The following is a 57,671-nucleotide window of genomic DNA, read 5'->3' on the forward strand; positions in this document are numbered from 1 at the left end:
CGGAACCTGGAAAGGATTTTATGGCGGCAAAAATTACGAATTAATATTTTCTAAAATTACAGATAAACCAGTTCGATATACTAAAGACAGATTACTAATGCGTTACTTAATAAAAGATGTAAATGGCAGAATTTTAGAAGATACGAGAAAGGAACCGAATAATAGTGGATATGTGGTAAAAAGTCTTTATTATGATAAAACATTTTTTGTTTTATTGTATGGAGGACGTCAATTTGATTGCGGACAAGAAGGAAAACTTTATGTTATGCTAACTAAAAATTCGGATTCTATAATGGAACTAGTTTTAATACCAAAAAGAGATATTATGCTTGAAAAGGATTGTCCCAATGGGGCTGCAGCACAATTATTTCCAGAGGTTAAAATGAGATTAACTAGGCAGTAATTTTTTGGATGAATATTATACAAGACTATGAAATATTTTATTTACTTCTTTTTTATTTTAGGTATTGGGATGCTAATTTATGGTTACATTTATCCAAGTGAATATTGTTTAGATATTAATATTCATGATACATATTATGTCTTTACCTATTTGCCTGTGGCAACAATTGTACTGTTATTTTCTTTAATACTTTATATTGTTTTTCTGATCTATAAAAAGATCAAATAATTTTAGTGATTTAACAATTCGCTGCTTGTGTGAGCGTTTTACTCGTAAATGCAATAACTTTAAATAAATAAACCCCGATCTTTTTAAAATCGGGGTTTTCATTTAAATAATATCAGTTAAATTTATTCGGCCTCCAGATAAGGATTTAGAATTTCGGCTAATTCATTGAGCCAATAAAAGTTGGATTCTATTCCGTTTGGTGGGGTTTCCTGTTCCCGCATTACGCCTAAAGCCAGTGTATAATTTACCTGCCTGATTACTTTAGCCATATCTTCCGGGGCTATCGCGTGATTAAAAAAATCAATTAGCCTTTTTTCGGCTTCTTTTGAAAAAGTGTTTGTACTCATAAACTACATTTTTAGTGAATATTAAACCCGCGAGAATAATGCATTCCTATTGTTTCCAATAACGCAACCTTATCTCAAGAGCAAATTATATTTAATTCTAATGTCGTAGTTTAGAATTACAAAACTAAGAAAAAACTTTCAATTTTAAAAGATATTATTTTTATTTTTTTAGGTGATGTTGCAAAAACGGCTTTGCTAAAAATGATTTACAAAATAACTTTCCATAAAAGTTTGTAATAAATAAATGATTTCCCCTCTTCAAAATGATTCAAAACGGAAAATTTTAGAAGTGATACGCGCCAAATATCATGACTCTTTTTTTTGATTCTCGTTGTGTATAAAAGTTGTGACATTTTTTTTAAAATTATTTTTTGTCACAAAATCCGTGACAAATTTTTTTGTTTGTTTGTTTTTGTCACAAAAAAAACGTGACAAAATTTTTATTCATTTTTATTTTGTCACAACTTATAGTGTAATGCCTGAGGCAAGTTCTATCATTTGAAATTTGCTGATATTTAATTGGGAATTTTTTATAATCAATCCTCCTTTAAGTTTAGTAATTAAATGCTATCCTAAAGATTATTATTCTTTGCGTTTGGTTAACAGGAAAGAAGAAAATTCTTATTGTTTAAAATAAAAGACATTACACAAATTATTTACGGCAAAATTCTCTTACTAAGCTTGTGTTAAAGAAATTTAATGATATTTTTGGTAAGAATAATTTTCAAAAAAAAGAACAAATTAACAAACCTAAAAACTAATTTCTCTATGAGTTAACTCTACTTTAATGTAAAAATAATTTTTACGAAAATTTAAAAAATCAGAGATAGCTGAACCAAAACAGCTATCATTTCCAAAATTTTATCCTAATCAAAAAATGTCAAAAAAAACAAAATCTACAATTATACCCTTTTTTAAATATGCAACGATTCTTGCTTTATTTATTGTAGTGGGGTATTCCTGCTCAAGTGATGAACCTGGTAAAACAGAAGAACCAACGATACCAGCAAGCACTACAAAGGCGATTACGTCTTTCTCTTTTTCAAATACGGCTATAAAAGCTACTATTGACGAAACAGCACACACTATAGCCATTACGTATCCTTCGGGAGTAAACGTAACTAATTTAGTGGCTATTTTTGCTACTACAGGCGCGAAAGTTACAATTGGGACTGTTGCTCAGGTAAGTGGTACAACGCCAAATGATTTTAGCAAAACTTTAGTCTATACCGTTACGGCACAAGACGGAAGCAAGCAGGATTATACAATCACTCCTCCTAACTCGGCAGCTGTACTGGGTTTTACTTTCGAAGGTTCAAATTCTGAAATCTATTGGGAACTTCCTGCGCTTAAAGAGGGTGTTAATACCTTTTACAATGCTCCGGCTAATCTTGACTTTATTACAGGAATTCCAATTTTGCCTCCGGGAGCAGAACTTACAGCAGCAGGAGATAATGAAGCCAGTAACTACAATTCGACAGGATTTACATTTACGATAACGGCTGCTGATGGAAAGACTAAAAAGACCTATACGATAAAAATACCGGTTTACAACAAGACTACAAATCCTTATGGTATCTATACCCCGGCACAACTTTGGACACCAAATTTATATCTTAATGACAACTTTAAGCTGATTAATGATATCACGATGCCTGCTGTAGATGGTACTGAATATCCGATTGGTGAAGGTTATGCAACAATGGGTTTTAGCCCTATTGGAGATTTTGAAACTTTTAACGGAACGATAGACGGAGATAATCACGTAGTAAAAAATCTAACCATCAAGCGAGGTAGTACCGATGATGTTGCATTTGTTTCTACTTTAGGATCTAAAGGTGTGGTGAAAAATCTGGGACTTGTCTCCGTAAAAATTGAGGGAGGCGGTACCGTAGGTGCTCTGGTTGCTAATAATGTGGGCGGTACGATATCCCGTTGTTATGCCAGCGGAACGGTTAGTTCTACAGGAATCCAGGCGAACACGCAAGTAGGAGGTCTGGTTGGAATTAATAATGATGCTAACGGTATAGGCGGTAAACTTTTAAATAGTTACAGTACGGTAAACGTTTCTGCAGCAGGGCCAAGTGCTTCTGTAGTTGGCGGATTAATAGGGTACAACTACCTTTGCGATGTACAAAACTGCTATGCTACAGGTTCAGTATCCGGTACTTATAAATACGGAGGAGCTCTTATCGGGAAGAATGCCTGCGAGATTATGAATTGTTATGCTACAGGAAATATAAAAATTGGCGGTGGATTGGTTGGTTTCAATTTTAACTGGAGTTCGGCTCCAAATTGTTTCTGGGATACCCAATCTACAGGACAAACCGCTTCAGATGATGGAGGTGAGGCAGTTGGAAAAAAGACAGTTGATATGAAAACAGGAACTCCTTACACGAGTACCTGGACGTCTGCCAACTGGAAATTTACAGCTGGACAATATCCTACTTTAGTGGGACTTGGTGGTCAATAAACTGCCATTTCTTTTAGATTATAAATTAAAAACCCCGAAATTCATTTGAATTTCGGGGTTTTTGCTTTTTTTGGGTATAATTTCTTTTCGGTTTTATAATTAATTCAAAATCAACTTTATGTATGCATATCCAATTAAAGCAGCTGAAAAAATAATATCGATATTCCGAATTATTTTTGATTTTGATGAATATAATAAGATTAAGCTAATAAAGGGCCTGATAAAAAGTTGTGACAAAAAAGTCATACATAATAAAAAAGGACCAAAATTTAAGTGGGTTAAGTCGTTGTTTATTATTTTTCTAAAAGAAGTTGTAAGACCACAAGTCTTGCATTTAATTCCCAGTTCGGCGTAAGGACATTTAATAATTGTAAAGCCTGTTTTTAAATAGAGGACTAAAATTAGTATTGCAACAAATATCAAAAAATTAAATAAATGATATTCTTTATTGACTAATGGAATCACTCTTGATTTTTTCAATTGAATCATTCTCTATTTCTTTTTCAATTTTTTCCTTAACATGTTTCAAAGCCTTTTTTTCTATCGTATCTAAAACTTGACCTTCTATATTGTTAAGCGAGTTTTCAATTTCTGCTTTTGCATCAAACACTGTTTTATACTTATAATATTGGAATATCCCTATTGATATTGCTATCATGCCAACAATTAAACCTGCGGTTGAAACTCCGGTATTTTGATTTTTTTGCTTTAACCCTAAAAAGGAGACTCCGCAAAAAACAATAGACATAATACTTGGCCCGATTGCATAAAATCCGATACACGGAACAATGGAAAAAAGAAAAGAAAAAATAGCAAAAATAAGACCGATTACAGCAAATATTTTTGGATTTCCTGATGAAAATTGTGAATTCATTTATTTATGGTTTTGGCGATTATTAATTAAATATAAGAGGAGTTTTAATACCTCATTTTTAAATACTACAATGATTAAAATTATAAGCAGCAGGCCAACAAAACCATTAATTATATTATTTTGAAGTACCTTTTGAAAAGGCTTCTTTCCAAAGAACAGAAGCCAGTGAACCATGGCACCTAAATAACCTAATGCCTCAATAATTGCACCTGCAATGGTATCACCAGTTTGGTTATTCATAATTTTCGGTTATTTTGTTTATATGATCAAATATATTTAATTTTATCTTTGTCAGAGTTCAAAATTTTGGCATAGATCTTCACGTAAGCTTTGCGTCCTCCCGCGTTTTTCAGCCCAATCAAAAGCAAAAAAAATTAGCGAACTTTGCGGTTAAGAAAAACTATAAAACACGATAAATCGGATACTGCAAATGCGCCTTTTCATAATAAGCAGAATGTTTGTAAATCCATTCTAATTGGGCTTCAGGATTTTTGGCAAACGTGGCGTCAGATTCTTTTTTAGCTTCGAGTTCAGCTTTCAAAGTTGGATTCTCTTTTAAAAGTTTTGCAGCGGTATCTTCAAAAACATACTCCGAATAATGTTCTTTTTGCTGTAAAATAGGATCGAAGAAATTCCAGTTAAAGAAAGAATCAACCCCTTCCGGCTCGAAAGCTTCCAGTAGATATTTTACCCCTTTTTGATTTGTCGGAACGAAGTAATCGCCTTTCACAAAAGCAACTTTTACAACCTTAGAAGTAACGGTTGTATTTCGGTGCAAATAATGCCCTTCATAAGCTGACGGAACTGTTTTGAAATCTGCAATTTTATAGCTTTCAACTTCTATTATCGTATCCTTTTTTAAGGTAGAATACGTTATGGCATTGTTTTTCAAAAGGTCAATAATATTCCAATATCCACGCGGAATAATATAAGCAGTCGGAATCACAACTTCCTTAACCGATTTGAATTCTTTGATGTAGGGAACGTCTTTTTTATAAGGCTTGCTGCGGTCATAGAACAAACGATTTCCGGTTGTCGCTTCACTTTTTTTGTAACCCGCTTCATACCCCAGAAATGAAAAAGTAGTTGTTTTGGTACTGTCCATTTCCCACTTTAAAGTATAGGTTTTTTTAGGTTTGTATTGCTCTTCGTTTTTTAATCGAAGTTCTTTGATTTTTAGATAATTGCCATCCATAAAATCAATTGTCGATTTCATGTATTCGTACGTTACTTTGACACGGTCGGCATATTTTTTAAGCATGTGCGTTTCAACGACAAATCCAATGGTATGATATAGCGAAGTATAACCGGTAGTATATCTCGGACTATCTGTAAACTGACCAAAACCTTTATCGGGCGTATCTTTAAACGAATCTACATAAGGTGTCGTTTCTATTTTTTTATTTTGCAGGTCTTTTACCAAAGCAGGCATCATTTCGGTATTCATAAAATCACCCAAAACAGTTCCCAATTGGTTGTGTTGTGTCATGATATACGTTAATTTGTACTGATAATCAGATCCGTTACTCACATGATTGTCTATAAAAACATCTGCATTTGTTTTCTGGAAAATCTCTACAAAACTCTTGGTGTTACGGGTATCCGATTTCATAAAATCACGATTCAGGTCATAGTTTCTGGCGTTACCGCGAAAGCCATAAATTTCGGGACCATCCTGATTGGCTCTTGTAGTAGAATTTCTGTTTAAAGCACCTCCAATATTATAAACCGGAATGGTTACGATAACCGTATTTTTTGGAGCCTTGATTTTTCCTAAAGCCAAATCCCGGAACAATTGCATGGTAGCGTCAATCCCGTCCGGTTCGCCCGCATGTATTCCGTTATTAATTAATAAAACGGCTTTATTTTTCTGAATTTTATTAAAATCAAATTCTTTCTCCGGATTAAAGATAATCATATGTAAAGGATATCCGGAATCGGTCAGACCCATTTCCTGCATCTGAATTGTCGGGAAATCATGAGATAAAAGGCTGTAATAGTTGATGGTTTCGGGGTAGTCTGCCGCCTGATTTCCATTTCCTTTTTCGAAAAAGGTATCGTATTTTTTGGTATTCTGTGCGAAAAGAGTAAGTGTAAAAAGTGAAATGACAATGGTAAAAAGTCTCATGATTTGGGTTTTAATAGAAAAGTCAAATATAAAGTTTTATTTGTTTCAGGTTTCAAGTTTTAAGTTGAAATGAGGGTAGAGCAATTTTGGTATTTTATCATAAAGAATAGTAATTTATTTCACGCCAAGTCACCATGTCGCCAGGAAAATAAACTTTGTGGCTTTGCGACTTGGCGTGATTAAATAAAAAAAGCTTTGCGAACTTTGTATATAGATAGCCAATCCAAATAAAATTCTTAGCGTTCTTAGCGGTTAAAATTTTATTCCTATTTCAACCTGAAACCTGAAACCACTTTTTTTGATTACTTTTGCAAAATGAATAAAAAACACCATTCCAACAATATACTTTCGAATTTAGGTATTGAGAGCCTGAACGAAATGCAGGAAGTTGCACAGGATGCAATTCTTAACGACAATAATGTTTTATTACTTTCTCCGACAGGATCAGGGAAAACCCTGGCTTTTTTATTGCCGGTTCTGGAATTATTGCAGCCTGAAATTCTGTCCGTTCAATGTTTAATTTTAGTTCCTTCGCGTGAATTGGGATTACAAATCGAACAGGTTTGGAAAAAAATGGGAACAGATTATAAAGTAAATATTTGTTACGGTGGACACTCAATAGAAACGGAAATTAAAAATTTAAGCAATCCACCGGCAGTTTTAATTGGAACGCCGGGAAGAATTGCAGATCATATTGACAGAGGAACTTTTCGCCTGGATAAAATTCAGACTTTAATTCTGGATGAATTTGACAAATCCCTGCAGTTGGGTTTTCATGAACAAATGTCTTTTATCATTGGTAAATTAACGAAACTAAACAAACGAGTTCTGGTTTCGGCTACTTCAGATGTTGAGATTCCGAGATATACCAGAGTTGTAAATCCTACTATTTTAGATTTTATTCCTGAGGAAGAAGAAAAGACCAATCTTTCGATGAAAATGGTGGTTTCTCCTTCAAAAGATAAACTGGAAAGTTTATTCAATTTAATCTGTTCGTTTAAATCACAATCGGCTATTATTTTCTGTAACCATCGTGATGCCGCTGAGCGTATTAGTGATACCCTGAACGAAAAGGGAATTTACTCGGTTTATTATCACGGCGGAATGGATCAGGACGAGCGTGAACGCGCTTTGATTCAGTTCAGAAACGGAAGTGTGAGTTACTTAATCACAACAGATCTGGCTGCCCGTGGTCTGGATATCCCGGAAATGAAGCATGTAATTCATTATCATTTACCTTTAAAAGAAGACGAATTTACACACCGTAACGGTCGTACGGCACGTATGCTGGCCTCCGGAACGGCTTATATACTGATTCACGAAAGTGAAAAAAAACTGGATTATATTGACTACGGAATGGAGGTTCTGAATGTAGAAAGTACAACGACATTACCAAAACCACCCGAATTTCAAACGATCTACATTAGTGGCGGAAAGAAAACAAAATTGAATAAAATTGATATTGTAGGTTTCTTTTCCCAAAAAGGAAAACTGGAAAAAGGAGATTTAGGTTTGATTGAAGTAAAAGATTTTATTTCGTTTGCAGCAGTGAAATATAATAAAGTAACAGATTTGCTTAAAAATATCAGGGATGAGAAAATGAAAGGCAAAAAATTTAAAATTGAAGTGGCCAGAAAAGTCGTTAAAAAGGAAGAGGAGAGGTAAATGCAATGAATTTTGACAAGTTTTTACGAAAATTCGCAAAGTTCTGAGTCGTTTTTTTTTGATTTATTTTACTGATTATTAAAAGGTTACGTTTGTTTTGTTTTACTGTTGTGTAATTTTAACTAATATTCACAATTTAATGTTAATAAAATAGCAGTTTTAGAGGTAATTTTTCATAATTTCGGCGTTTATAATATTAGTAAAAATTAACCCCAAATTCGTTATGAAAAAAATTATTACCCTTGCCATTTTGCTCTTTAGTTTTGTTTCGTTTGCACAAATTAAAGTTCTTGAAACTGTACCAGTTGAAAAATTGGGAAAAGTAAATAACAATTATATTCAAAAAATTGGAGATGAATATACTGTTTATTATACTAGTATCCAGAACGATGATGAATCTTCAAGTTTAAGAAAGTTTTCGTTTAAAAACGTAAATAATGATTACACAAGTCTTTACAATATCATTATGGGAGGTTTTACTGCAAACCCTTTGTATGATATTAAATTAGAATTGCCTAATAACTACATCTGGTTGCACTACACAGGAAGCGTTATTCCTGAGAAAGCTACAGTTCAGTTCATGGTTTCTTCAAAAGAAGCTTCTTCTGCAACAAGCAGTGTTTCTGAGCCATTCGTAAAAGATCAGATCAGTAAATTATTCCAGAAATAATTTTAGTTCAAGTATAAAACTAAAAAAAGGCTATTCATATTTTGAATAGCCTTTTTTAGTTTCAGGTTTAAAGTTTTTTTAGTTTCAGGTTATAAAAATAAAATCTTTGCAACTTTGTTCCTTTGAGCCTTTATACCTTTAAAAATTATATCTTCTTCACGTATTGCGTTATAATTACAATTTGTTGTCCGTCTACTTTTCCTTCTATGTATTCGGCATTTTCATGGTCTAAACGAATGTTGCGAACGGCAGTTCCCTGTTTGGCCACCATGCTTGATCCTTTTACTTTCAGGTCTTTGATTAAAACAACAGAATCTCCGTGTTCCAAAATTACGCCATTGCTATCGCGGTGTGTAATTTTGTTTTCATCTTCTTCACCTTCACCTGTTGCTTGTGCCCATGCCAGCGTATCTTCGTCTAAGTACAGCATATCCAGTAATTCCTGTGGCCATCCGGCAGCACGCATTCGGCTTAACATTCTCCAGGCTACGACTTGTACAGCTGCGTTTTCATTCCACATGCTGTCATTAAGACATCTCCAGTGATTTAAATCAACATTATCCGGGTTTTCAATTTGGTCAATACAGGTAGTACACGCTAAAATACTTTCGTCAAGACCTCCTTTTTGGGTAGGTAATACCTGATATGCTTTTAGGTTTTCTTCAGCTCCACAAAGTTCGCATTTAGATCCGCTGCGTTTGTTTAATTCTCTTTCGATACTCATTATTTGGTTTTTATTTTAAAATGCGAAATTATTTATAATTTACCTTGCTGACAAATTTTTTAAAAGCAGTTGCTTTCATAATCTTTAATGAACTCTACAAGTATTTTTTCATCCTTAATTTTGATTTCATCATTATTAATCTTTTCATAGGAAACTTTACAATCTTCAATCGCTGGTAACATAGCATTTTTGGTAATTAGTCTGCTTAGCCCCATTGCTTGCATGTTAAAATAATGTGTATCGTTAGGCTTTTTTATGACATATACTCTAATAATGTTATTGTAAGATATTTTATTTAATACCTTATAAAGTTTTATTTTGTTTGAATACAGAATTTGTGCAAAAGATAATTCATCAACACTTTCAAAAGAGGCTACTTCTTTTTCTAATCTAATCTTAAAACTTTTCAAATCTTTTGGTAAATAAGTTGAAGTAACTCCGTTTTGTATAACTGAAATTTTATCCTGGAGATACATTAGTTTGTTAACGTTAAAAGAAGACGCATCAAGTTTTATTTCAACACTTAGGGTATCGTTTTTTATTGTTACTATTTGCCCAAAATATTTTTGTGCGAAAGAAATATTACAAAAGACTAATAAAAGAAAGCTTAGAATTATTTTAGTTATTCTCATTACTTATAAATTTAAATTGTATAATTACTTCTTCACCCTGACAGCATCAGGAACCAGCATTTCATATTCACCGCCATTTCGAAGGACGTCACGGACAATACTTGAACTGATATAAGAAGTTTTTGCAGCAGTTAACAAGAATACCGTTTCTATTTTAGAAAGGCGTCTGTTGGTGTGTGCAATGGCTTTTTCGAATTCGAAATCGGCAGGGTTACGTAAACCTCTTAAGATGAAATGGGCTTTTAATTTATGGCACAAATCGATAGTAAGGCCTTCGTACGTGATCACGGTTACTTTGGGTTCATCTTTGAAAGTTTCTTCGATAAATCGTTTTCTTTCTTCCAGTGAAAACATGTATTTTTTTTCGGCATTGACACCAATAGCAATCACAATTTCGTCGAATAGGGAAATTCCTCTTTTGATAATATCTTCGTGGCCCAGTGTAATCGGATCAAACGATCCCGGGAATATGGCTTTTCTCATTTTTTTTAAGGTTCAGAGGTTCAAAGTTACAAAGGTTCAGAGTATTTTAATTAAAGGTGCTGAAGCTTTGTTGATTTTTATTTTAAGGTACAGAGAATCAAAGTTACAAAGGTTCAAAGTTTTTTAAGTAACCATGCTAGCGCTTTATTTTTTTTATTGGAATTTGGAATTTGGAATTTGAAATTTGGAATTTTTTCCAGATAGCTTCGGGATTGGAATTTGATATTACGTTATTCTAAGTGTTTTGATGGCCGGTACCCATTCGTCATTTTTGCAAACTTCACATTTTGCGGTGCCTGGTTTTTGTTGTTCGGTATGGCCGCAAAAAGTACAGGCCTGAATACCTTCATTTTCAATGATTTTACTTTTTTTATTGAATTGGGCCGGTAAAATGGGAAGACCGTATTTCACTTCTTTATCGTCATAAAAAAATACGCTTACCTCACCGCTGGTTTCTATAAAGGCATGTTTTACCTGTCCGAGGTGTTCAATGGATCTGATTCGAAGTTCCGAGAAAAATTCATCCTGTGCTAGGCTTTCTTTTTTGAAAGTAGCGACAGAAAACTTGCCGTCATTGATTAAACATTCGGTTTTGCCTTCAATGAATTCTTCGAATTTCTTGCTTTTTCCGGTAAGCCAGGTTACAGAACGATATAAAATGATAATCACAGTAAAAACTATGGCAGCGGGAACAATTCCAACATCTTCATAAAACATGGGATCTCCGGCTGCGGAACCTAATGCTATAATGATTACGGTTTCGAAAATAGATAGTTGTTTTACGCCCCGTTTTCCGGCCAGTTTTAGAGTCAAAAGTAAAATGACAAACATCACTGTAGAACGAAATATAACTTCTAAAATGAAATTGGCTGGCAAGTCGTTGAATAATAATCTATTCCATTCGAATATTTCTTTCATTTTTTTTTCTTTGAGGTTCTAAGGTTTTTCTTTGAGGTTCTAAGGTTCTGAGTTGCTAAGGTACTAAGACTTTTTTTTAAGTTCCGAGTTTCTGAGTGTTTGAACTGGAAAGTTTTTAAGTTTTTGTGTCATTTCGACGAAGGAGAAATCGCATTCAGAGAGCAACGCATTATAAATTGTTACGGGACTTCGACTTCACTCAGTCTGATAATATTTTGTATGATAAAAAATAAGGTTCTAAAAACTTAGTGTCTCAGAACCTTAGTATCTTAGCAACTTTTTAAGAAAGAGCCAACTCAATTGCATTCGTAAACAAATCTTCCAGGGATATTCCGGCAGCTTTGGCTTGTTGCGGAATCAGACTTTCTGTTGTTAATCCCGGAATGGTGTTCATTTCAAGCATGTACGGTTCGTTGTCTACGATAATGAATTCGCTTCTGGAGAAACCTTTCATTTTCAACACTTCGTAGGCGCGTTTTGCAGTTTCTCCCACTTTTTGAGTTAATTCGTCTGAGATTCTGGCAGGTGTTATTTCCTGTGATTTTCCTTCGTATTTGGCTTCGTAATCAAAGAAATCATTGTCTGAAACTATTTCGGTAATGGGCAGCACTTTGATTTCTCCCTTATAATTGATTACACCAACCGAAACTTCTGTTCCGTCAAGGAAGCTTTCGATGATGATTTCGTTGTCTTCTTTGTAAGCTACTTCAATGGCAATTGGCAATTCTGCTTCTGTTTTTACTTTTGAAATTCCGAAGCTTGAACCTGCTTTGTTTGGTTTTACGAAACAAGGCAAACCTACTTTTTTTACAATTTCGGCTGTATTGATCACGTCACCTTTGTTCAGGTAATAAGAGATGGCCGTTTTGATTCCGTATGGTTTTAAAACCGAAAGCAAATCGCGTTTGTTGAACGTAAGTGCTGACTGGTAGTAATCACAGGAAGATTGCGGGATATTTAGTAATTCGAAATAAGCCTGCATTAATCCGTCTTCGCCCGGAGTTCCGTGAATGGCGTTGAAAACACAGTCGAAAGTGATTTTTTGTCCGTTTACGTTTACCGAGAAATCATTTTTATCAATTGGAAATTCAGCATCGTTTTCGTCTACATAAACCCATTTTTCCTTGAAAATATGAATACGGAAACCGGCGTATTTTGTTTTGTCAAGGTATTGGTGTACGACGTTTCCGCTGATAAGAGAAATTTTATATTCGCTTGAATATCCGCCCATGATGATGGCTATGTTTTTCATTGATTTGAGGTTTATTTGTTTAATCGTTTATTTGTTTAGTCGAAATGTTCTCCTGAAAACTGATGGCCTAGCCCTGATAGAGCCGGTATCCTTTTTCTTGCTTCTTTAGCAGGAAAAAGATTTAGGCGAAAGCAGGAAACAGCTCCTGATTCTAATTCTGAAACCAGTTGTCGGACTTTACAAAGTAAGACAATTTGAGACTTTCTTGTTTTAAACAAAATTATCATTTTTTTTGAAACGAAATAGGTTTATCTTTGCCACAACTAAAAATAAATTTATGAGTTTACGTAAGTATTTAACAAGCCGTGTGTTTTTTCTTCAAGTATTGGGTGCAGCTGCTATTATTGCAGTTTTGGGGTATTTGTTTATGCATTGGCTGACTTTTACAACGGATCACGGGAACGAAATAACGGTTCCGAATTTATCTAAACTGACAGAAGAACAAGTCGAAAGTAAACTGGACGAATTAGACCTGGATTATGTGCTTTTGGATAGTGTTGATTACCGAAGTGAATTTCCTAAATACAGTGTGGTAGAGCAGGATCCATTGCCCGGAACAAAGGTTAAAGTAGGAAGAAAAATATATATTAAAATTAATGCATCGGGTTTTTCGTCTGTTAAAATTCCGGATTTAATTGAGAAAACCTACCGTGAAGCAGTTCCGACCCTAAAAGCTCTGGGACTTCAGGAGGGAACCATTACTTATATTCCGAACCTTGGAAAAGATATGGTTTTGGAGATGCGTTATAAAGGAAGAAACTTAAAAGTAGGAGACCGCGTGCTTAAAGCTTCTAAAATTGATTTGGTTTTAGGAGACGGAAAAGCATCGTATGTAGACGACAGTCAGGCGACAGATAGTTTAGTTGCGCCGACAACTGAAACCCCAAAAGATGAACAATAATAATGAAAATTTAGATCTGGAAGACGAATTATTCGAACATTTCAGATTTGAAGTCCCTAAAGGTCAGGCGCTGTTGCGTATTGACAAATATTTAATGAATTTGATTCAGAATGCGACCCGAAATAAAATTCAGACCGCAGCCACTGAAGGAAACATTTTTGTAAATGATATTCCGGTAAAGTCAAATTATAAAGTAAAACCACTGGATGTGGTGACCGTGATGCTGACCCATCCTCCGTTTGAAAACCATATTCTTCCGGAAGATCTTCCATTGAATATTGTTTATGAAGATGATGCTTTATTACTGATTAACAAGGAGCCCGGAATGGTTGTACACCCTGGTCACGGAAATTATACCGGAACTTTGGTGAATGCCCTGGCGCATCATTTTGATAATCTGCCTATGAACAGCAGCGAACGCCCAGGTCTGGTTCACCGAATTGATAAGGATACGTCCGGACTTTTGGTGGTAGCCAAAACGGAGGCGGCCATGACGCATTTAGCCAAACAGTTTGAAGCTAAAACTTCGGAACGCGAGTATATTGCCCTTGTCTGGGGAAATGTGGCTGAAGAGGAAGGAACTATTAAGGGAAACCTTGCCAGACACTTAAAAGACCGCATGCAAATGGCTGTTTTTGCTGATCCTGAAATTGGGAAACCTGCCATTACGCATTATAAAGTGCTGGAACGTTTTGGTTATGTGACTTTGATTTCCTGTAGATTGGAAACAGGAAGAACGCACCAGATTCGTGCGCATTTGAAACATATCGGGCATCCATTATTTAATGATGAACGTTACGGTGGTCATTTGATTCTGAAAGGAACTACGTTTACGAAATACAAACAGTTTATAGAAAATTGCTTTAAAGCTTTGCCACGTCAGGCGCTGCATGCTAAAACACTTGGTTTTGTACATCCGACTACCGGTGAAATGATGCGTTTTGATACTGAATTGCCACAAGACTTTCAGAATTGTATCGAGAAATGGCGCAATTATGGGAAGACGCATACTATGGAAGAAGAGGAAAATTAATTAGATAATTTTTTAATTAGAAAATTAGATAATTCCTGATATTAAAAAAAGCTCCTGTTTGGAGCTTTTTTTTTGCTATTGTTTACAGAATACTTCTAATTGTTAAGTCGGTGATTTTTGCTTCTCCGTTGGTTAGAAAACCTAATTTGCCTTGTTGGCTTAAATTACTTTTTTCAAGAGAGCATTCTAATGTAGTTTCGTTATTGACTGAAAAGAACAATTGATTATGCAGTACTTTTATTTTTACGGAATACCATTTGTTGTTTTCTAATTTCATTATTTTTTTAAACAAGGTCGGGCCTCCGCGTTTTTCGTATTCATCACTCTTTTTGTGATAAACGCCTTTTCCAATCACGATATTCTGGTCGATTTGATAGAGATAGGTTCTGATATATTGCTTTTTATCGATGTTCAGCATAATCTCAAATAAAGATTCTTTCGTCATATTTAACTTAAAATCGATTTCATAATTTTCAGGTAGGTTCTTTTTAGATTCTATGACGCCCCAATGCATTGGGCCTCCGGTTCCTTTTAATGTATCTTTTTCAAGAGACCATTCTTTCGGATTTAAGTTCCAGTCTGACTGCAGAGCAGAAGCAGGAGCTATTTTGTATTCTTTTTTTGTTGTTGCAATGGTGCTACAACAGGAAGTGATTATTAGGGAGAGTACTAATAATAGGGGATATTTAATTTTCATTTTTGTTTTTAGTTTAGCTCTGAGTGGTATTTTATTTTGCCGATTGATCCTGTGGGAGTCGGAAGCAATTCAAATACCGAAGTAGGAGCGAGGCCGGATTCGATGCGATGTGAAACGTATAAAATACTGACGTTTGTTTCCTGTTTGATGGTATTGATCAGCTGAATGACCAAATCAACATTTTCGTCATCTAAACCTTCCACCGGTTCGTCCAGAATTAACAAAGGCGGATGTTTTAAAACGGCGCGAACAATTAAGGCGACTCTTTGCTGACCTATAGAAAGATCGATAAAACGTTTTTTGCGTAAACTACTCATTTCAATTACTTCAAGCCATTGCGTTACAATTTGTTTTTGCAACGTTGTGGGTTCGGTGTATAAGCCGATGGAATCAAAAAATCCGGACAGAATCATTTCTTCCAAAGTATGTCCTTTTTGAAATAAATCGGTCATGGAAGTCGTGAAGATTCCGATTTGCTTTTTGATGTCCCAGACGCTTTCTCCGGTTCCTTTTTTTCTTCCGAATAAGTATAAATCCTGACCAAAGCCTTTTGGATTATCACCTGTAATTAAAGATAAGATTGTGCTTTTTCCGGAACCGTTTGGGCCGATTAACTGCCAGAATTCACCTTCTTTTATCGTCCATGAAATTTGGTCTACAATTTTCCGATCGTCATAGCTTACGGAAACATTTTCCATTTTGACTAAAACACTTTCGTGGAAAGAATGCGATTCCAAAGCCTTTGGAATTGCGGATGTATTTAAGGTTTTATAAAGTTTTTCAATTTTTGAAAGAGGATGTAATTCAAATGTATTGTCTTTGATTTGTGCTTTATTGGGAACAAAATGAAGTACATCGGTAACGCGGTTTACGATCTGAATAATGGCGATCTGCTCTGTTAAATCTTTTAAAGATTCGGCTAAAATGACACGCGAGGCCTGATCTAAATGATCAAACGGATTATCGAAAATGATAAAGTCAGGTTTTTGACTGATGCAGTATTTTAAAAACTCTTTTTTGCGTTCACCGGAAGAAAAGGTTCGTAATTGCCTGTGGGAATCAGGAGAAGCCTCAACAATGTCGTATTGATATTCTTTTTCGATGAATTTTTCAATGGCAATATCTGAAAACAGTATTCCTTTTTGATTGTTAAAAACGGCTAATTCTCCTTTGGCTTCGGCAGAAAGTAAAGTATCAATAAAGGCTTTTTTGTTTACCTGATTCGATAAAAGTATATCCCAATGCTGCATTTCTGTTTTTTAAATTTTTAATTATTTTTTATGGTTGCCATCGGACGATCATTGCGCGACCATTCACTCCAGGAGCCAATGTACAGTTTCGGAATCGGAATTCCGGCGTAATCCATTGCTAACAGAGTATGACAGGCCGTAACGCCTGAGCCACAATGCACAATGGTGTTTTCAGGTTTTACATCGCCTAAAATCCGGCTGTATTTTTGGTGTAACGTTTCAGCGGAATGATAAAAACCATTTTCGTCTAAGTTTTCACTAAAGGGAACATTGACAGCGCCCGGAATATGTCCTGCGATTAAATCCAGGGGTTCTGTGAGGCCGTCAAAACGGTTTTTATCTCTTACGTCGATTACTATGTTTTCGTTGTTATTTCGGGCTTTTTCGACTGCTTCGATATCGGCTAAAGCCAATTTCCATTCTGAAACCGGATATTTTTCAGCGGGTTCAAAAGTTTCAATTTCTGAACTTACCGTAAAACCGGCTTTTATGGCGGCTTGCAGACCTCCGTTTACAACCTGCACTTTTTCATGGCCAATGGAACGCAGCATCCACCAGAATCTGGCTCCGGCATTCGATCCGTTTTTATCATCATAAATAATCACATGGGCTGATGGCTGAATGCCAAGTTTTGAAAGTACTTCCGAAAACTTCTCAAAAGAAGGTAAAGGATGTCTTCCTCCGTTTGCAGGATTGGTTTCGACGGTTGCTAAGTCTTTATTTAAATCAACATATCTCGCGCCTTTTAAGTGTTCCTTTTGATAATTTTCTTCCGCATTGATTCCTGCTCGTGCATCAATTAAAATAATTTCTGATGATTCCTGTAGTTTTACTAATTCTTCAGGATTTATAATTGCTGAAAATGTATTTGACATTTAAATGAAAATTAAATTCTTTTTAAAAATACTAACCCGGGATTTTTTCAATTAATATTTCGTTTCCTGCCAGATCAAAATAAGTACAGGTCATTTCGATGATATCCACACGCCATTTGGCAATACCACATTGCGCGGAATGATTACAAAACGTAAGATAATCCGTTTCACCATTTTGATGTTTGACCAGAAATTCGATAAAAAGCTCTTTGTTTACAGAGGCTGAGATTTTAATTTCGTTGTATTTTTCATCGGCGGTAACGTTATAATTGTTTACGCCATAGTATTCAACATGGCCATCGTGTACAAAAGTATCGTAGCCTTTTACGCCTAAAATAATTAAATCCTGTATATAATTTGGAAAATCTGCACCGCTTTTTACTTTGGCATGTGCTTCTTTTATTTGGTCTATAGTAAACATAATAGTTCGTTTTTAGTTAAAGTTTTATTGTTTCAAAAATACGATTAATGGTTTTATAAAGAAATCAAAAGATTCAATATGTGGCAAATGTCCGGTGTTTGGAATTTCGACTAATTTTGCGTTCGGAATTGCTTTTTGTGTTTTTTTACCCAGTTCCAAATAATTCCCCATTGTTTTTCTGACTTCTTCCGATACAAGCGGTTTTCCTAAAGCGGTTTTATCTCTCGTTCCGATAATTAAAAGTGTGGGGCTTTTGAGGTTTTTAAATTCGTATAAAACAGGTTGTGTAAAAATCATATCGTACAGCAAAGCAGAGTTCCAGGCTACTTTTGAATAATCCGCAGCGGTAGTCCAACCGGCGCCAAGTTCGGCCCATTTTTGAAAATCGGCATTCCATTTTCCGTCGTAATAATTCTCCATCTGGTATTTTTTGATGGCTTCGTAATTTTGTTTCAATTCCGATTCGTACCACCATTCGACAGGTTTATACGGAACAACCAATTTCCAGTCTTCTAAGCCAATTGGATTTTCAAGTACCAGTTTTTCGGAAGTTTCCGGGTACATCAGCGCAAATCTTGTGGCTAACATTCCGCCCATGGAATGTCCCAAAATGGTTGTTTTTTGAATTCCCAAATGATCCAGTAATTTTTTGGTATTTTCTGCCAGTTGCTGAAAAGTATATTGAAAATTATCCGGTTTTGAAGATTTTCCAAAACCAATCTGATCAGGAACAATTACCCTGAAACCTTCTTTTGTCAAAGCTTTGATTGTGGTTTCCCAATACGCACCGTTGAAGTTTTTGCCGTGAAGCAAAATGATATTTTTGTTGTTGTAATTATCGGGTCTGATATCCATGTAAGCCATTTTTAAAGGCTGGCGCTGATTGTTCAATTCTAAAAAATGAACGGGAAAAGGATATTCATAATTCGTTAGATTGATATCGAGAGCTTTTATATTTTCCTGTTGCGCCAGGCAGAGGAACGGTAGGAGCAGCAATATGATTTGTATTTTTTTCATTTTCGAAGGATATTAATTTGCAATTATAATAAAAGTAAGGCTTACCGCTTTAAATGCAAAAAATATACTCTTAAAATTATCAGAAAAAACCGAAAGTTTATTACAGGATTATTTTTTCAGCGTAACAACGCGCTGCGGGTACGGAATATCAATATCAGCTTCGTCAAAACGCTTTTTGATGCTTTGCAATAAATCACAATACATTACAAAACCATCAGTAGAATTTTTTGCCCATGCCCATGCTTTCAGCGTTACGCTTGAATCTGCGAGTGCTACAACACGCGCCACGACCAAAGGAGTTTTTAGTTTTTTATTTTCTGCTGTTCGGGTATCAATAAAAAGAGGGTGTTTGGCGACTTCGTCTTTCATGATTTCTAATGCTTTTTCGACATCTGATTCATAACCAATACCAATTTCTATTATTTTACAGCATTTGGTGTCGTGCATATTGGTATTTACAATAATCTGATTGCTGATAACTGAATTCGCAATAATGATTCTGTTGTTTTCTGCATCTTTGAGTACTACCTGTCTCAGATTTATATCTTCGACTGTACCAACAAAGCCATTGATGGTAATTTTATCATTGATTCGGAAAGGCTTAAAAATTACCAGAAAAATTCCGCTGACAATATTACTCAAAGCCTGCTGTGAAGCCAGACCCGCTACCAGCGAAATTACTCCGGCCCCGGCTAAAAAGGAATGCCCGATGATTTTGAATTCCGGAATCTGGATTAGGGCAAAAGCAAAACCTAAAATATAAATTACGGTTATGATTAAATGTTTTAAAAAACGAAAACCAGTTGCATCATATTCTTTATTGCTTAGTTTGCGATACAGGAAATAACGTAATACTTTGTCGGTAATGGCACCCAGTATTACTGTAATAATTAATATAATGGCAATAAAAACACCTATTCTAAAGTCTTTTAAATAATCAATCATAGGTTGCAAGTTTGAAAAAAATCCAAAAAACGACTATTTTTTAAAAGGTGCTTTTTGGATTTTTGTAATTTATAACAAATCGTATTTTCTTTTAAAGCCCGACAAAGTCATCGCTTTTAGGAAAGATACTCAAAGCTTCAATGGCAATTTCAGGAGTCGGAGAAGCTAGTTTGCGAAGTTTGGTATCCATCCAGGCACCATCAACTGTAATAACAGCACAAAGGGTGTCGTCTTCTTTTCTGAATTCGTGAACGATGGACCAACGCGAAGCATCGGCTTTCATTTTTGAAGTTTTGGTATGCAGGAATATCTTATCTGAAAGTTTTAATTCTTTTCTAAAGATGCATTCTTCCCTAAACAAAACCGGGCCAAAACTCTGTGTTTGCATGACACGAAGGGTTAAACCTAATTGTTCTAATATTTCGATACGATGTTGTGCTCCAAAATCATAATAGGCGCTATGACGGACGTGAAAATTGGGATCTAAATCTGACCAGCGAAAAGATAATTCTTTAATAAATGAAACCATTTTTGTTTTATTTTAATGTTATTCAGGCTGTTTTTATCGGGTTGGAAAAACAGTCATTTTCAGGAAATCGAAATTACAAATAAAAACGAACAGTTTATTAGAAAATAGAATTATTGATATTGAAATTGTCTTTTAATTTTTAAAATAAAGTTAAATATTTTATTCCAGTTTAGATTCTTGTATGTTTGATATTATAATAATTTAGAATTGATATATTCTTATTTGCGGTCAATTGTATATTAGAGAAATAACTTCGAAATAAAAAAAAACAGTTGCAAGAAAGTACTTGTAACTGTTTGATTATTTAATAAATTTATTTTATTTTTTTAGGACGGAACACATGTAATAGCTTTCTTTAAAAGAAAGGTTAAATTTATTTGAATAATGATACCAAAATTTAATTGATCAAGATTTTATTACTTTCTTCTTTACCATTATTATTTATTTTTAAAATGTATATCCCTTTTTCCAATCCTTGAACATTTATCGAAGAACCTTCATCCTTAATTTTAATTTCTCTTTTTTGAGTTCCATTTAGATCATATAATCGAGCATGGATTTCTGAGTTTATTCTAGCCTTTGAATTCGTGTTTTTTAATTTTATGTTCACAATATTATTTGAAGGATTTGGATATATTTCAAAGTTTGAACTATTTATTGTATTTTCATTGGTAATTTTTATATCGGGACCAGCGACTCTGTTTATTTCTTCGTCTTCACTGTTTATCGCTTGAGAAGTATAAATCACATCACTTCCGCAAGCATTTGTAGCTGTTAATTTCATTGTTACTGAAAAGGGAGGGTAAGCTGTAAAAATAGCAAGGCCGCCTACACTAAAAAAATCTACATAACCTGTACTTGAGACATATTCCCAAGTATAGGTAGAAAAGTCATTATAAAGATCTTGACCACGATAATTATAAACATATCGTTCTACTTTTTCTCCGGTAAAATTTGCTACAGGAGAGCCAACAATACTTATGTTTTTTGTTATTGCAAATGATTGTCCACAAGAATTCGATACTAATCCTGTTAATGTAAAAGCACCTTTTGAAACTGGAACTACTATTGCCTGATTGCCTGAATTTGTAACAGTTGCAACTGAGTTATTAGATGAACTCCAGTTTACAGTAAGGCCATTGTACAGGTTTGGAATATCATAGACTTCTGATGCTGACTGATAACAAATTGCAGGACTGCCAGCGATTGTTAATAAAGTTGGACTAAAACCACTTCTGGCTGTTGAACACGTTTTATGAGGCTGACTTACCCCATTTAATATTGGAACTACTTGAACAGGTGAAGGTACTGTTGTATAATCGGTAGGTTTTAAGTCTATATAATTTTCAGTTGTTGTAAAACCAGTTCCGCCGGGAACCGGGATACCATTTCTACTCCAACCATAACCAACATACCAAGTGTAGGACAAAGTACCCGGAGAATTATAAACATTATTAACAGTAAATATATAGTGTGAGTTTGAATCACAATAAATGAATTGTGAAGTTGGACTAATTTCAAATGTAGGAGACGGATTTTTGGTTATTTTGTAGATACAAGTTTTTGCAGGAGAATTGCCTGAAGAATGACTGTATTCGCCATAAAAATTACTTCCCGTAACTTCAATACTAGAAGCTGATATTGTTTGGCTAAATGTCCCTTCCCATGTTGTTCCACCTGAAAAAGCAGAGTTGTTAACTAATATTCCATTAAGTTCAACAGGGGTAGCGGAACTGTTTTTTTTCAAAAAGATTTTAAATTGGGCCGTAGATCCAACATCTGTTGATGAAGATGGTTTTGTAACTCTCAATGTAAAAGATACTGTTACAGTCGGATTATTACCTAATGCGATAGTAGCACAATTTTCTATAGGGGAGTTATTTACACTCACATTATACATTCCCGATATTATTTGGGAATTAACTAAGTTTATAAAAGTAAAAAATACAAAAAGAAATTGAAGGGTAGTTTTTTTCATAATAACTTATTTAGTATTAAAATTTTAATAAAAATAAGATTTTTTTTATGAAAAACAAATATTTTATTGAAGATCAATAGCTTATTCTTTTTTTTTAGATTTTCTAGCGAAACCGAAACCGGAGGATTTGTTCATTATTTTTATTCCTTTTTGTATTCAATCTTTTTACAATCCACAGCAATGTAAGTCCTTATCTGATAAGTTTAAAAGTACCATGACCTACCGGATAAATGAAACCATTTTTGTTTTATTTTAATGTTATTCAGGCTGTTTTTATCGGGTTGGAAAAACAGTCATTTTCAGGAAATCGAAATTACAAATAAAAACCCAGACCATTTAGTGCAAAAGAGAAGTATTGCTTCTGGTTTTTAAAAATATTCCGTTTTGAAAGGAGCAAAATCCTGTAGTTTTGGAAGCGGCCTCATGCTGATTTTCTTTTGAGTCTTCGTTACCGGAAAATTATCTTCGCCATAAGGTTCTGTTTTTTTAATACGAATTCCGGTAGATAAATTAAAATCGATTTGACCCATCGTTCCTTGTCCGTCCGAATAGACTTCAGAGAAACCGATGAGTTCGAAATTATTATTCTGATACCTGAATTTATGCTCAAAATGACCGCGCAAAAGTTCATTTTCAATACTAAGAATACCTTTTTTTATGGTAATTTCTGAAAAAGCATTTCCGCTGTAGTAGCCCTTTTTGCCTTCAGGGAAAGCAGGATCTATCGCTTTTACTGATGAAAGAATACGTTTAAAACTACCATTGGCTTCAGCAAAATAAATTTCGAGTTTATACGGAGCGTTATCGCTTAAAGTATCTTGCAAAACTAAAACATAGTCCGCCAGACCATCTTTGTTCAGATCGCCATTTACTTTAGTTATTTTTTTAGTGAAATTATCTTTTTGAGCTATTAAAGCTATGGGAAACAATAAGAAGAATATGATTTTTGGCATTGTTTAATGGTGCAATAGGTTTTTAATTTAAGGTAGATTCTTCTATGGCTGTTATTTTAATATCATCATCATTTAAGGATTTTAAAAAATCAGAAGCATCAAATACTTCTCCCATTGTCGTTACACCGTTTTTCTTTGTGCTGCCCGATAAAATTCTCTTTATGCTTTCTGTGATCAAAGGCGCTGTAACGGCATAAATATCCTGACCCTGAGCCGAAATGGTTCTCCTGATGTTACTTTTTACAGCAATAACTTCTACACAAAATTGCTGAGATGATCTGTTTTTACTGTCAACCGGTTTTGGTTCCGGAGTATCATTATTTCTAAGATCATCTAAAGAGTTCTGACTAAGAAAGGTATTAATCGTATTTACATTTAAATGGCGTGAAATCGTAATGATTTCAGAGAGTGGTAAAGCTACAACTTCCTTAATTCCGATTGGATTTTTGAAATCCCATTCTTTTGAAATCCCGGCTTCAAGTTCTTGTAAACGATTGTCTTTGAATGTTAATCTTTTGTAATGATTTCGATCTCCGGTTAATCTTGTTCCTTTTGTGGGATGCCAGGAATCCAGGCCTATGTAAACATTAATTTCATCAATTTCGTTCCAATCCTGCGTTAATGCGGTACTTATCAGATCGGCTAAGCCACCGTAAAAGGCAGCAGCAGGGATTATTAGAATTTTATTGTTTTTTGCTGGTTCAGCAAATTGTTCAAATACATCTAATACGGCTTTTTGTTCAGCACTTAAATCAATATAATGACTGCCTGATCGTAAAGCAGCTTCTATAATAGGTTTTGCAGTATCTAAATAAGGTCCGGCACAGTTTATAATAATTTTGGCTCCGGAAAAAGCATCGTCCAGTGTTTTTGGATCATGAAGGTCTGCTGCTTTTATTTCTAAATCAGGATATTCCTGATGGAGAAGGGTTAATTTTTCATGATCTCTTCCGGAAAGAATCAGATTCTTATAACCTTGTCTGAAAAGTTCCGCTAGAATAAATTTTCCGGTGTGACCATAAGCGCCATAAATTGCAATGCGATTTTCCATATTAGAAAATATTAAATTGGTTTTATAGTATCTGATAAGTTACGCCAAATCTAAAAATTTTAGAATGTACACTATTTGTGCCTCCGGTATATCCTTCTTTATAATTCGATAAACCGAAGGAATATCCCAGATAAACGCCAAATTTTTTATAATCTGTAGATACCTGAATTCTTGGACGAAGATCAGTATTTATTGTTTTTCTGTCTCTGGAGGTCGTATATTTATTTCCGTTTGTGTCAGTTGCATCTCCTTTTTCTTTCGCATTTAAGATACTTGCAAAATCAAACCCGGCGACCAGGTCAATTGGAAGCTGGCCGGTATTAAAACGATATCCGGCAAATGGATTGATATTGACTGAGCTGACATCCATAGTGGTTTCACCGGAAACAGGCTCCGCGATCCCTTCTTCAAATTTAAACACAAAAGCCAATGCCGTTTTGCTTCTCAGATTTTCGTAACCGGCTCCTATGCCATAAATGAAATTAACTTTGGTTATTCTTTTTAAGTTAAGTGAAACTCCATAAGCAAATGCATTTTTTGATCCATAAGGATTATTGGTATATCCATATCCTACAGTTTCGGAAAGCAGTATAAATGATGACGATTCCGCGCTTTCTCCGCTAAAAGAAGAAAGTCCCGAATCTAAAGACAGTCTCAATTCTGTTTTTTGACTGTATGAATTGGAGTAAATAAAAAAAGAAAGAATAAAAAGTAATAATTGCTTCATTATGAATTTTAGTTAAGGTTTGTGGACGCTAATGTAACTAAAATAGTATTGTATTTTTGCTGTTAATATTCATTTTTAAATTTCATAATGAAACCGAAATATGACGATTAGATTACTGCTTTTATTTTTCTTCTTTGGCACTCAATTTTTTCACAATCCACGGCAACGTGAGACCTTGACCGATAAGAGTCAGTAATACAACAGCGACAGAAATAAAAATAATTGCATTTCTTTCAGGAAATGGTGTTCCGTCTTCCAGAAATTTTGGTAATCCGATGGCGATGGCGAGCGAAACAATTCCGCGCATTCCGGACCAGCTTAAAATAATACTGTTGTTGAAGTCTAAAAGTGCGTGTTCGCTTACTTTTCTTTTCCTTTTTGTATTTTGAAATGCTTTTTGGAGATTGATTTTCTGCAAAAATATTCGGATCATCCTAATCACTAAAGCGACAATAGTAATGATTGCTGCGTAACCAATGTAAGGCAGGATCATACTGTTGTCTATGTCTTTCAGAATATAACGAAAATTAAGTCCTATTAAGATAAAGATCAATCCGTTGAGTAGAAAAATGATAATTTCCCAAAGGCTTCTGGATTGATTTTTTAAGCTTTCGGGAAATATTTTTTTACTGAAACGGGCAATTGCCAGTCCTAAAATAACGACTGCAATTACTCCTGAAACATGCAGATGTTCTGCAATAAGATAGGTGACAAAAGGCATTAACAGCAGGAAGCTAATCGTTACATTTACGTTTTTATGCACACGCGTTAGGATGTAACTTAGAATTTTAGCTATTACAAAGCCTACTAAAAATCCTCCTCCTAGTAATAATAGAAATTCCAGCGTGGCTTTCCAGATGACAAATGCGGATCCCATTACGGCAGCGACCGCAAAACGATAAGCCACCAATGCCGAGGCATCATTAATCAGGCTTTCACCTTCAAGAATAGTTATCGTTTTATGGGATATTTTCAGTCCTTTTGTAATGCTTATTGCGGCTACGGCATCTGTAGTAGAGAGAATTGCTCCAAGTACAAACGCCAGCGGCCAGGTCATTCCGGGAATTATAAAATGGGCTAAAACTGCGATTCCTAAGGCAGTAAGGAAAACTAATGAAATAGCGAGTGTACCAATTGTATTCAGATTGGTCTTGAAATCCTTAGGCGAAATATTAAAAGAGGCATCGTACAATAAAGGTGGCAGAAATAGCAGAAATATAATTTCCGGATTAATTTCGATTTCGTTCATTGTTGGAATAAATCCAATTGCGATTCCTACTATGACCAGTAAAATAGGTTGCGGCAATTTTATGGTGTCGGCAAAAGCGGATAGTCCGATGACGATGGCCAGAATAAATATGATGATACTGTAGTTTTCCATTTAGACTGCTGTTGAATTGAAGAAAGTTGCTAATGTAAGTATTTCGGGATTAATTAAAAATATAGAAAGACATATCCTGTTAGATTCCAATAAACTTCTTTTGAAAACGAGTGCCCTAGCCCAGATACAAGCGGTATCCTTTTTTGTTTTTTCTTTAAAAATAAAAAGATACAAGCGGATAGCTGGAAATAGCTCCCGATAATGACACCTAAAGTACTGATATGCCACAGTTGTCAGGTTTTGAAAATGTCATGTTGTCAGCTGATTTTTACTATGACAACATTAAAACTGACAATTTACTTTGGTTTTTTATATTGGCACAAAGATTGACTTATGCCACCTGAGTTAAAAATGTATATCAAAAATTAAATATATAAAAAATGGGTAAAATAATCGGAATTGACTTAGGTACGACGAACTCTTGTGTTTCTGTAATGGAAGGTAACGAAGCAGTTGTTATTCCTAACGCAGAAGGAAAAAGAACAACTCCATCTATCATCGCTTTTGTTGAAGGTGGCGAAATTAAAGTAGGTGATCCTGCAAAAAGACAAGCAGTAACGAATCCTACAAAAACGATTGCTTCTATTAAACGTTTTATGGGACACACTTTTGCTGAGACTACAAACGAAGCAAAAAGAGTTTCTTATTCAGTTGTAAAAGGTGACAACAATACACCACGTGTGGATATTGACGGTCGTTTATATACTGCACAGGAATTGTCAGCAATGACTCTTCAAAAAATGAAAAAAACTGCTGAAGACTATTTAGGTCAAACTGTAACTGAAGCGGTTATTACTGTTCCTGCTTACTTTAACGATGCACAACGTCAGGCTACAAAAGAAGCTGGTGAAATTGCTGGTCTTAAAGTGATGCGTATCATCAACGAGCCAACTGCTGCGGCACTTGCTTACGGATTAGATAAAAAAGGAACTGATCAAAAAATTGCTGTTTACGATTTAGGTGGAGGTACTTTTGATATCTCTGTTCTTGAATTAGGAGATGGTGTATTTGAAGTATTGTCTACAAACGGTGATACTCACTTAGGTGGAGATGATTTTGACCACGAAATTATTGACTGGTTAGCAAATGAATTCTTAGCAGAGGAAGGTATTGACTTACGTTTGGATCCAATGTCATTGCAACGTTTGAAAGAAGCTGCAGAGAAAGCAAAAATTGAATTGTCTTCTTCTTCAGAAACTGAAATCAACTTGCCATACGTTACAGCTACTGCTTCAGGACCAAAACACTTAGTTAAAAAATTATCAAGAGCTAAATTTGAGCAATTGACTGATTCTTTAGTTAAACGTTCTATGGAGCCAGTTGCTAAAGCATTAAAAGATGCAGGTTTATCTACATCTGATATTGACGAAGTTATTCTTGTTGGAGGTTCTACACGTATGCCAAGAATCGCTGACGAAGTAGAAAAATTCTTTGGTAAAAAAGCGTCTAAAGGAGTTAATCCTGATGAAGTTGTTGCTATTGGAGCTGCTATTCAAGGTGGAGTTTTATCCGGAGATGTAAAAGATGTATTGTTACTTGACGTTACACCTTTATCTTTAGGTATCGAAACTATGGGTGGTGTATTGACTAAATTAATTGAGTCTAACACAACTATTCCAACTAAAAAATCACAAGTTTTCTCTACTGCTGCTGATTCTCAGCCATCTGTTGAAATTCACGTATTGCAAGGTGAAAGAGCTATGGCGGTTGATAACAAAACTATCGGTCGTTTCCACTTAGACGGTATTCCACCAGCACCAAGAGGAGTTCCTCAAATCGAGGTTACTTTTGATATTGATGCAAATGGTATCATCAAAGTTTCTGCAACTGATAAAGGAACTGGAAAATCTCACGATATCCGTATCGAAGCTTCTTCTGGTTTAACAGCTGAAGAAATCGAAAAAATGAAAAAAGATGCTGAAGCTAATGCTGATGCTGACAAAATAGCTAAAGAAAGAGCTGAGAAATTAAACGAAGCTGATAGTACTATTTTCCAAACTGAAAGTCAATTGAAAGAATTGGGAAGTAAATTAACAGACGATCAAAAAACAGCTATCGAATTTGCTTTGACTGAATTAAGATTTGCTCACCAATCTCAAGATCTTGAAGCAATCCAAAAAGGATTAGACAATGTAAATGCAGCCTGGAAAGTAGCTACAGAAGCAATGTACGCTCAAGGTGGTGAACAAGGTCAACAAGCGGCTCCTCAACAAGAGCAGTCTCAAGGTGACAATGTTGAAGACGTTGAATTCGAAGAAGTCAAATAATTACTGATTAACATCAGTTAAGAATAAGTGCTAAAGCGCTGTAAACTTTATGTTTACAGCGCTTTTTCTTTTTTGTTCTTTTTTTATTCTGCTATTTTTTAATCGTTTTTTATCATATATTTGTACCACATTTGTACCGGCACTTAAAAGGCGATAAAGTGGCACTTATTTATGCTTATGGTGTATTAATCAGTAGATTGAGCTATGAAACGATTAAATAAACAATGTCTTGTCTGCGGCGGGGAATTTCTGCCCAAAAACGTAGCTTCCGTCTACTGCTCTCCTAAATGCAGCAAAAAAGCATACAAACAGAAGATGCTGCGGCTAAAAAAGGAAGAGGAGATCAAAGTGCTGGCAGGTAAAATACCCGAGAACAAGGCTTTTCTTTCTGTTCCGGAAGCTGGCATTCTTTTTGGTGTTGCCAAAAGAACACTTTACCGGCTTGTCAGCCAGGGGGAAATTCCGTCAGTTAATCTGGGAATCCGCCTTGTAAGGATAGACCGAAGCGTTATGGCTGAGATGTTCGGCCCTGCCCGCAGCCTGCCGCAGCCTGAAAGCGCACCGAAGAAAAAATTATACAGCCTTGAAAAAGAAGACTGCTATTCTATCGGCGAAATAGCTGAAAGATTTCAAATTTCTGAAGGTTCTGTCTACAATCATATCAGGAAATATTCAATCCCTACCAGACAGATCGGAAAGTACGTATATGCCCCCAAAATGGAAATTGACAACTTGTATAACGGAAATGATTTTATATGAAGCAATTAGCAAAAACCAAGGTGACTGTGCGTCTTCGAAAAGCAGAAGACCGAAAAGAATGGTATGTTTACATAGAAAGCTATCCTGTAGAGATTTCCGAAAAGAAAGCTCCCCAGAGAATCCGTGAATATATAAACCGATCCGTAACAACAGTGGAGTGGGACAAAAAAAGAACTGCCCGGACAGATGCAGCTGGATCAAAGTCGTACAAACCCAGACGCAGCGATAACGGAATTATAATCTGCAGAAGCGAAAACGACCGTGAAATTATGCTGTATGCTGACGGAGTGCGTAAAATTCGGCAGAAAGAATACGATAACACAGATTTGTACAGTGATGCTGAGAACCTATTGGCTGAACAAAAAGAAAAAGGAAAAGAGGATTTTATTAGATATATTTCTGCCACTGCAGCTAAAAGACATGCCCGAAGTTCGAAATCTATTCAGATCAATTGGGAGCGGTCCAAAGAATTTTTAAAAAGCTATTCGAAAGGCAGCCTTATGTTTTCTCAGATTGACAGCAGAATGGCGGAAGATTTTAAACTATTTCTGCTAGGTGCTCCACTCGGAGGAGGCAAAAAAGGAACCATTTCCCGCAACACTGCGGGTACCTATTTTTCCATATTTAAAGCGGCTTTAAAACAGGCCTTTATCGAGGGATATCTAACAGTTGATTTATCTTCAAAAATAAAAGGCATCCCGGAGCAGGAGTCAAGACGTGAATATCTGACCATTGAAGAATTGAATACACTGGTATCAACACCATGTGAAAAAGACGTCCTTAAAAGAGCCGCACTTTTCTCAGCGCTTACAGGACTGAGGCATTCCGACATTCAGAAGCTCCGCTGGAAAGAGATTAGTCTGGAAGATGGTATGGCTAAACTGCATTTTACGCAGAAAAAGACAAAGGGCGTTGAATATATGCCTATTTCTCAGCAGGCTTTGCAGCTCTGCGGAGAACCGAGGCTTCCCGCGCAGCTTGTTTTTGAGGATCTGCCGGACCCATCGTGGATTTCGCGCCCTCTGAAAAAATGGGTTGAATCTGCTGGCATTAAAAAAAATATTACCTTCCACTGCTTCCGCCATACATTTGCAACACTGCAGTTATCGAGCGGGACAGACATTTATACGGTCAGTAAAATGCTGGGACATACCAACGTAAAAACTACTGAAATCTATGCAAAAGTAGTGGACGAGAAGAAAAATAAAGCTTCGCAGGCAATACAATTGGAATCTTTAAAGAACAAGCCGCAATGAAAACAAAATACTTTGAATATATTGTTATTTACCTGTCTGTTTTTTTAGTATGTGTTTTTGTCGGCATAATAGGAAGACTGGTGCTGCTGGAAAAAGGTGCGGATGAGTATACAGCCGGCGCTTTTTTTTGGATCAGCACTGGATTTGGAATTTTAATGTTTGCAATTCTAAGTTTATTTCTAAACGAATTGGCCGCTCGCGTACTGAATCGTTTTTTGAAGGTTAAAAAAAATGAATCGCCTGAAAACCATATTCCAAGTGAAGACCTTGAAAAGATCGAAGAGGAGCGTCAGGATACTTTAATTAAACCCGAATTGTCTGAAAATAAAAATTCAGCCAGATATATTGAACAGATAAGAGAGCAGCAGCAAAATGTAATCAAAAATCAAAAACAAGCCAGAATTGATATTGTAATTCGTTATACGCAGGAAAAATTTGCCATATATGCTGCAGATGATGATTTGAAACAATTGTGCAGGAATATAATAATATATGCTGAAGAGATAAATTTTGAAAATATTAAACAGGTAAAAGTAAAAGATTTGTCAAATCTCGATTTGTATCATTTTGGCTGGAATATCTGGAATTGTTTTAAAGTAGGAAAACAGGACAGTATCGCACAATTTTTAAAATTAACTTTTGCGGAATCCTTAAAGGATGTTGAAGAGAACAGCATTAAAACGCATCTGAAAGATGATGATCAAAAAGGCATTATAAAAATTATGGAAGACTTTACTTATTTCTAATTATCAGTAATTAGAAATGCACTGTGTTTTTTAAGTGTTTTTGTTGTGGCTTAGGACACAGTGAAAACACTTTTTTCATTTGCTCTATAACAATTAAAAACGATAGTTATGGACATAAATGAAATCTCATTTGAGAACCTGCCCAAAGCAGTAGCACAATTAGCGATTGAAATTGCCGAGATTAAACTTATGATTCAGAATGTACAAGTATATGAATCTAAAGAAAAAAGTGTTCCTATTGGTATTGAAGAAGTAAGCCGGTTAATAGGAAAAGCAAAGCCTACAATTTACGCTCTTGTAAGGCAAAGAAAAATCCCGTGTTATAAGTATGGTAAAAAGCTGTATTTTTTTGAAGAAGAGCTTTTAGAATGGATTTCTAAAGGGAAAAAGAAAACAATACAGGAAATCGAATCAGAAGTATTGAAATATAATCATAATCGAAATAAATAGATGGATTATAGCCAGGAAGAATACTTATTGTCATTCTATTAGATCATAGTGAAAAATTCATATTGTGGTTTCATGAATAATTAGGTCAGTAATACACAAATTTTGTTGATTATTAGATAGGAAATTTTCAACGGATAATTAGGGATTCGAATTCTTCTTTAGACCCAGTTAATATAGGTAATGCAATGCTGATTATTTCAGGGATACTTCTGAAATTTTAATAGAATAAATATACATTTTTTTATTATTTAATAGGTATTTTTGGATCAACTTGATGTGTAAAAGCTGGATAGAGTAGAGCAGGATTCGAACTTAATCGTTCAAACCCGTTTCTATGTTACGTTTTTATAATGTCTTAAACCTAAGTGCACCGATTCTGCACCTGAATTACAATTGTTGCTTTTTTACTGTTTATTTATTTCAAAAACAGCTTTGTTTTTATGTTTAACAGACTCTTATTCAGTGATATTATTCTGAATAATTTGTTTGTAAATATATCATTATTTTTCGATTATTAATAATTTAATTTTTGATGATTCTTTGTAGCGGGAAGCATTCAAATATTGATGATTATGCTAGTATTATTGAATGCGCATCTTAAATTTGATTTTGAAAAATTAGGATAACTTTTTTGAATAATAAAAATAAGCCTCACTATTTTGAAATATAAACTATTGAAAGATTAAAAAATTATTATTAAAAAATGAACCTTAATTTTTTCGATACAGAAAGTAATATTCCTTTATTTATAAGGTTTTTCCAACCATGAAATACAAATGAGGTACAAGTTTTTAGCTAATAAAACAAAGTAACAACAAATAAAAAATTATAGATATAAGGATCGTTTTTGTTTGACCTTTTTTACTTATCTCAAAGAATACATTAACCCAACGGTTAGCACGAATATATTTAAAATATTCTATTTCAATAGATTTTAATTGATCGCTTGTAGTCTATTGTATTAGATCTGATTCTTTTATTCAAATGACTTGTTTTTATTCTTTATACTATGATAGACATCATGTCTATGGCAAACCATTGAAAGTATGTAGCTCTTTTATCGAACTTATTTTGATGATATTTTGCTCAGAATTTTTCATATTTTAAAATTCGCAGACAGTTTTCAAATACTGTCTGCATTTAAAAATCTATAAATTTAAGCATTTAAAAAATTACTCCCAGATGCACTTCGGTCTTGTGTCATTACTTCTAAAACACCGCCCGGATATTCGCCTGGTAATTTGCTTACTTCATCCAGTTGTGCTAATTCTTCTTCTGTAAAAACCACATCAATTGCTTTTAAATTATCCTCTAACTGATGCTGTTTTGTTGCTCCAATGATCACACTTGTTACTACAGGTTGGTTTAAAGTCCAAGCCAATGCCAATTGTGCAATAGTTGTATTTTTTTCTTCTGCCATTGGCGTTAAAACGTCTAAAACATCATAAGCTCTTTCTTCGTGAAAAGATGGAAAAGGAAAATTATTTAAACGCCCTTCTTCTTTTTGTCCATCTCTTTTGTATTTTCCAGTAAGCAAACCACCACTTAAAGGACTCCAGATCATCATTCCAACTTTTTGGTCTAATAATAATGGAACTAATTCTCTTTCTGCATCCCTCACATCTAATGAATAATTTGCCTGTAACGAAGAAAAACTGTCTAAATGATTGTATTTAGAATAAGACAACGCTTTCATTAGTTGCCAAGCTGCAATGTTACTTGCACCAAAGTATCTAATCTTACCACTTCGCACCAAATCATCTAAAGTTCGAATAGTTTCCTCTATTGGAGTTAATGGGTCTGCTGTATGAATTTGATATAAATCAATATAATCTGTACCTAATCTTTTTAGACTGGCATCCACTTGTTGAATGACATGCTTTTTTGAAAGCCCGAGGTCGTTCTGGCTTTTACCCATTGTTCCTCTAACTTTTGTTGCCAAAACCAAATCGTCTCTGTTGATACCAAGGTTTTTTATAGCTTGACCAATCATTACTTCCTAAAGTCCTTCGGAATAAATGTTTGCAGTGTCAATATAATTAACACCTGCCTCTGTTACCGTTTTGATTTGTTCGTCCACTTCTTTTTGGTCAAGATTGCCCATATAACCAAAAAATCCTTTTCCGCCATAATTCATTGTACCTAAACAAATGGTTGAAACTTTTAACCCTGTATTCCCTAAAGTTTTGTACTTCATTTTTTCTATTTATTTAATTGTGAAGTACAAAGGTCAGCAGTTTAATAAATTTGGCTGTGTCCAAATAAAAGATATTTGTGTTCAAAATGAATTACATACAAGCTAATTAAAAGAATTTCTAAACTCTAATGGTGTAAAATTTGTTTTAGTCTTCTATACTTGTTAATTTCAAGCTTGTTTCAGTTTCCTACTCTTGTATGAATTCCAGATTTGGGAAATAGTTTGGCACCAATATTAAATGATATGGCAAATTGGGGCAAAGAAAATGTATTGAAAACAGAATGATAAATAACAAATTTAATAAGACTGTTGTTCGATTGATTTTGTTATTGCAGACTTAACTTCTCCCGTATGTTTTGTTGTTTTGGTTTCTATCAACATAATTGAGCATTCTTCAATAGATGAAACTCTATGATTAATACCTTTTGGGACTACAAACATATCTCCAGATTTCATAGTTAGATTAGCTTTATTTTCAATTTCCATTAAAAGTTCACCTTCTATAATGTAAAATAGTTCATCTTCGTTTTCGTGATTATGCCAAGGAACTTCTTGACCTTTAATTTTGGCAACTTTTACATATTGGTCATTAACTTCAGCAATGATTTTTGGAGAGAAGTAGTCTTTAACGTCTTCTAGTTGATCTTTTAAATTCATAATATAATATTTTAATAGTTTACCGTATATGTTGCTAAGTACACAATGCCGACAATCAATCCTGTTGCAATGGCAGACTGGTAAGCAAAATGGATATAATTTTCAATAACTATGGATTAAGCAGCTTCAGGTACTCTGAAATTGTTTCGTTGTTCGCTTTGGCTCTTGTTTCGCTGCTGCCAAAGGTCAGTTCGGTTTTGCCTTCTTTCAATTGCTCAAATATTGATGCCACAAAATCGCTCACTTCAGGTAAGCCTTTGTGAACTACTTGTCCGCCCAATGCTGTGTTTATTGCAGGCGGTATCAATTCTATTACTTCTATATTTTTGTCTTTTAGCTGATGGCGTAAAGAAATTGTGAAAGACCTTGTAAAAGCCTTCGTACCGCAATATACCGGCACTTTGGAAAATGGTGTAAACGCAAGTCCTGATGATACATTGATTATTGTATTTAATGAAGGAATACTTAAAAAGAGTTTTGTAAGATGGATAGGTGCCAAAATGTTTATGTCCACTTCCGTTTTAGCCCTTTCATAAAAGTCATCGTCAGACACATTCATCCAGTTTTGAACGCCCGCATTGTTTACAAGCACATTTAAGTCGGAATGATTTGCTGCAACCCATTCATATAATTCATTGCGGCCTTCTTCACCTTCCAGATCACATACTTTTGTGATAACGGAAGGAAATTTTTCTGCCACTTCTTTTAGTGCAGTTTCCCTGCGTCCACAAATAATAACTGTATTGTTTTCGCTGATAAATCTTTCCGTCAATCCTAAACCGATACCGGTAGCACCACCAGTAATTAAAATTTTGTTGTTTGCTAATTTCATTTTTTTTTATTGATATTGTTAAATTGGAAAATAATGTAAACCGTGCTTTAGAGCTTATATTTTTTTTTGTGTGTAAATAAGGTTATTTTATTTTAAATCACTCTTTTATATTTGTTAATTTTAAACTTGTTTCCCAAAGATTTTTTTGAAACTCCAAATTATTAAGAATCAACAGAAGATTTCACTACTTTGCCATCTGAAAAATAAATTCCTTTCAAATTGCTAAATTCTTTAGAAAACGCAAGGTTGGCTAATCGAGTTCCTGATTTTGACGGTGTGTTGGTATTTCGCTTAAAAAGCGTCATTGAGGGCATGATGTTTTTCCATACAAATCTCAAAATCGCAGGATAATTTTTTGCAAGTCCTGTTCCTGGAGTAAGTCCGGGATCAAAAGCATTAACCCTAATTTTTGTATTAGCTAATTTTTGTTGTAAGCTGTAAACCGTGAGTACATTTGATAATTTTGATGTTGAATACCTTCTTTGTCCTGTTGTCGTTTTCTTTTCATTGGTTTCCTTTGGATAAGCCAGCTCATTGGCACTTTTATAAACAGGTGGTTCTATTCCTGTTTTTTGTAATGGGTCGTGAGTATCACTTGCAGTAAAGGTTATACTTGCATTATTATCCATAAATGGTAAAAGTAATTGTGTCAACGCGAATGGACCTAGATGATTTGTTCCAAAAGTGATTTCAAATCCGTCAGCCGTATATTCTGTTTCACCAATATTTTGTATGCCTGCATTGTTTACTAAAGCTGAAATTACAGGTTCTTTTTCTTTACTAAAAGTACTAGCAAATTGACGGATAGATTTTAGTGAAGCCAAATCTAATTGTAAACATTTCAAATTTTGATGTCCTGTTTTATTCTTGATTATTTGAATTGCTTCGTTTCCTGCTTGTACATTTCTGCAAGCTAAAATTATTTGCTCGTTTGTTGCGATTTTTGCCATTTGTAAGGCGCACTTAAAACCAATTCCGCTATTGGCTCCTGTAATAATAATTGATTTCATTTTTTATATTTTTAGTTTATGATGCAAAATTGCCTCAATTAAAAATGAAATTATTTGCCATTTGGCAAAAAAAAACGATTTAGCGAATGTTTTTTCTAATTCTACTTAATGAAGATTGGGTAATTCCCAAATAAGAAGCCAAATAAGATAGTGGTATTCTATTAGCAAGGGTTGGGAATTTATCTAAAAATTCCTGATAGCGTGTAGTCGCATCTTCGGATAGCATCGGACTTAATTTATTTACTTTCTCTATTAGTGCTTTAGAGGTAATTTGACTAATTATATTGTCCCAACCGATAATCGTTAAAGACAATTCCGTTAATGCATCCGTTGAAAGGATTAAAAGTGAACAATCTGTGATGGCTTGTACATATTCTGATGATGGTATTTTTTGGTTAAAACTGTTTATGTCAACTGCAAAATTATGTTTGTCAATAAAGTATTTTGTTATTTCTTCGCCTTTGCTGTTGTAATAGCAAACCCGTAAAATTCCTGTGTCAATAAAAGCAACCCTTTTGGGTATTTTCCCAGCTTCAGAAAAATACTCGTCTTTTTTTAGTTCCAAAACTTTCGCTTTACTTTTAATTAAATCGATTTGTTGTTGATTTAGTTGACCAAATTGCAGTAAGTAGTTTATTAAATTATCCATAGCGATAAAGGTCATTAATTTAAATTTGTTTTAATTTGTCAAATGGCAAAAAAGATTATTGCAATACAATTTCTTGTTTTTTTAGACAAGGTTTGGCATAGTTTGAAGGTTTGCTCACAGCATTACGCATAAAGTTTCGACAACCTTTTTTATAGGCAGAATTTTTGTTTGCCTATATTTTTACAGAGGGCAACTTGCTGGTTCAGGAAAATATTCTTCACTGATAAATTTTCCGGTTGGACCATTTTCATCAATAGTAGCATATTTAACAATACGTTTCCCTGCTTCTTCTGGTGTACTTGTGCCTTGATGTCCTGTAAAGTCAGTTTGGGGATAACCCGGTCAAACCATATTGACTTTAAATGGATTATTCTGTAATTCCTGTGCCTTTTGGATGTCAATAAGTATTAACGCAGGTCTATCTAATTTTGTCATAATTATTTATTTTATTTACCGTCATATGATTTTTATATATGAAAATTTTTTATCAAAATGACGGCTTTGAATTTTAAAATCTATGACATATTTTATTTTCCGTAAATAGTTTTTAGAAATTCTTTTAGAGAAATTGGCTTTCTGCCTAACAACATTTCTACCTCACTTCGATTTGTATCAAATTCTCCATTTTTAATAGCTTCTGCAAAAGTGGCAAAAAAAGCAGCATTACCTTCTGGAACTCCTGCATTCACCAATTGTTCTATATATGTTTTACTGTCTGGTTTGTGATAATTAACCTCTTTACCAGTAATTTCCGAAAGAATTTCAGCTATATCCGAAAAAGAGTATGCAGTTTCATTAGCTATGGCATATTCCTTATTATGCCAGGGAACTTCTAGCCCTTTAATTTTGGCAACTTTTACGTACTGGTCATTAACTTCAGCAATGATTTTTGAACAGAAATAGTGTTTAATGTCCCTTAGTTGATCTTTTAAATTCAGTGAAATTATTTAGAGTTTGCTTCTCTTGTATCAAAAACAGTACACAAAAAACGCTGAGACGACAAGGCAATTTTACTGCCCTCAGTTATCATCCTTTTTCCACCTTCGCTATTAATCACTCCTTGAAAAGCTTCCATATTTTCGTATTGAGCATAAAGTGCTACATTGTTTCCGTCTAAACTTTTATGATAAGTTGCGGAAATAAACCCTGGGCAACTCGCAATAAACTCGTCGGTGCAAGAAACAAGTAAATTGATTAATTCATCTTGTTTTTCTGGTGCTACTGTAAAAAGACTAACTAAAGTTAATGCATTTTGTTCTTTTGAAATTGTGATCATTTTTTATTTTTTAAATTTATGATTTGGTTTTAAAATTAAATTATTGAGTGAATATGTGTATATTTTTTTAAATAACTTTTATTCTAACGTTTTTTTATTTAATCAATTTCTTTTCGCTATTATACCTAATGAAAACGCTGCAGCAGATGCACAAAATACGGAATAATCAAGTGGTGCTTTTATATTAGTTGAAAATGCCATTGACAATCCAAATAATAAAAGTAAAAAGCCTGTTGCCTTGGCAAAAAATGTGGTTTTAAAAGTAGAAAGTAGCCCTATTGCAAATGCTATTTCTAAAATAGTAGCTAATCCTCCTAAAAATGGAATTAATGATGGAGGAAACATTGGATTTATTTTTTGTGTGTAAGCCAAAAAACTTTCCCAGTTTCCCCAAGCCGAAAGTTCTTTACTCCAAAATCCAAATCTATCGGCAACAGCTGATAAAAGACCAACACTAAGAGCGATACGTATAAACCATTCAACAATTTTTGTTCCTGATATTTTCATATTGTTTTAAATTTAACTATAATTTTTTATTGAAATTATTTTCCAAGACCAATTTGATCCATATAGGTTTTATTGTCCCAATACAAAAATTCTTCAATCATTACACCATTTTTCCATATTCCGATGGTAGCCATTGGCAGTTTAAAACTTTTTCCTGTGGGTTGAATGAATTTTCCCTCTCCAATAGGCATTGGTTTTGTAAAAGTTCCTTCCATTATTCCTGCTACTGCGGTATATTGTCCAGAACCAAAACGGATAGGATGTTGTTTAATTCTCGTATCTGGCGCATATACAAACATTGCTTTCAAATCTTCAATATGTTTTTCGATACCAGTTGTGAAATGACCATCGGGCCAATTTACTTTAATGTTTTTGGCGTGACTTTCGTGTAATCTTGTCCATTCTTGATTTGAAAAAACGGTATAATCAAGCGTGTCAAATTTTATTAAATTTTCATTTACCAAAGTACTATTAGCAGTTAGTTCTGTAATTTGTTTTTGTAGAGATGTAATTGTTGCTTGACTTTCAGAATCAGTATTAGCTTCTTTTTTACAACTTATAAAAGTTGTTAGTGCGAAGGCAAGTATGATTGCGTAAATTGCTTTTTTTGTTTTCATATTTTTTTTAATTGGTTACCAGTAAATTAACAATGCAAAGATAGAGACGAGGCCCACTTTATTTAATACAATATTCGGTAATTGAATTGTAGATTTAGGAAATAAGTCTGTTTTTCATTTCTTCTCTAAACTCGGTTGGTGATTGCCCAGACTTCTTTTTGAATACATTGGAGAAGTATGAATTTTCATTATATCCTAATTCATAAGCTATTTCAGAAATTGTTTTTTCAGTTGAAATCAATAAATTTTTAGCTTCAATAAGCTTACGTGTTTCTATGATTTCAAAAACACTTTGTTCTAAAATAGTATGGCAAATTAGATTTAGGTTTCGGGAAGACATAAACAACTTTTCGGCATAAAATTCAACCCCAACGGGGCTTTTATAATTTTCTTCAAGAATTTTAAGAAAGTTTCCAAATGAAATGTGTTGAGTTTTTTGTTGAGATTCATTTGACCATTCAATTTTTCTTCTTTCGGCTTCTATCATCGTTAATAAAACACTTAGAAGCTGCTTTATGATTGCATAATTTGGATTTTCTTGAGTTGTTTCATCCAACATCATTTTACAGAGTTCAACAAACCTTTGAAAACGTTTGTCATTTTGTAATTTTAGGTTGGCTTGTTTGTGATAAAGAGAATACAGCTGAAACGTGGTTTCTGGAATAAATTCGCTTTTGAAACGAATCACCCAAATATCGCATTCACCATTATAAATGCTAGGAATAATACGGTGCATTTTTCCTTTGGTAATAAAACTAACAAAAGGGGCTAGGGTTTTGGTAGAATTAAAATCTATAAAATGTTCTAGTCCTCCATTTAATCCTATCAATAATTCTTCGAAATCGTGATTATGTGGCGCATCAGGTTGGTCAGAAATCTTTTTGGCTTCCAATTCGTCAACTTTGAATATGTGGAATATCTTATTCATCAATATTAGTTTATGGAAATGTTTAGTTTCCTTTTGAAATTGTGATCATTTATTTATAATTAGATCAATATATGAATTAAAGATATTTATTTTACTTCAAATTACTTTAGCCTCACTATTACCAAATTGTTGTTGCTTGTAACTTTTTTAACTTAATTGAAATTCAATCGCTGCTTTTGAATGTAATAATGCCGTGTCAAATACCGGCACCTTAACGTCATTTTGATGAATAACTAATGGGATTTCGGTACAACCCAGAATAATCCCTTCAGCTCCGTTTTCTACAAGCTCCTCAATTATTTTTAAATACCTTTTTTTTGTTTCGGCAGTTACAAGACCTTTTCCTAATTCTTCAAAAATTGTATTATGTACAAATTCCCTATCCGCATCATTTGGAATAATTGTTGCAATTCCTTTGTCTGCCAATTTAGATTTAAAAAAATCAAGTTCCATTGTGAATTTTGTCCCAAGTAAGCCTACTTTCTTTAATCTTTTTTTCTCAATTTCTGTCGCAGTGGCCGTAGCAATATGAATAATTGGCAAACCAATTTCATTTTCAAGTCTGTCTGCTAAAAAGTGCATTGTATTGGCACAGAGTACAATCGCTTTTGCTCCACAAAATTTTAAATCATTACAGGCCTTTAAAACCATTTTAAAAGTTGTTTCCCAATCGTTTATGTCATTGTTTTTTTTAATATCCGCATAATTGAACGAATATATGAGACATTGAGAGTAGTTGAGCCCGCCCAATTTTTCATTAATCCCCTGATTAATTAATTTGTAGTAATCAACTGTTGAAACCCAGCTAATTCCGCCGATAAGACCAATTGTTTGCATATTTTTGTTTTAGTGTTTAATAAAGTTAAACCGGAAATTCAACGTTTAATAGTAGCTGTAACATTCTGGATGAATTCTATCGACTAAGATATAATTTATTAATAAAATTAAATTTTATTTTACCTGCACTTTATTTTTAAAATGTATATGCTTGCTATTCGGTTCTGTCTTATTTAAAGCTTAATTTTATCTTCGCCATATAAATTCTTAAAACCGATTAATACTAAAAGGTAATTGATAATCGAAATCTATTATACAACATCAGTATATTTTAAATTTAGGTTTATATTAACCTATTGGGATGTCAATACTGGGAGTAAAAGTTCTCCTGCCCTGCATATTATCAGCAGAAAGTATTTTCTATACGAGTTACTTCCTTGTTCGTAGTAATTCTATCAATTGATTGTCCATGTACATAAAATAGAGACTTAGAAAAAACATGCTTCCAATATTTTTTTTAATATTAAATCAGGCAATACAGTAGATTTTCTTTTGACCAGAAAAAGGCAGAGAATGAACATGCAGTCATTTCCAATTAAAGCACTTGGTAATAACTACAGGCCAAGAGTGATTAATATTGATAAAAGTGGCTCTAATATTGCCGCTATCAGAGTCTATAACAAGTATTCTTTCTCAAAGATTAAAACCCGACAGTGTAAATATCTCAACAATATTATAGAACAAGATCATCGTTTTATCAAGTGGCTCATACAAAATGTTTTAATTTATATTATTCTACTACGCAACTTTTTAATTAATTTTTTATAGCCGAACCATTCAATTTTTTTCTGTGGCTGATCCATTTATAAAAAGATTAAAAGTCACGCAGTAGAATGACCATTTGTTTATTCCACAACTATTTTTTGAATTCTCGCTTTGGTAGAATTTGTAGTTCTTAAAAAGTAAATTCCTTTATTTAAATTTGGCAGCTGAATCTTTACAGCGTTTTCCGTATTCATAAATTGTGAATACACGATACTACCATTTATATCCGAAAGAACAACATCAAAAGGCAGTGCGTCAGTTGACGTAATATTTAACTGCGAATCTGACCTTACCGGATTTGGGTAAGCCATAAAATTTTGAGCTCCTAATATACTTTGATCTTCATTTACAGCCGATGATACTTTTTTTGAACTAAGTGTGGCATTCGAAGAAACAGCAGAAGTAAGGTAAAATTCAATATCATCGTAATCTAGCCATTTATTAGCTGCCCCGGAATATTGATAAAAACCCAGTTCACAGCTGTTATTGGTTACTAATATATTATTTATTTGTACTTCTGTCCAAGTGGCGATACTTGTATTTAGAGGATATTCTATCGGACCAGCCCCATAATTTTTGGCATACATAACGGCGGTGCTTTGTCCGCCTGAACTGCGAACCCATGCTTTCATGGTATAATTTCCGTTTACGATTCCCGAAAGAGATTGAAAAACGGACACCTCAAATTCAGTATTTCCCCATTGAATTCCTTTGTAATTTGGAGAATGCGGAGCATCTGCAGAAGTTTGGGCATTTGCAATGCCCGGTCCGTATTCTGTCCAGCCTGTTGGTGTCTGGGTCGCTGTTGTATTAGCATCAAAGTTTCCGTTTACCAGTTTATTTACATTTACCAAATTTTGTACAGAGACTGTACATGTTGCAGTTTTACCGTCTGATGCTGTTCCGGTAATTATTGTAGAACCTGCACTTACTGCATTTACGATTCCTAAATTGCTTACTGTCGCCACAGCAGTATTGCTTGAAGTCCAGGTTACGCCTTGGTTACTTGCGTTGTTTGGGGAAAAAACGGTATTTATTACCCTACTGCTTCCAATAGGCATTGTCATACTGCCCTGTGAAAATGTAAATCCTGTTATTGCAATAGGCGAAAGATAAAATTCGACATCATCGTAATCTATAAAATTATTAGCCAGTCCTGATTGATAGAAACCAACTTCGCAGGTATTATTGGTAACTTTAATATTGTTGATCTGCACTTGTGTCCAATTTGGTATACTCGAAGCTATAGAATAGCTTAGGTCACTTCCGCCATATCCTTTGGCATACATGGTTGCCCAAGTTTGTCCGCCGGAGCTTCTAACCCAGGCTTTCATCGTGTAATTTCCATTGGCTAGTGCGGTTAAGGTTTGTGATACAGCAACCTCAAAAGGAGCCGCTCCTGACTGTGTTCCTTTATAATTTGAAGAATGTGGCGATAGATTAGAAGTTTGTGCAGTTGTGACACTTCCCCATTCGTTCCAGCCTGTGGGTGTTTGGGTCGGTGTTGTATTGGCGTCAAAATTTCCATTGACTAATTTATTGACATTGGCAAAAATTTGAACAGATACAGAGCATGTTGAGGTTCTTCCGTCGGAAGATGTTCCAGTTATTGCTGCAGTTCCCGCGCTAACTCCCGTAACCATTCCCCAATTATTTACAATAGCTACAGAAGTATTGCTCGATGTCCAGTTTACAATTTGGTTTGTTGCATCAGAAGGTGTAAATGTTGTATTGATAACTTGTCTGCTGCCTATGTTTAATGTTAGGTTAGCTGGGGAAGTTGAAAAACCTGTAATTGCTTTTTGAGTAGTGTCTATATTTTTGTAAACCCTAACATAGTCGCAATACATAGTAGCCGGCAAAACTGTTGTTGCGTCAGGATCGCCCGGCCAGCTTCCACCAATAGGCAGGTTTATTAAAATATATTGAGGCAGATGGTACTCTGCAGTATAATTATATCCATCTGTAATTCTAAATTGTTTGTAAAGCACATCATCGACATACCATTTGATATAGTTAGCATCCCAGGTTATCGAATAAACATGCCATTGCGTAACATCAACAGTGTAAGAAGTTCCATCCTGCACATGCAGTTCATTGGCACCTGCCCAATGTGCCGTACCGTGCGCTACAGTTTCGCTGTTAACATGTTCGAAAATGTCGATTTCACCACACCTTGGCCAGCCAATTTGAGGAAAGTTTGATCCTAATGTCCAGAAACACGACCATAATCCTTTACCTTTTGGCATTTTAAAACGTCCTTCGATTTTTCCGTAAGTCCAGGCAGCTTTATTCAAAGTAATTACACTTGCCGAAGTATAATTTTTTCCGCCTACATTTTCTTTAACAACCGTAATTTCCAAATTTCCATTGTTTTGTTTTATGTTATTAGAATTTGTTGTGTAATACTGTAACTCGTTGTTTCTGATATTTCCTCCTAATTCATAACCCCATTTTTTGGGATCTGGAGCACCAGTGCCGTTAAACTCGTCAGACCATACCAATTGGTAGTTTTGGGCTTTTGCGCTAAAATTAAAAAGCAGCATACATGATAAAGTGCAAAAGAAAACTTTTACACTAATAAAGGTTAGTGTTTTTTTCATAAAAATGATTTGGTTTATAGTTAGTAATGTATAAAATTAACAATGAGTCTTTAGAATTCGGATTTGTAATTTGAAAGTCGAATTCTTTTAAATTAAAATTTAAGTACTTAGTTTAGAGACTTGTATTGTTGGATATTTGGCGAAAATTAAATAAAAAAATTATACATGCAATAAAAAATCTCGGAAAAAATGCTATTTATTTGCGCAAACGTAAATTAAATTTGCGCAAATTATTGTATTTGTATTTATTGAAGAAAAAAACGATTACTATTAAAGGTATGCCTTGAAAAAAATAATATTATATTTCGACAGTTTCCAAGTCAATATAAGATCCTTCGGATATCATGGGGAAGACAAAACAGATTGTAAGAGAAGATTTTAAAATATTCAATTAAGCCAATAAGCGCTCTTCGGTAATGGTTAGAGATTTTGGTACCAGGATCATTCCGAATCTTTTGTATCCCTGTTGTAAAAGATGTTCGGTGACTTTTTCAGCACCTTCTATATTTTTGCCAAAACTTTTGATGTTTTAGCCGAAGGGCTTATTCTGTAGACATTGATAATTGCAATTCCTTTTTGCTGTAGTTATCGATATAATCAAAATGCAGTGGTACTTGCGGAATGACAAACCAAAAGTCCGTCAACAGGGCTGTCCATTAATGCCTATACATTTTCCAATTCAGTTTGGTAATCTTCATTCGAAAGGCAGATAGTTACTTTAAACCCATTTTTAGAAGCAACCTTTTGAATTCCGCCAAGCATTGAAGAAAAAAAAGTAGACTGAAGATGCGGAATAATCACCCCAATGGTTTGAGTTTGTTTGTTGGCGAAATTTCTTGACATTAGATTTGGGCGGTATTCCATTTCCAATGCTACTTGTTTTAAGGCCTGAATAGTCGCCGGACTTATATTCGGATGATTTCTTAAAGCGCAGCTTACCGTTGTTGCCGAAATTCCCATTGCCTGACCAATATCTATAATAGTGGTTTGGTAATTTTTCTTTGTTTTATTTTTTGCTTTTCGGCTTTCATGATTTAAGTGAAATTACAATAATAACGCTGCTTTTGTCTGATAAATCCTGACTTTAAAACAGCCTCTACTTTACTGCATTTCGGGCTTTTAACTCCCGGCATGACATTTTAGATTGATTTTGTTTTTCGAAGACAGAAATTTTCTATCTATCGAAAACGATCGTGTAAACGTTTGAGATAGGAAAAACATTTGAAACGCTGTAGTGCACATTGTCAGCATATGCTTTAAATTCTACATTTGGAATAAGACTTTCAACGTGCTGAAAGTTTCTAATGACGTAGGGGGCTAGTTTAATGAAGTTTACCGCCATGGTTAATTTTAGTCATGAACTCTTTGATGCGCTTAGAAAATACGCCATCAAAGAGTTACCGAAATGATTATGGGATTAGGGTCAGTTATAGATGTATCTTCGGCCTCATTGTATATCAAACTGGGAGCCAACTTTATCGTAACCCCTGTTTTAAGAGAAGATATCACAATAGTCTGTAACCATAGAAAGTATTATAGTCATTGTAGTGGCAACTTAACGGAGATTACAAAAAGCAGAATAATTAGGATGCGAAATTGTAAAGCTTTTTTCAGGTTATCTATATGGACCTGAGTTTATCAAAGGAGTAAAAAGACCACAACCATGGACTTTAATTATGCCTACAGGAGCAGTAAATCCAAGTGAAGAAAATCTTACGGGCTGGTTCAATGCGGTGTGACTTGTGTGGGTATCGGCTCTCAATGAATAACTTAAGAAATCATTGCAGACAAAGATTATTCGGGGTTACCCAAAAAGTTAAAGAAGTTTTTGAAAATATAGCAAAATTGAGGTAAATGCAATTTGTTTTTAAGAAAATAACGCTGAAGAATTTTTTGGACAGAGTGTCGATTAAAATAATAATATAGTCATTTCAGATGAATGATCCGGATTGGCTGAATATGAAGTAATCAAAGTCTTTTGCGGGTTTTGGCTACTGTTAAAAAGGAAGTTTTTATTTGTTTATTTTGTTTTTAAACGGTGGATCTGAGTTTTTGTCCACCGTTTTTTTAGTTTCCTTGTTTAGGATTAAAAAATAACTGTGTTCTTTTCAAATTATAACTTTTCAAATGAAAAAAAAATCTGTTTCCATCAATACAATTGCCAAGGATTTAAATATTTCTATAACGACTGTTTCTTTTATTCTTAACGGAAAAGCAAAAGAGAAGCATATTTCAAAAAAACTCACTCAGTGTGTATTAGATTATGCCCAAAAGTTAAATTACAAGCCAAACCAAATCGCACAAAGCCTAAGAACCGGAAAAACCAAAACCTTGGTTTTTATGGTAGAAGATATTTCTAATTATTTCTTCTCTAAATTGGCCAGAATTATCGAAGAAATTGCGTATTCTAACGGCTACAGAGTTGTATTTTGCAGTAATGAAAATCAAGATGCCAGATCAATTGAACTTATCAATTTGCATAAAAGCAAACAGGTTGATGGTTTTATAATTGTCCCGTCCCCGGGAATAAAAAAAAATATAGCAGAATTAATTGAGGACAATTTACCCGTTATACTTTTTGATCGTTGTTTTGCTGATTTGGATTGTAATAGTGTTATGCTCAATAACCTTGATGCAGCTTTTAATGCAACGAATCATCTGATTTCAAATAATTATAAAAACATCGTTTTTATAACCACAGATTCGAATCAAATGCAGATACAGGATCGTTTAACAGGCTATAAAAAAGCGATTAAGGCTCATAATTTAAAATCCTGTTTTCTTAAAATTCCATACCAGGAAATCACTAATGAAAAATCAAAAGATCTCATCAGAAGATTTATTGAAACCAACAACGAGTTGGATGCTGTGTTTTTTGCAGCGAATCATCTCACGAAGACTGGATTGGAAGTTTTCAAAGAAAGCAATCCGGATTTAATCCAAAGTTTAGGCGTTATTACTTTTGATGATAATGAACTTTTCAAAATTTACAGTCTTGCAATTATAGCCGTTCCCCAGCCTCTGGAAGCTATGGGGGATAAATTAATGGAGGTAATGATGCGATTGTTGAATCAAAAGGAAGTGGGTGAAGCATTTGAAAAAATTGAATTTAATGCTGAATTAAAAATTTGACCATTTTTATTCTTTTCAGTTTTTCTTTCCGCTAAAACAGGGTTGAAGTAACGATGCAAAAAACAAAAAATCAACCGTTAATCCTGAGTTTTTTTGATCAGTTCTTCCTTGAAAATCCTTCCCAATGGTAGTATCTTTCCATCTATGGTGACCCTGTTGCCTTCTATAGTTTCAATTTTTTTCACGGCAGCAATAAAAGATTTATGAATACGTAAAAATTTAGATTCCGGAAGTTTTTCTAAAATTTTATTTAATGAAGAATATGTAACTAATTCCCTGTTTTTAGTTTTTACTCTTACATAATCTTTTAGGCTTTCGATATACAAAATATCATTTATAGCAATGCGGATTAATTTTTTATCCACTTTTACCCATAAATCTTCATCTTCACCGGTAAAATTTGATAAATCGGTTTTTTCTGTCGCCGGCGGTATTTCAGATATGATTTTTATTACTTTAGAAGTGGCGCTTATAAAACGCTGAAAACCAATTGGTTTTAGTAAATAATCTACAACATTCAATTCGAAACTTTCTACAGCATAATCCCGGTAAGCAGTTGTCATAATAATAGCAGGATTGTAATTTAAAGTTTTTGCAAATTCTAAACCATTAAACAAGGGCATTTCTATATCAAGGAAAAGAAGATCGATTTTGTTTTTTTGTACATAAGTTAAAGCATCCACAGCACTTGTGAAACAGGCTGAGAGTTCAAAATCTGATAATCTTTCAAGATAAGTTTGTATTATTTCAATGGCGAGTGGTTCGTCATCAATGATTACACATTTGATCATGATAATTGAATATGGAGTTTAGTTATGAATTGATTGTTTTTTCGTTCCTGAAAAAGTGTGTACGATTGCCCGTAAGTTAAGTCAAGTCTTCTCTTTACATTTCGAAGTCCGATACCACCTTTTTTTGTTTGATTGAATACCTCTGAAGAGGGATTGATAACTGTTAAATCAAGTACATTTTTACAAATCTGAAGCTGAATCGTTATCTCTATATTTGCTGTAGCACTTTTAGGGCTATGTTTAAAACTATTTTCAATAAAAGGCAATAGCAATAAAGGTGGTAAATAGATATCTTCTGATTGAGCATTAATTTCAAAAATGACCTTAGGACTTACTCCGAATCTTAAACTTTCCAAATCAATAAAATTTTGGATATAGCTGATTTCTTTTTTTAAAGAAGTCTTTTCCTGATCTGTTTCATATAAAACGTAACTCATAAAATCTGATAATTTTAAAACTACTTCTGGGGCAAGGTCAGATTTCTTTAAGGTCAATGCATACAGATTGTTTAATGTGTTGAAAAAAAAGTGAGGCTGCAATTGTGATTTTAAGAAAGAAAGTTCTGTGGTCAACTGTTCTCTTTCCATCTCTTCTGCTTTTTGTCGTTGCAGGAAATAATCTTTAGATAATTTAATTCCGGTTGTTAATACCATTACAGTAATCATAAAAATCTCCTTACCGATAAAACTGAAGGCTGTAAATTGGGAATCGGCTTTTAAAGCAGTTGGGAGTATGCCCGACTTCATCAGTATCCCGAAAATAAACAGATTAAAAGCATTTGTAAACAAAGCGCTTAAAATAAATAATGTTACATAAAAAATGAGTTTTCCCTTGTAATAAAACAAAGGCAAGAGGAGATAGAGATTAAAATAAACTACTGCTGCAATAAAGGGCAGTCTTATACCAAAACAGATTATATTATATTTCAATGCACCTGTCAGATACCCCTGGGAGACAGCGGTCAGTAAAAACAGCATGATCCAGAAAGCGATGTGATAATAAATACGAACTGTAAAGGCACTCGTAAAGTAGTTAGTGCGATTGGTATTCAGTTGATATAAAAATCTGTCTTTTGAAAAAATCCCGGAATCAGAAATATCCATATTATTTTTTGCATTTGTTAGTGTCAGCATATAAAATTACATCATTTCAACTGAAAAAAAATCATATTTTCTACAAACGGCAATTTGGCCCGGACTAAAGGCTTATAATACTTATAAACGGTATAGTGCTCAAAAACTTCATTGAAAGGGAAAAAAAAGACGTTCAGCTAATAAATTTTCAAGACGGATTAAGGCGCAATATTTTTGGCAAAAATTAAATATGAGAAACTTTAAAACAAATCCGAAAATATGGTTGTTCTGCTCCACTATTACTAATTCAAAATACGTATTGGAGCTGGTTGTTTTTTTTATACTTATATCAGTAAGTAGTGTAAAAGCGCAAGATCTTTCGGTTAGTGGTGCTGTATTGACAAAAGAAGGAAAACCTCTTAATTACGCAACGGTTTCATTAATAAATGCCAAAGACTCGGCTTTGATGGAAACAGCGTTTAGTGATGCTAACGGCATTTATAAATTTATGCCCCTTAAAGCCGGAGAATATATTGTTAGTGTTGAAGCTATCGGTTTTAATACAAAAACCAGTCTTCCTTTTCTTTACGCACTAACACAAGTTGTCGTGGATACGATCACTATTGAAGAGTCATCCGAAAATTTAAAAGAGGTTGTAGTTACGACAAGTAAGCCAACTATTGAAAGAAAAGACAACCGAATGGTCATAAACGTTGCCGGCAGTGTTTTGGCTGCGGGTAATAATGCAATTGATATTTTGGAAAGAGCACCGGGTGTTTCGGTTGACAGAGATGGTAATATCAGTTTAAATGGTAAGGCGGGAGTTACTGTGATGATAAACGATAAACTGAGTTATCTTTCGAACAGCCAATTGGCGGGTATGTTGCGCTCCACAAACGGTAATACAATTCAGGCAATAGAAATCATGACTAATCCGTCATCGAAATACGATGCAAGCGGAAATTCGGGTATTATCAATATCAGACTTAAAAAAAATAAAGAAAACGGATTTAATGGCAGTCTGATTTTAGGAGTTGGACATGGACATTATGTATCAGACAATGCGAGTCTTTCCTTAAATGCAAAAACAGGTAATTTAAACAGTTTTGCTAACATAAGCAGAATCAATGACAAGAAATTCATAAACCTGTCATCCGACAGAATAATAGACAGTTCAGGGTTTAAAACTATTTATTCACAGAAAAGTAGCATAAAGGATGTAGCAATTAATAATTCTTACAGGATAGGAGCGGACTACGAAACAGGGAAAAATAATACATTAGGCATTGTCATCAATGGATATTTTAATGATAAAAACATTGCAAATAAAGGGATCGCCACCATAATTGATCCACTGAATAAAAATTTGACTAAACAGATTTCAGTATCTGACGATAACCGAACGTTGAATAATGTTGGAATTAATCTGAATGACCGATTTCGTCTGGACACAATCGGACAAGCGTTGAGTATTGACCTGGATTATATAAAATACAAAAATAATGGTGATGCTCTTTTAAGTACTTTATATGATAATTCCGAAGGCAATAGGCAACAGCAATCGCCCTATTATTTACGGCAGAATACATCGGCTGCAATAGTGGTACATGCAGGAAAAGCAGATTATATTTCCCCGGATTTTAAAACTGTCAAAATAGAGACAGGGATAAAAATTAGTGAAGTAAAAACAGACAACACCCTTGAGGTGCTAACAAGTTCTGATGATGTAGATTATGTTTTCAATCCGCAATTAAGTAATCAATTTATTTACAAGGAAAGAATACAGGCGAGCTATATTAACCTGACAAAAAAAAGGAAACAAACAACTATTCAGCTTGGACTCCGTTCTGAACATACCACTTCTAAGGGAACTTTACTCAATAGCAATGAGCCATCGATTACACAGAAATATTTAGACTTCTTCCCTAATCTGTTTGTCTTACAATCGTTAAATGCAAAAAATAAAATCAGTCTTAATTTAAGCCGTAGGATTGAGAGACCGAATTATCAAAGCCTGAATCCATTTGCATACTATATAGATCCATATACCCGTCAGCTTGGAAATCCATTTCTGAAGCCTCAATACACTAATAATATAGAACTGAATTACAGCTACAGTCGATTTGATGTTGGCTTGAGTTATGCTCATACAACGAATGTGAGTACAGAAACTGTAGTTACAGATACAATTTCTAAGATTTCTTCTGTAACGTTTATTAACTTAAATTCTCTTGAGCGTTATACAATTAGTACAAACTATTCCTATAGTTTAGCCAATTGGTGGAGCGGTAATATTAATGGCTATTTAACGTATAATAATTACAATTTAAATGGTTCAAGTGGTGTAAATCAGGAAAATAAAAATCTGTCTTACAATATTAAATCGACACAGAATTTTCGTATCAGTAACAATTATAAATTAGAAATTAACGCAAGGTATCAGTCTCAGTTCGTCTATGGTCTTTATCATTTGCGTCCTTTCTCGAGTATTGATGCCGGAGTCAGTCATTCCTTTTGGTCTGACAGAGCCAATTTAAAGATTTCTGTGAATGACATTTTCAATGAAAGAAAAACAGATTTAACACTCGAAACAAAGGGAAGTCATATTCATGGTTACCAAAAGAATGATACCCGCCTAATAAGATTTGTATTCACCTACAATTTCGGAAGCAAAAGTCTCAAATCCACCAGTCATCTAAGCTCAGCTACTGATGAAAAATCAAGGGCAGGAAATTAACCTGAGATTACAAACGAGCGTCACAGTACATTAAATTTAACATATATAAAAAATCATGATTATTCTATAAAAAAATCCTAAATAAAAAAACCTAATATTGAAAGCTATGCTGAGATAAAATTTCCTACGAAAGATAAACATGAATTTACCACATATTTCGCAATTTCGGTACAAAAGAAAGATTGTAATTATTACAGATTAGTTTTTGATTTTGAGTATTTTTCGGTAACATTGCCTGTAACTTAAAAATATGACAGACTTTCAACAATTTTGCAACCAATTTTCTGAACTTAATGAACTTGCTTCATTAGAATTAGTTCAAACTTTGAAAACCAAAACATTTCAAAAAGGTGATTTTATCCTTAAAAGTGGCATGGTTTGTAAACACTTCTATTTTGTAAATAGCGGTCTAGTAAAAATGTTTTCTACTAAAGATGATAAAGAATTTATAGTTCGTTTTTTTTCTGAAAATCTTATGTTCACCGCTTTTGAAAGTTACTTAACACAAACAGCTTCAAATTTTGCTATAATTGCATTAGAAACAACCACCGTAACATTAGTGTCTCAAAAAAAATTAGAAGAACTTTGTAAAAAGCATCACAGTATAGAAACGTTTTTTAGGAAATTAGTTTCTGTTGCAACTTTAAAAATGACAAAAAGAATTCGAGAAATGCTTGAAGAAAATGCCACTAACAGATACAATCAATTTATGATTGATAATGATTTAATTGTCCAAAGAATAAGCCTTGGAGAAATTGCAAAATATGTTGGCATCACACAGCAATCTTTGAGTAGAATTAGAAATCAAAAGTAATTATTTACCATTTGATAAATAATAGTCTATTTTGAATTTATACTTTTGCTTATAACAAAATAAATATTAAAGCGATGACAGCAATTAGAAATTCAAAATGGGCGGTTGATCAGGGACATTCCGAAATCCAATTCAAGGTAAAACATTTAGCAATATCCAATGTTTCTGGCATTTTCAAAACATTTAATGGAACATTCCAAACAGAAAATGAAGATTTTACTGATGCGGAAATCCAATTTGAAGTGGACACGAATAGTATTGATACCAACAACTCAGATAGAGATGGACATTTGAAATCACCACTGTTTTTAGACAGCGAAAAATATCCAAAAATTAAATTTGTAGGCTACTTCCGAAATCAAAATGGCAATAAATTTATTGAGGGTGATTTGACAATATTGGAAACTACAAAAAATATAAAAATGGAAGCCGAACATACTGGTATTGGTACAGGACGCTTTAACGACATTCGAGCAGGTTTTGAGATTTCAGGAAAAATTAATCGAAAAGATTTTGGATTAACTTTTCATTTGCTGAACGATGCAGGAAATCTTGTAGTCGGAGAGGACGTTAAACTTCATTTTGACATTCAATTAATAAAGCAAGCCGAATAAATTCTCAGAAAAAAAACATTATTAACATCCATTTAATGCAATGTTAGAAGCGCCCTACAAACATCAACAGTTAGAAAAAATAGATGAACGAAAACGATACTAAACGTCTTTCTAGGCTAACGGCAATTTTGACACAATTGCAAACGAAACGTCTTATTACATCAACAACACTTTCCGAAAAATTTGGTGTTAGTGTCCGGACAATTTATCGGGATATTAGAGCGCTGGAACAAGCAGGAGTTCCCATTTTGACAGAAGAAGGGAAAGGGTATTCTTTGATGGAAGGGTACAAAATTCCACCTATAATGTTTACCGAAAGCCAAGCAAACGCATTAATTCTTGCCGAACAATTGGTTTTGAAAAACAAAGACGCCTCTTTCATCAAAGATTATTCAGAAGCGATTGACAAAATAAAGGCAGTATTAAGACAAACAGAAAAAGACAAAGTAAACTTACTTGCCGATAGAACTCGTTTTGAACAAAACATAAATGGAGAGAGAAACAGCAATAATTTATCACAGTTTCAAAATGCACTAACAAATTTTTTCGTTACAAAAATAGATTACACCAACGAAGAAAACAAAACTTCAAGCAGACTGATTGAACCATTTGCATTATTAAGCACACAGGAAAATTGGTTATTGGTTGCTTGGTGTCGTTTACGCAAAGATTTTCGGTACTTTCGTTTGGACAGAATAACAAAATTGGAAATTCTTTCAGAGAAATTTGCACCACACAAATTAACCCTTCAGGAATACTTCGATAAATATTATTAATTATTTTTTGACCCCTGACATAAGGCTGTCATTTGCCTATTTTATCTTTGTAAAGTCAATAACGACAAACAACTATAAAAAATATAATTATGATCGGTCAACTAGCAAATTTAAACTGGATTAGTATAGCAATCGCTTTTGTAGCTTATTTTATACTCGGAGCATTGTGGTTTACTTTGCTTTTCAAAAAGCAATACCTTATTTCGTTAGGAAAAGAAAATGAACCAGAACAAAAACCTGCACCTATTTTCATTATTGGTCCAGCAATTTGCTCACTCTTTATTACAATTACGACTGCAATATTAATGTATGTTTTAAAAATTGATTCCTACCAATCTACAATTGAATTAGCATTAGTTGTTGGTATTGGATATTTAGTTGCCAACACCGTAAACATTGCCATTAATCCCAACATTCCAAAACCAATTTTTTATGGTTTGATCAGCGGAAGCTATCATTTATTGGGAATTTTTATTGTTTGTTTGGTTCTTTTTGCAATGAAATAGTAATAAACAAGCAATAAGTAAATCTTTATCGAAAGCCAAGCTATTTGAACTTTGGCTTTCGATAAAACATTAAAGTTATCTATTTTTTTAAACAGGATTACATTATTTTCAAAACTATATTTCTGAATTAGATAACTTGCTCAAATAAAAAATTGAAGAAGTTTTTTTGTTCGTAAAATCTGTGGGCATCCCACTATGAAAGTATATTGAATTTACATATTTTTCAAACAAATGAAACGTATGATTGATAATTCTTTATCGTAATAAAGAAATAAACCAAAACTAAATAACAAATGCATAATAATTGTTTTGCTAATTGGCCACCTTCAACTTAAAATTGACATCATTCATTCATTCAATAAAACCTTTACCTTTTTTTCCACTTGTTTGTCACCCCAAAGTTTTAGATGAGTTATAAAAGGGATTAATTCTTGACCAATGTCAGTTAAAGAATATTCTACTTTTGGTGGTACTTCGTGATACACTTTTCTCGATACCAATTCATCATCTTCCAACTCTCTCAACGTTTGGGTAAGCATTTTTGGTGTGGCATCGGCTATTATTCTGCGAAGCTCTCCATATCTTAATATTTTACTCTCACCCAAATGCCATAAAATCCTGCCTTTATATTTTCCGCCAATGCGTTTAAAAGCAAAATCTACGGAGCAAACATAATCTTCACAAGTGTTCTCAAAATTATTTTTCATTTATTTTAATTTTTAAATCATTGATAATCAGTAATAGTATTGTTTTGGTGCATAGATTACTTAAATGTGCATACTTGTGGTAAAGATAGCTATAATATACATTTGTCATTCAATTATATAAAAAAAATGAAAGCAATTATTTTAAACAATAGCGGAAGTGTAGATAATTTTAATTATGTACATGTATCTAAACCATCTATTAAGGAAAATGAAGTTTTAGTGAAAGTAACTTCAGTAAGTGTTAATCCGGTAGATTACAAGGCAAGGGAAAACGAAGGAACCTTGAATTGGCTTTTCGGAGAACAACGACCTGTAATATTGGGCTGGGACTTGTCCGGAATCATTCAAGAAGTTGGTAAAAATGTGAGTGATTTCAAAATCGATGATGCTGTATTTGGAATGGCGAATTTTCCTGGCAACGGAAGTGCTTATGCCGAATATGTTGCAGTGCCCTCTTCCCATTTAACATTGAAACCTGCAAATATTTCACATCAAGAAGCGGCAGCTGCAACACTTGCGGTGCTCACTGCTTGGCAAGCATTGGTAACAAATGGAAATATTAAAAAAGACAACAAGGTTTTAATTCACGGTGCTTCTGGTGGTGTTGGACATTATGCCATTCAAATTGCCAAACATTTTGGAGCTTACGTGATTGGAACTTCTTCTGAAAAAATAAAGAATTTGTGTTGCAAAATGGTGCCGACCAACATATTGATTACTCAAAAGTAAACTTTGAAGAAGTTGTTTCGGATGTTGATTTGGTACTAAATACCGTTTCGAATGAAATCAATACTCGTTCGGTAACCGTCACAAAATCAGGAGGGAAAATCATTTATATTTTAGGAGCAGTACCACAAGAAATTTTGGATGCTGCTAAAAATAAAAGTATTGAAATTAAATCCATTCTTGTACAATCATCGGGCGAGGATATGAAAACCATTGCTGATTTGATGGAACAAGGAATTATCAAATCCCATATTTCCAAAGAATTTACTTTTGATGAAATGGCTAGTGCACATTTACAATTAGCAACAAGTCATACCGTGGGAAAAGTGGTGGTGAATATCTAGATCTTCAAAAACGAATCAGCTCGCAAACGTAAATAAAATTGTTGTAACTGCTCACTTCAAAAAATTTTATAACAAAAACAAAGGAAGTACTTTCAGAACCATTAATACATACAAAACAATACATTTTAACATAAAAAAATGAAAAAAAACATCTTGATTATAGCCGTATTTTTTATACAAACGCATTTTATAAATGCGCAAAAATCCAATACAGAACTTCAAATAGTAGCTGAATTACCTGTGAGACCTGCAAATATTGCTGTTACCAAAGAAGGTAGAATATTTGCAACCATCCACCCTTTGGGAAGTAGTGAATTACAGTTAGTTGAAATAACCGGGAAAAACAAATTCAAACCCTATCCTAATGACGGATTCCAAAAAAATGGAAAACCTGCATCGGAAAAAACATTTGACGCACCACTTGGAATTGCAGTAGATAAAAACGGCAATTTATTAGTTCTTGATATGGGATTAACATTAGGCAAAACGAGATTATTTCGCTTCGACACTAAGAAAAATCTCCTAATCTCTTCAATTGAA

The 57,671-nt window shown here is 34.0% G+C and carries 57 protein-coding genes and 2 pseudogenes (2 of these 59 cut by a window edge); 22 read left to right on the plus strand and 37 right to left on the minus strand.

Annotated features, from left to right (window positions below; genetic code table 11):
- Nucleotides 1-403: the 3' portion of a DUF6705 family protein gene (locus EV142_RS04875; RefSeq protein WP_132033300.1), read on the plus strand. It extends 167 nt beyond the left edge of the window; only the last 403 of its 570 coding nucleotides appear in the window; the start codon falls outside the window, past its left edge; its stop codon occupies nucleotides 401-403.
- A 350-nt stretch (nucleotides 404-753) separates the two neighbouring features.
- On the opposite strand, the gene EV142_RS04880 is transcribed toward EV142_RS04875, so the two are convergent.
- Entirely contained in the window at nucleotides 754-978 is a 225-nt protein-coding gene (locus tag EV142_RS04880) for a hypothetical protein (RefSeq protein ID WP_127337246.1), read from the minus strand.
- Nucleotides 979-1,855: 877 nt separating this feature from the next.
- Between EV142_RS04880 and EV142_RS04885 the strand changes: the two genes are divergently transcribed.
- Nucleotides 1,856-3,451, plus strand: coding sequence for a GLUG motif-containing protein (locus EV142_RS04885; protein ID WP_132033302.1), 1,596 nt, complete (start codon nucleotides 1,856-1,858; stop codon nucleotides 3,449-3,451).
- A gap of 445 nt (nucleotides 3,452-3,896) precedes the next feature.
- On the opposite strand, the gene EV142_RS04890 is transcribed toward EV142_RS04885, so the two are convergent.
- The 3 genes from EV142_RS04890 to EV142_RS04900 form a co-directional block, all read right to left on the minus strand.
- Nucleotides 3,897-4,325: a hypothetical protein gene (locus tag EV142_RS04890; protein WP_132033304.1), complete on the minus strand. Its 429-nt coding sequence runs from the start codon at nucleotides 4,323-4,325 to the stop codon at nucleotides 3,897-3,899.
- Nucleotides 4,326-4,565 (minus strand): hypothetical protein, encoded by a 240-nt coding sequence (locus tag EV142_RS04895; protein WP_132033306.1) that lies wholly within the window; start codon nucleotides 4,563-4,565, stop codon nucleotides 4,326-4,328. It lies immediately after the preceding gene.
- 160 nt (nucleotides 4,566-4,725) lie between these two features.
- Nucleotides 4,726-6,453, minus strand: a complete 1,728-nt coding sequence (locus EV142_RS04900) for a M14 family metallopeptidase (RefSeq protein ID WP_132033307.1) — start codon at nucleotides 6,451-6,453, stop codon at nucleotides 4,726-4,728.
- 315 nt (nucleotides 6,454-6,768) lie between these two features.
- Between EV142_RS04900 and EV142_RS04905 the strand changes: the two genes are divergently transcribed.
- Complete coding sequence (locus EV142_RS04905) at nucleotides 6,769-8,118, plus strand: DEAD/DEAH box helicase (protein WP_132033309.1); 1,350 nt, start codon at nucleotides 6,769-6,771, stop codon at nucleotides 8,116-8,118.
- A gap of 223 nt (nucleotides 8,119-8,341) precedes the next feature.
- Nucleotides 8,342-8,788 (plus strand): hypothetical protein, encoded by a 447-nt coding sequence (locus EV142_RS04910; protein WP_132033311.1) that lies wholly within the window; start codon nucleotides 8,342-8,344, stop codon nucleotides 8,786-8,788.
- Nucleotides 8,789-8,933: 145 nt separating this feature from the next.
- Here the strand turns inward: EV142_RS04910 and EV142_RS04915 are convergent, their stop codons facing one another.
- From EV142_RS04915 to EV142_RS04935, 5 genes are all read right to left on the minus strand, one after another.
- The gene (locus tag EV142_RS04915) at nucleotides 8,934-9,512 is read right to left on the minus strand and encodes a PhnA domain-containing protein (RefSeq protein WP_132033312.1); all 579 of its coding nucleotides are present in this window, start codon (nucleotides 9,510-9,512) and stop codon (nucleotides 8,934-8,936) included.
- 59 nt (nucleotides 9,513-9,571) lie between these two features.
- Nucleotides 9,572-10,144, minus strand: coding sequence for a hypothetical protein (locus EV142_RS04920; RefSeq protein WP_132033314.1), 573 nt, complete (start codon nucleotides 10,142-10,144; stop codon nucleotides 9,572-9,574).
- A 24-nt stretch (nucleotides 10,145-10,168) separates the two neighbouring features.
- On the minus strand, nucleotides 10,169-10,627 hold the full coding sequence (coaD, locus tag EV142_RS04925) for a pantetheine-phosphate adenylyltransferase (protein WP_132033316.1): 459 nt from the start codon (nucleotides 10,625-10,627) through the stop codon (nucleotides 10,169-10,171).
- Nucleotides 10,628-10,852: 225 nt separating this feature from the next.
- Nucleotides 10,853-11,545 carry a DUF421 domain-containing protein gene (locus EV142_RS04930; RefSeq protein ID WP_132033318.1) on the minus strand — a complete coding sequence of 231 codons (693 nt, stop codon included), beginning with the start codon at nucleotides 11,543-11,545 and terminating at the stop codon, nucleotides 10,853-10,855.
- A gap of 280 nt (nucleotides 11,546-11,825) precedes the next feature.
- Nucleotides 11,826-12,797, minus strand: a complete 972-nt coding sequence (locus tag EV142_RS04935; protein ID WP_132033320.1) for a D-alanine--D-alanine ligase — start codon at nucleotides 12,795-12,797, stop codon at nucleotides 11,826-11,828.
- Nucleotides 12,798-13,074: 277 nt separating this feature from the next.
- Here EV142_RS04935 and EV142_RS04940 point away from each other — a divergent pair, with 277 nt between their 5' ends.
- Both EV142_RS04940 and EV142_RS04945 read left to right on the plus strand, forming a co-directional pair.
- Nucleotides 13,075-13,698: a PASTA domain-containing protein gene (locus tag EV142_RS04940; RefSeq protein ID WP_132033322.1), complete on the plus strand. Its 624-nt coding sequence runs from the start codon at nucleotides 13,075-13,077 to the stop codon at nucleotides 13,696-13,698.
- Nucleotides 13,688-14,731, plus strand: coding sequence for an RluA family pseudouridine synthase (locus EV142_RS04945; protein WP_132033324.1), 1,044 nt, complete (start codon nucleotides 13,688-13,690; stop codon nucleotides 14,729-14,731). The genes EV142_RS04940 and EV142_RS04945 overlap by 11 nt, the downstream gene beginning before the upstream one ends.
- An 82-nt stretch (nucleotides 14,732-14,813) precedes the next feature.
- Here EV142_RS04945 and EV142_RS04950 read toward each other — a convergent pair whose 3' ends face one another.
- The 12 genes from EV142_RS04950 to EV142_RS05005 all read right to left on the minus strand — a co-directional run bounded on the left by EV142_RS04950 (nucleotide 14,814) and on the right by EV142_RS05005 (nucleotide 26,555).
- Nucleotides 14,814-15,428 carry a hypothetical protein gene (locus tag EV142_RS04950; protein WP_132033326.1) on the minus strand — a complete coding sequence of 205 codons (615 nt, stop codon included), beginning with the start codon at nucleotides 15,426-15,428 and terminating at the stop codon, nucleotides 14,814-14,816.
- An 8-nt stretch (nucleotides 15,429-15,436) separates the two neighbouring features.
- On the minus strand, nucleotides 15,437-16,678 hold the full coding sequence (locus EV142_RS04955; RefSeq protein WP_132033328.1) for an ATP-binding cassette domain-containing protein: 1,242 nt from the start codon (nucleotides 16,676-16,678) through the stop codon (nucleotides 15,437-15,439).
- Between the two features lie 17 nt (nucleotides 16,679-16,695).
- Nucleotides 16,696-17,553: a sulfurtransferase gene (locus EV142_RS04960; RefSeq protein ID WP_132033330.1), complete on the minus strand. Its 858-nt coding sequence runs from the start codon at nucleotides 17,551-17,553 to the stop codon at nucleotides 16,696-16,698.
- A gap of 31 nt (nucleotides 17,554-17,584) precedes the next feature.
- Entirely contained in the window at nucleotides 17,585-17,974 is a 390-nt protein-coding gene (locus tag EV142_RS04965) for a DUF1398 domain-containing protein (protein ID WP_132033332.1), read from the minus strand.
- A 24-nt stretch (nucleotides 17,975-17,998) separates the two neighbouring features.
- Nucleotides 17,999-18,991 (minus strand): alpha/beta fold hydrolase, encoded by a 993-nt coding sequence (locus tag EV142_RS04970; RefSeq protein WP_132033334.1) that lies wholly within the window; start codon nucleotides 18,989-18,991, stop codon nucleotides 17,999-18,001.
- A 108-nt stretch (nucleotides 18,992-19,099) separates the two neighbouring features.
- Entirely contained in the window at nucleotides 19,100-19,936 is an 837-nt protein-coding gene (locus EV142_RS04975) for a mechanosensitive ion channel family protein (protein ID WP_132033336.1), read from the minus strand.
- 91 nt (nucleotides 19,937-20,027) lie between these two features.
- Nucleotides 20,028-20,465: an acyl-CoA thioesterase gene (locus EV142_RS04980; protein ID WP_132033338.1), complete on the minus strand. Its 438-nt coding sequence runs from the start codon at nucleotides 20,463-20,465 to the stop codon at nucleotides 20,028-20,030.
- Nucleotides 20,466-20,862: 397 nt separating this feature from the next.
- Nucleotides 20,863-22,443 carry a T9SS type A sorting domain-containing protein gene (locus EV142_RS04985; protein ID WP_132033340.1) on the minus strand — a complete coding sequence of 527 codons (1,581 nt, stop codon included), beginning with the start codon at nucleotides 22,441-22,443 and terminating at the stop codon, nucleotides 20,863-20,865.
- 368 nt (nucleotides 22,444-22,811) lie between these two features.
- Nucleotides 22,812-23,396: a hypothetical protein gene (locus EV142_RS04990; RefSeq protein WP_132033342.1), complete on the minus strand. Its 585-nt coding sequence runs from the start codon at nucleotides 23,394-23,396 to the stop codon at nucleotides 22,812-22,814.
- Nucleotides 23,397-23,418: 22 nt separating this feature from the next.
- Nucleotides 23,419-24,447, minus strand: a complete 1,029-nt coding sequence (locus tag EV142_RS04995) for a saccharopine dehydrogenase family protein (RefSeq protein WP_132033344.1) — start codon at nucleotides 24,445-24,447, stop codon at nucleotides 23,419-23,421.
- A 22-nt stretch (nucleotides 24,448-24,469) separates the two neighbouring features.
- Nucleotides 24,470-25,174 (minus strand): outer membrane beta-barrel protein, encoded by a 705-nt coding sequence (locus tag EV142_RS05000; protein WP_132033346.1) that lies wholly within the window; start codon nucleotides 25,172-25,174, stop codon nucleotides 24,470-24,472.
- 121 nt (nucleotides 25,175-25,295) lie between these two features.
- A complete protein-coding gene (locus tag EV142_RS05005) occupies nucleotides 25,296-26,555 on the minus strand; it encodes a Na+/H+ antiporter (protein WP_132033348.1) in 1,260 nt (419 codons plus the stop codon).
- A 380-nt stretch (nucleotides 26,556-26,935) separates the two neighbouring features.
- Here EV142_RS05005 and dnaK point away from each other — a divergent pair, with 380 nt between their 5' ends.
- The 5 genes from dnaK (at nucleotide 26,936) to EV142_RS05030 (ending at nucleotide 32,033) form a co-directional block, all read left to right on the plus strand.
- On the plus strand, nucleotides 26,936-28,822 hold the full coding sequence (gene dnaK, locus EV142_RS05010; RefSeq protein ID WP_132033350.1) for a molecular chaperone DnaK: 1,887 nt from the start codon (nucleotides 26,936-26,938) through the stop codon (nucleotides 28,820-28,822).
- A 315-nt stretch (nucleotides 28,823-29,137) separates the two neighbouring features.
- Entirely contained in the window at nucleotides 29,138-29,581 is a 444-nt protein-coding gene (locus EV142_RS05015; RefSeq protein WP_244606808.1) for a helix-turn-helix domain-containing protein, read from the plus strand.
- On the plus strand, nucleotides 29,578-30,837 hold the full coding sequence (locus EV142_RS05020; protein ID WP_127340811.1) for a site-specific integrase: 1,260 nt from the start codon (nucleotides 29,578-29,580) through the stop codon (nucleotides 30,835-30,837). Before EV142_RS05015 ends, EV142_RS05020 begins: the two co-directional genes overlap by 4 nt.
- Entirely contained in the window at nucleotides 30,834-31,583 is a 750-nt protein-coding gene (locus EV142_RS05025; RefSeq protein WP_127340810.1) for a hypothetical protein, read from the plus strand. Before EV142_RS05020 ends, EV142_RS05025 begins: the two co-directional genes overlap by 4 nt.
- A 108-nt stretch (nucleotides 31,584-31,691) precedes the next feature.
- Nucleotides 31,692-32,033 (plus strand): helix-turn-helix domain-containing protein, encoded by a 342-nt coding sequence (locus tag EV142_RS05030; RefSeq protein ID WP_127340809.1) that lies wholly within the window; start codon nucleotides 31,692-31,694, stop codon nucleotides 32,031-32,033.
- Nucleotides 32,034-33,189: 1,156 nt separating this feature from the next.
- Here the strand turns inward: EV142_RS05030 and EV142_RS05035 are convergent.
- From EV142_RS05035 to EV142_RS05085, 11 genes and pseudogenes are all read right to left on the minus strand, one after another.
- A pseudogene (locus EV142_RS05035) lies at nucleotides 33,190-34,230 on the minus strand (aldo/keto reductase).
- A 297-nt stretch (nucleotides 34,231-34,527) separates the two neighbouring features.
- Entirely contained in the window at nucleotides 34,528-34,887 is a 360-nt protein-coding gene (locus EV142_RS05040; RefSeq protein WP_127340808.1) for a cupin domain-containing protein, read from the minus strand.
- A gap of 109 nt (nucleotides 34,888-34,996) precedes the next feature.
- The gene (locus EV142_RS05045) at nucleotides 34,997-35,719 is read right to left on the minus strand and encodes an SDR family oxidoreductase (RefSeq protein WP_127340807.1); all 723 of its coding nucleotides are present in this window, start codon (nucleotides 35,717-35,719) and stop codon (nucleotides 34,997-34,999) included.
- 161 nt (nucleotides 35,720-35,880) lie between these two features.
- The gene (locus tag EV142_RS05050) at nucleotides 35,881-36,729 is read right to left on the minus strand and encodes an SDR family NAD(P)-dependent oxidoreductase (protein ID WP_202866508.1); all 849 of its coding nucleotides are present in this window, start codon (nucleotides 36,727-36,729) and stop codon (nucleotides 35,881-35,883) included.
- A 79-nt stretch (nucleotides 36,730-36,808) separates the two neighbouring features.
- Complete coding sequence (locus EV142_RS05055; RefSeq protein ID WP_127340813.1) at nucleotides 36,809-37,378, minus strand: Crp/Fnr family transcriptional regulator; 570 nt, start codon at nucleotides 37,376-37,378, stop codon at nucleotides 36,809-36,811.
- A gap of 527 nt (nucleotides 37,379-37,905) precedes the next feature.
- Nucleotides 37,906-38,070, minus strand: a complete 165-nt coding sequence (locus EV142_RS23985; RefSeq protein WP_193555370.1) for a hypothetical protein — start codon at nucleotides 38,068-38,070, stop codon at nucleotides 37,906-37,908.
- A 251-nt stretch (nucleotides 38,071-38,321) separates the two neighbouring features.
- The gene (locus EV142_RS05065) at nucleotides 38,322-38,654 is read right to left on the minus strand and encodes an antibiotic biosynthesis monooxygenase family protein (RefSeq protein ID WP_127340806.1); all 333 of its coding nucleotides are present in this window, start codon (nucleotides 38,652-38,654) and stop codon (nucleotides 38,322-38,324) included.
- A 102-nt stretch (nucleotides 38,655-38,756) separates the two neighbouring features.
- A complete protein-coding gene (locus tag EV142_RS05070) occupies nucleotides 38,757-39,161 on the minus strand; it encodes a DoxX family protein (protein WP_127340805.1) in 405 nt (134 codons plus the stop codon).
- A gap of 35 nt (nucleotides 39,162-39,196) precedes the next feature.
- Entirely contained in the window at nucleotides 39,197-39,778 is a 582-nt protein-coding gene (locus EV142_RS05075; protein WP_127340804.1) for an ester cyclase, read from the minus strand.
- 94 nt (nucleotides 39,779-39,872) lie between these two features.
- Nucleotides 39,873-40,706, minus strand: a complete 834-nt coding sequence (locus tag EV142_RS05080) for a helix-turn-helix domain-containing protein (protein ID WP_127340803.1) — start codon at nucleotides 40,704-40,706, stop codon at nucleotides 39,873-39,875.
- 147 nt (nucleotides 40,707-40,853) lie between these two features.
- Nucleotides 40,854-41,543 (minus strand): aspartate/glutamate racemase family protein, encoded by a 690-nt coding sequence (locus EV142_RS05085; RefSeq protein WP_127340802.1) that lies wholly within the window; start codon nucleotides 41,541-41,543, stop codon nucleotides 40,854-40,856.
- 462 nt (nucleotides 41,544-42,005) lie between these two features.
- Here EV142_RS05085 and EV142_RS24635 point away from each other — a divergent pair, with 462 nt between their 5' ends.
- Nucleotides 42,006-42,311, plus strand: a complete 306-nt coding sequence (locus tag EV142_RS24635; protein WP_371311634.1) for a DDE-type integrase/transposase/recombinase — start codon at nucleotides 42,006-42,008, stop codon at nucleotides 42,309-42,311.
- A gap of 77 nt (nucleotides 42,312-42,388) precedes the next feature.
- Here EV142_RS24635 and EV142_RS05095 read toward each other — a convergent pair whose 3' ends face one another.
- Together EV142_RS05095 and EV142_RS05100 are read right to left on the minus strand one after the other, a co-directional pair.
- Nucleotides 42,389-44,911 (minus strand): Ig-like domain-containing protein, encoded by a 2,523-nt coding sequence (locus tag EV142_RS05095; protein ID WP_127340801.1) that lies wholly within the window; start codon nucleotides 44,909-44,911, stop codon nucleotides 42,389-42,391.
- Nucleotides 44,912-45,574: 663 nt separating this feature from the next.
- Nucleotides 45,575-45,892 carry a LacI family DNA-binding transcriptional regulator gene (locus EV142_RS05100; RefSeq protein ID WP_306462558.1) on the minus strand — a complete coding sequence of 106 codons (318 nt, stop codon included), beginning with the start codon at nucleotides 45,890-45,892 and terminating at the stop codon, nucleotides 45,575-45,577.
- A gap of 332 nt (nucleotides 45,893-46,224) precedes the next feature.
- On the opposite strand from EV142_RS05100, the pseudogene EV142_RS24310 reads away from it, so the two are divergent.
- A pseudogene (locus EV142_RS24310) lies at nucleotides 46,225-46,673 on the plus strand (bifunctional 4-hydroxy-2-oxoglutarate aldolase/2-dehydro-3-deoxy-phosphogluconate aldolase); the annotation flags it as partial.
- A gap of 365 nt (nucleotides 46,674-47,038) precedes the next feature.
- The gene (locus EV142_RS05105) at nucleotides 47,039-48,043 is read left to right on the plus strand and encodes a LacI family DNA-binding transcriptional regulator (protein ID WP_127340799.1); all 1,005 of its coding nucleotides are present in this window, start codon (nucleotides 47,039-47,041) and stop codon (nucleotides 48,041-48,043) included.
- A gap of 77 nt (nucleotides 48,044-48,120) precedes the next feature.
- Here EV142_RS05105 and EV142_RS05110 read toward each other — a convergent pair whose 3' ends face one another.
- Both EV142_RS05110 and EV142_RS05115 read right to left on the minus strand, forming a co-directional pair.
- Nucleotides 48,121-48,834, minus strand: a complete 714-nt coding sequence (locus EV142_RS05110) for a LytR/AlgR family response regulator transcription factor (protein ID WP_202866507.1) — start codon at nucleotides 48,832-48,834, stop codon at nucleotides 48,121-48,123.
- A complete protein-coding gene (locus EV142_RS05115; protein ID WP_127340797.1) occupies nucleotides 48,831-49,967 on the minus strand; it encodes a sensor histidine kinase in 1,137 nt (378 codons plus the stop codon). The genes EV142_RS05110 and EV142_RS05115 overlap by 4 nt, the downstream gene beginning before the upstream one ends.
- 190 nt (nucleotides 49,968-50,157) lie before the next feature.
- On the opposite strand from EV142_RS05115, the gene EV142_RS05120 reads away from it, so the two are divergent.
- From EV142_RS05120 to EV142_RS05140, 5 genes are all read left to right on the plus strand, one after another.
- Complete coding sequence (locus EV142_RS05120) at nucleotides 50,158-52,644, plus strand: outer membrane beta-barrel family protein (protein ID WP_127340796.1); 2,487 nt, start codon at nucleotides 50,158-50,160, stop codon at nucleotides 52,642-52,644.
- Between the two features lie 250 nt (nucleotides 52,645-52,894).
- Nucleotides 52,895-53,458 (plus strand): Crp/Fnr family transcriptional regulator, encoded by a 564-nt coding sequence (locus EV142_RS05125; protein WP_127340795.1) that lies wholly within the window; start codon nucleotides 52,895-52,897, stop codon nucleotides 53,456-53,458.
- A 74-nt stretch (nucleotides 53,459-53,532) separates the two neighbouring features.
- Nucleotides 53,533-54,072 carry a YceI family protein gene (locus tag EV142_RS05130; RefSeq protein WP_127340794.1) on the plus strand — a complete coding sequence of 180 codons (540 nt, stop codon included), beginning with the start codon at nucleotides 53,533-53,535 and terminating at the stop codon, nucleotides 54,070-54,072.
- An 83-nt stretch (nucleotides 54,073-54,155) separates the two neighbouring features.
- Nucleotides 54,156-54,848: a helix-turn-helix transcriptional regulator gene (locus tag EV142_RS05135; protein ID WP_127340793.1), complete on the plus strand. Its 693-nt coding sequence runs from the start codon at nucleotides 54,156-54,158 to the stop codon at nucleotides 54,846-54,848.
- A gap of 89 nt (nucleotides 54,849-54,937) precedes the next feature.
- On the plus strand, nucleotides 54,938-55,354 hold the full coding sequence (locus EV142_RS05140) for a DUF1761 domain-containing protein (protein WP_127340792.1): 417 nt from the start codon (nucleotides 54,938-54,940) through the stop codon (nucleotides 55,352-55,354).
- A 347-nt stretch (nucleotides 55,355-55,701) separates the two neighbouring features.
- Here EV142_RS05140 and EV142_RS05145 read toward each other — a convergent pair whose 3' ends face one another.
- Nucleotides 55,702-56,061, minus strand: coding sequence for a winged helix-turn-helix transcriptional regulator (locus EV142_RS05145; RefSeq protein ID WP_127340791.1), 360 nt, complete (start codon nucleotides 56,059-56,061; stop codon nucleotides 55,702-55,704).
- A gap of 126 nt (nucleotides 56,062-56,187) precedes the next feature.
- Here EV142_RS05145 and EV142_RS24580 point away from each other — a divergent pair, with 126 nt between their 5' ends.
- From EV142_RS24580 to EV142_RS05155, 3 genes are all read left to right on the plus strand, one after another.
- Entirely contained in the window at nucleotides 56,188-56,790 is a 603-nt protein-coding gene (locus EV142_RS24580; RefSeq protein WP_306462541.1) for an NADP-dependent oxidoreductase, read from the plus strand.
- Nucleotides 56,748-57,131 carry a zinc-binding dehydrogenase gene (locus tag EV142_RS24585; protein ID WP_306462542.1) on the plus strand — a complete coding sequence of 128 codons (384 nt, stop codon included), beginning with the start codon at nucleotides 56,748-56,750 and terminating at the stop codon, nucleotides 57,129-57,131. Before EV142_RS24580 ends, EV142_RS24585 begins: the two co-directional genes overlap by 43 nt.
- Before the next feature lie 138 nt (nucleotides 57,132-57,269).
- Nucleotides 57,270-57,671, plus strand: the 5' end (the start) of a protein-coding gene (locus tag EV142_RS05155) for an L-dopachrome tautomerase-related protein (protein WP_127340789.1). It continues 1,563 nt past the right edge of the window; only the first 402 of its 1,965 coding nucleotides appear in the window; its start codon is at nucleotides 57,270-57,272; its stop codon lies off the right edge, out of view.

Source organism: Flavobacterium circumlabens, assembly GCF_004345565.1.
GTDB lineage: Bacteria > Bacteroidota > Bacteroidia > Flavobacteriales > Flavobacteriaceae > Flavobacterium > Flavobacterium circumlabens.

What these genes read in the sequence shown, in the direction of transcription:
- EV142_RS04910 (WP_132033311.1), top strand. Translation starts at nt 8,342, where the DNA reads ATGAAAAAAATTATTACCCTTGCCATTTTGCTCTTTAGTTTTGTTTCG.
- EV142_RS05130 (WP_127340794.1), top strand. Translation starts at nt 53,533, where the DNA reads ATGACAGCAATTAGAAATTCAAAATGGGCGGTTGATCAGGGACATTCC.
- EV142_RS05140 (WP_127340792.1), top strand. Translation starts at nt 54,938, where the DNA reads ATGATCGGTCAACTAGCAAATTTAAACTGGATTAGTATAGCAATCGCT.
- EV142_RS04985 (WP_132033340.1), bottom strand. Translation starts at nt 22,443, where the DNA reads ATGAAAAAAACTACCCTTCAATTTCTTTTTGTATTTTTTACTTTTATA.
- EV142_RS04960 (WP_132033330.1), bottom strand. Translation starts at nt 17,553, where the DNA reads ATGTCAAATACATTTTCAGCAATTATAAATCCTGAAGAATTAGTAAAA.
- EV142_RS05000 (WP_132033346.1), bottom strand. Translation starts at nt 25,174, where the DNA reads ATGAAGCAATTATTACTTTTTATTCTTTCTTTTTTTATTTACTCCAAT.
- EV142_RS05085 (WP_127340802.1), bottom strand. Translation starts at nt 41,543, where the DNA reads ATGCAAACAATTGGTCTTATCGGCGGAATTAGCTGGGTTTCAACAGTT.
- EV142_RS05040 (WP_127340808.1), bottom strand. Translation starts at nt 34,887, where the DNA reads ATGAATTTAAAAGATCAACTAGAAGACGTTAAAGACTACTTCTCTCCA.
- EV142_RS05145 (WP_127340791.1), bottom strand. Translation starts at nt 56,061, where the DNA reads ATGAAAAATAATTTTGAGAACACTTGTGAAGATTATGTTTGCTCCGTA.
- EV142_RS05115 (WP_127340797.1), bottom strand. Translation starts at nt 49,967, where the DNA reads ATGCTGACACTAACAAATGCAAAAAATAATATGGATATTTCTGATTCC.
- EV142_RS04885 (WP_132033302.1), top strand. Translation starts at nt 1,856, where the DNA reads ATGTCAAAAAAAACAAAATCTACAATTATACCCTTTTTTAAATATGCA.
- EV142_RS04945 (WP_132033324.1), top strand. Translation starts at nt 13,688, where the DNA reads ATGAACAATAATAATGAAAATTTAGATCTGGAAGACGAATTATTCGAA.
- EV142_RS24580 (WP_306462541.1), top strand. Translation starts at nt 56,188, where the DNA reads ATGAAAGCAATTATTTTAAACAATAGCGGAAGTGTAGATAATTTTAAT.
- EV142_RS04935 (WP_132033320.1), bottom strand. Translation starts at nt 12,797, where the DNA reads ATGAAAAACATAGCCATCATCATGGGCGGATATTCAAGCGAATATAAA.
- EV142_RS05015 (WP_244606808.1), top strand. Translation starts at nt 29,138, where the DNA reads ATGCTGCGGCTAAAAAAGGAAGAGGAGATCAAAGTGCTGGCAGGTAAA.
- EV142_RS04890 (WP_132033304.1), bottom strand. Translation starts at nt 4,325, where the DNA reads ATGAATTCACAATTTTCATCAGGAAATCCAAAAATATTTGCTGTAATC.
- EV142_RS05070 (WP_127340805.1), bottom strand. Translation starts at nt 39,161, where the DNA reads ATGAAAATATCAGGAACAAAAATTGTTGAATGGTTTATACGTATCGCT.
- EV142_RS04965 (WP_132033332.1), bottom strand. Translation starts at nt 17,974, where the DNA reads ATGTTTACTATAGACCAAATAAAAGAAGCACATGCCAAAGTAAAAAGC.
- EV142_RS05075 (WP_127340804.1), bottom strand. Translation starts at nt 39,778, where the DNA reads ATGAAAACAAAAAAAGCAATTTACGCAATCATACTTGCCTTCGCACTA.
- EV142_RS04915 (WP_132033312.1), bottom strand. Translation starts at nt 9,512, where the DNA reads ATGAGTATCGAAAGAGAATTAAACAAACGCAGCGGATCTAAATGCGAA.
- EV142_RS04990 (WP_132033342.1), bottom strand. Translation starts at nt 23,396, where the DNA reads ATGCCAAAAATCATATTCTTCTTATTGTTTCCCATAGCTTTAATAGCT.
- EV142_RS04955 (WP_132033328.1), bottom strand. Translation starts at nt 16,678, where the DNA reads ATGCAGCATTGGGATATACTTTTATCGAATCAGGTAAACAAAAAAGCC.
- EV142_RS05095 (WP_127340801.1), bottom strand. Translation starts at nt 44,911, where the DNA reads ATGAAAAAAACACTAACCTTTATTAGTGTAAAAGTTTTCTTTTGCACT.
- EV142_RS05135 (WP_127340793.1), top strand. Translation starts at nt 54,156, where the DNA reads ATGAACGAAAACGATACTAAACGTCTTTCTAGGCTAACGGCAATTTTG.
- coaD (WP_132033316.1), bottom strand. Translation starts at nt 10,627, where the DNA reads ATGAGAAAAGCCATATTCCCGGGATCGTTTGATCCGATTACACTGGGC.
- EV142_RS05105 (WP_127340799.1), top strand. Translation starts at nt 47,039, where the DNA reads ATGAAAAAAAAATCTGTTTCCATCAATACAATTGCCAAGGATTTAAAT.
- EV142_RS05020 (WP_127340811.1), top strand. Translation starts at nt 29,578, where the DNA reads ATGAAGCAATTAGCAAAAACCAAGGTGACTGTGCGTCTTCGAAAAGCA.
- EV142_RS04940 (WP_132033322.1), top strand. Translation starts at nt 13,075, where the DNA reads ATGAGTTTACGTAAGTATTTAACAAGCCGTGTGTTTTTTCTTCAAGTA.
- EV142_RS04950 (WP_132033326.1), bottom strand. Translation starts at nt 15,428, where the DNA reads ATGAAAATTAAATATCCCCTATTATTAGTACTCTCCCTAATAATCACT.
- EV142_RS05030 (WP_127340809.1), top strand. Translation starts at nt 31,692, where the DNA reads ATGGACATAAATGAAATCTCATTTGAGAACCTGCCCAAAGCAGTAGCA.
- EV142_RS05050 (WP_202866508.1), bottom strand. Translation starts at nt 36,729, where the DNA reads ATGAAATCAATTATTATTACAGGAGCCAATAGCGGAATTGGTTTTAAG.
- EV142_RS05080 (WP_127340803.1), bottom strand. Translation starts at nt 40,706, where the DNA reads ATGAATAAGATATTCCACATATTCAAAGTTGACGAATTGGAAGCCAAA.
- EV142_RS05120 (WP_127340796.1), top strand. Translation starts at nt 50,158, where the DNA reads ATGAGAAACTTTAAAACAAATCCGAAAATATGGTTGTTCTGCTCCACT.
- EV142_RS05055 (WP_127340813.1), bottom strand. Translation starts at nt 37,378, where the DNA reads ATGGATAATTTAATAAACTACTTACTGCAATTTGGTCAACTAAATCAA.
- EV142_RS04895 (WP_132033306.1), bottom strand. Translation starts at nt 4,565, where the DNA reads ATGAATAACCAAACTGGTGATACCATTGCAGGTGCAATTATTGAGGCA.
- dnaK (WP_132033350.1), top strand. Translation starts at nt 26,936, where the DNA reads ATGGGTAAAATAATCGGAATTGACTTAGGTACGACGAACTCTTGTGTT.
- EV142_RS05125 (WP_127340795.1), top strand. Translation starts at nt 52,895, where the DNA reads ATGACAGACTTTCAACAATTTTGCAACCAATTTTCTGAACTTAATGAA.
- EV142_RS05045 (WP_127340807.1), bottom strand. Translation starts at nt 35,719, where the DNA reads ATGAAATTAGCAAACAACAAAATTTTAATTACTGGTGGTGCTACCGGT.
- EV142_RS04980 (WP_132033338.1), bottom strand. Translation starts at nt 20,465, where the DNA reads ATGGTTTCATTTATTAAAGAATTATCTTTTCGCTGGTCAGATTTAGAT.
- EV142_RS04930 (WP_132033318.1), bottom strand. Translation starts at nt 11,545, where the DNA reads ATGAAAGAAATATTCGAATGGAATAGATTATTATTCAACGACTTGCCA.
- EV142_RS04905 (WP_132033309.1), top strand. Translation starts at nt 6,769, where the DNA reads ATGAATAAAAAACACCATTCCAACAATATACTTTCGAATTTAGGTATT.
- EV142_RS05005 (WP_132033348.1), bottom strand. Translation starts at nt 26,555, where the DNA reads ATGGAAAACTACAGTATCATCATATTTATTCTGGCCATCGTCATCGGA.
- EV142_RS04975 (WP_132033336.1), bottom strand. Translation starts at nt 19,936, where the DNA reads ATGATTGATTATTTAAAAGACTTTAGAATAGGTGTTTTTATTGCCATT.
- EV142_RS04920 (WP_132033314.1), bottom strand. Translation starts at nt 10,144, where the DNA reads ATGAGAATAACTAAAATAATTCTAAGCTTTCTTTTATTAGTCTTTTGT.
- EV142_RS04880 (WP_127337246.1), bottom strand. Translation starts at nt 978, where the DNA reads ATGAGTACAAACACTTTTTCAAAAGAAGCCGAAAAAAGGCTAATTGAT.
- EV142_RS04995 (WP_132033344.1), bottom strand. Translation starts at nt 24,447, where the DNA reads ATGGAAAATCGCATTGCAATTTATGGCGCTTATGGTCACACCGGAAAA.
- EV142_RS05065 (WP_127340806.1), bottom strand. Translation starts at nt 38,654, where the DNA reads ATGATCACAATTTCAAAAGAACAAAATGCATTAACTTTAGTTAGTCTT.
- EV142_RS05110 (WP_202866507.1), bottom strand. Translation starts at nt 48,834, where the DNA reads ATGATCAAATGTGTAATCATTGATGACGAACCACTCGCCATTGAAATA.
- EV142_RS05025 (WP_127340810.1), top strand. Translation starts at nt 30,834, where the DNA reads ATGAAAACAAAATACTTTGAATATATTGTTATTTACCTGTCTGTTTTT.
- EV142_RS04970 (WP_132033334.1), bottom strand. Translation starts at nt 18,991, where the DNA reads ATGAAAAAAATACAAATCATATTGCTGCTCCTACCGTTCCTCTGCCTG.
- EV142_RS04900 (WP_132033307.1), bottom strand. Translation starts at nt 6,453, where the DNA reads ATGAGACTTTTTACCATTGTCATTTCACTTTTTACACTTACTCTTTTC.